At 62.5% G+C, this 49,432-nt stretch carries 45 protein-coding genes and 3 pseudogenes (1 of these 48 cut by a window edge); 21 read left to right on the top strand and 27 right to left on the bottom strand.

Annotation, left to right across the window (positions count from 1 at the left end):
* Positions 1–78 precede the first annotated feature (78 nt).
* Together H0485_RS13280 and H0485_RS13275 are read left to right on the top strand one after the other, a co-directional pair.
* Complete coding sequence (locus tag H0485_RS13280; RefSeq protein WP_290427256.1) at positions 79–1,071, top strand: UDP-N-acetylglucosamine 4,6-dehydratase family protein; 993 nt, start codon at positions 79–81, stop codon at positions 1,069–1,071.
* A 101-nt stretch (positions 1,072–1,172) separates the two neighbouring features.
* On the top strand, positions 1,173–2,066 hold the full coding sequence (locus tag H0485_RS13275) for an NAD-dependent epimerase/dehydratase family protein (protein WP_226936310.1): 894 nt from the start codon (positions 1,173–1,175) through the stop codon (positions 2,064–2,066).
* A 29-nt stretch (positions 2,067–2,095) separates the two neighbouring features.
* Here the strand turns inward: H0485_RS13275 and H0485_RS21875 are convergent, their stop codons facing one another.
* From H0485_RS21875 to H0485_RS13235, 7 genes and pseudogenes are all read right to left on the bottom strand, one after another.
* Entirely contained in the window at positions 2,096–2,323 is a 228-nt protein-coding gene (locus tag H0485_RS21875; RefSeq protein WP_354002448.1) for an integrase core domain-containing protein, read from the bottom strand.
* 25 nt (positions 2,324–2,348) lie between these two features.
* Positions 2,349–2,570: pseudogene (locus tag H0485_RS21870) on the bottom strand (hypothetical protein); the annotation flags it as partial.
* Positions 2,571–2,944: 374 nt separating this feature from the next.
* Positions 2,945–3,085, bottom strand: a complete 141-nt coding sequence (locus tag H0485_RS13255; RefSeq protein WP_226936306.1) for a hypothetical protein — start codon at positions 3,083–3,085, stop codon at positions 2,945–2,947.
* A gap of 20 nt (positions 3,086–3,105) precedes the next feature.
* Entirely contained in the window at positions 3,106–3,249 is a 144-nt protein-coding gene (locus H0485_RS13250; protein ID WP_226936304.1) for a DUF1153 domain-containing protein, read from the bottom strand.
* 49 nt (positions 3,250–3,298) lie between these two features.
* Positions 3,299–3,424, bottom strand: a pseudogene (locus H0485_RS13245) (ester cyclase); the annotation flags it as partial.
* A 99-nt stretch (positions 3,425–3,523) separates the two neighbouring features.
* A pseudogene (locus H0485_RS13240) lies at positions 3,524–4,086 on the bottom strand (carbohydrate ABC transporter permease); the annotation flags it as partial.
* A gap of 442 nt (positions 4,087–4,528) precedes the next feature.
* Positions 4,529–5,875 (bottom strand): amidase, encoded by a 1,347-nt coding sequence (locus H0485_RS13235; RefSeq protein ID WP_226936301.1) that lies wholly within the window; start codon positions 5,873–5,875, stop codon positions 4,529–4,531.
* A gap of 235 nt (positions 5,876–6,110) precedes the next feature.
* On the opposite strand from H0485_RS13235, the gene H0485_RS13230 reads away from it, so the two are divergent.
* Genes H0485_RS13230 through H0485_RS13215 form a run of 4 tightly spaced genes read left to right on the top strand, consistent with a single transcriptional unit; the run spans position 6,111 to position 9,373 of the window.
* Positions 6,111–7,013 (top strand): branched-chain amino acid ABC transporter permease, encoded by a 903-nt coding sequence (locus H0485_RS13230; RefSeq protein ID WP_226936300.1) that lies wholly within the window; start codon positions 6,111–6,113, stop codon positions 7,011–7,013.
* Positions 7,010–7,939 carry a branched-chain amino acid ABC transporter permease gene (locus H0485_RS13225; RefSeq protein WP_226936298.1) on the top strand — a complete coding sequence of 310 codons (930 nt, stop codon included), beginning with the start codon at positions 7,010–7,012 and terminating at the stop codon, positions 7,937–7,939. Before H0485_RS13230 ends, H0485_RS13225 begins: the two co-directional genes overlap by 4 nt.
* Positions 7,939–8,667: an ABC transporter ATP-binding protein gene (locus tag H0485_RS13220; protein ID WP_226936295.1), complete on the top strand. Its 729-nt coding sequence runs from the start codon at positions 7,939–7,941 to the stop codon at positions 8,665–8,667. Before H0485_RS13225 ends, H0485_RS13220 begins: the two co-directional genes overlap by 1 nt.
* A complete protein-coding gene (locus H0485_RS13215) occupies positions 8,657–9,373 on the top strand; it encodes an ABC transporter ATP-binding protein (protein ID WP_226936293.1) in 717 nt (238 codons plus the stop codon). Before H0485_RS13220 ends, H0485_RS13215 begins: the two co-directional genes overlap by 11 nt.
* A 42-nt stretch (positions 9,374–9,415) precedes the next feature.
* Here the strand turns inward: H0485_RS13215 and H0485_RS13210 are convergent, their stop codons facing one another.
* Complete coding sequence (locus tag H0485_RS13210) at positions 9,416–10,249, bottom strand: helix-turn-helix domain-containing protein (RefSeq protein WP_226936292.1); 834 nt, start codon at positions 10,247–10,249, stop codon at positions 9,416–9,418.
* A 143-nt stretch (positions 10,250–10,392) separates the two neighbouring features.
* On the opposite strand from H0485_RS13210, the gene H0485_RS13205 reads away from it, so the two are divergent.
* Positions 10,393–11,601 carry an ABC transporter substrate-binding protein gene (locus H0485_RS13205; RefSeq protein WP_226936291.1) on the top strand — a complete coding sequence of 403 codons (1,209 nt, stop codon included), beginning with the start codon at positions 10,393–10,395 and terminating at the stop codon, positions 11,599–11,601.
* 80 nt (positions 11,602–11,681) lie between these two features.
* The gene (locus tag H0485_RS13200) at positions 11,682–12,542 is read left to right on the top strand and encodes a D-amino-acid transaminase (RefSeq protein ID WP_226936290.1); all 861 of its coding nucleotides are present in this window, start codon (positions 11,682–11,684) and stop codon (positions 12,540–12,542) included.
* Between the two features lie 148 nt (positions 12,543–12,690).
* Here H0485_RS13200 and H0485_RS13195 read toward each other — a convergent pair whose 3' ends face one another.
* The 4 genes from H0485_RS13195 to H0485_RS13180 are packed head-to-tail and all read right to left on the bottom strand — an operon-like array spanning position 12,691 to position 16,281.
* A complete protein-coding gene (locus H0485_RS13195; RefSeq protein ID WP_226936288.1) occupies positions 12,691–13,392 on the bottom strand; it encodes an ABC transporter ATP-binding protein in 702 nt (233 codons plus the stop codon).
* Positions 13,385–14,173 carry an ABC transporter ATP-binding protein gene (locus H0485_RS13190; RefSeq protein WP_226936286.1) on the bottom strand — a complete coding sequence of 263 codons (789 nt, stop codon included), beginning with the start codon at positions 14,171–14,173 and terminating at the stop codon, positions 13,385–13,387. Before H0485_RS13190 ends, H0485_RS13195 begins: the two co-directional genes overlap by 8 nt.
* Positions 14,170–15,360, bottom strand: a complete 1,191-nt coding sequence (locus H0485_RS13185; protein ID WP_226936284.1) for a branched-chain amino acid ABC transporter permease — start codon at positions 15,358–15,360, stop codon at positions 14,170–14,172. Before H0485_RS13185 ends, H0485_RS13190 begins: the two co-directional genes overlap by 4 nt.
* A gap of 3 nt (positions 15,361–15,363) precedes the next feature.
* On the bottom strand, positions 15,364–16,281 hold the full coding sequence (locus H0485_RS13180) for a branched-chain amino acid ABC transporter permease (RefSeq protein ID WP_226936282.1): 918 nt from the start codon (positions 16,279–16,281) through the stop codon (positions 15,364–15,366).
* A gap of 238 nt (positions 16,282–16,519) precedes the next feature.
* On the opposite strand from H0485_RS13180, the gene H0485_RS13175 reads away from it, so the two are divergent.
* The 7 genes from H0485_RS13175 (at position 16,520) to H0485_RS13145 (ending at position 24,188) form a co-directional block, all read left to right on the top strand.
* Positions 16,520–17,671, top strand: coding sequence for a branched-chain amino acid ABC transporter substrate-binding protein (locus H0485_RS13175; protein WP_226936280.1), 1,152 nt, complete (start codon positions 16,520–16,522; stop codon positions 17,669–17,671).
* Positions 17,672–17,856: 185 nt separating this feature from the next.
* Positions 17,857–19,386, top strand: a complete 1,530-nt coding sequence (locus H0485_RS13170; protein WP_226936279.1) for a 4-hydroxyphenylacetate 3-hydroxylase family protein — start codon at positions 17,857–17,859, stop codon at positions 19,384–19,386.
* Between the two features lie 78 nt (positions 19,387–19,464).
* Positions 19,465–19,884, top strand: coding sequence for a RidA family protein (locus H0485_RS13165; RefSeq protein ID WP_226936277.1), 420 nt, complete (start codon positions 19,465–19,467; stop codon positions 19,882–19,884).
* A 10-nt stretch (positions 19,885–19,894) separates the two neighbouring features.
* Positions 19,895–20,569, top strand: coding sequence for a DUF1028 domain-containing protein (locus H0485_RS13160; protein ID WP_226936275.1), 675 nt, complete (start codon positions 19,895–19,897; stop codon positions 20,567–20,569).
* Between the two features lie 55 nt (positions 20,570–20,624).
* On the top strand, positions 20,625–21,785 hold the full coding sequence (argE, locus tag H0485_RS13155; protein ID WP_255613603.1) for an acetylornithine deacetylase: 1,161 nt from the start codon (positions 20,625–20,627) through the stop codon (positions 21,783–21,785).
* Positions 21,786–21,987: 202 nt separating this feature from the next.
* Positions 21,988–22,947 carry a LysR family transcriptional regulator gene (locus H0485_RS13150; protein WP_226936271.1) on the top strand — a complete coding sequence of 320 codons (960 nt, stop codon included), beginning with the start codon at positions 21,988–21,990 and terminating at the stop codon, positions 22,945–22,947.
* Positions 22,948–23,021: 74 nt separating this feature from the next.
* A complete protein-coding gene (locus H0485_RS13145; RefSeq protein WP_226936270.1) occupies positions 23,022–24,188 on the top strand; it encodes a LysR substrate-binding domain-containing protein in 1,167 nt (388 codons plus the stop codon).
* A gap of 57 nt (positions 24,189–24,245) precedes the next feature.
* Here the strand turns inward: H0485_RS13145 and H0485_RS13140 are convergent, their stop codons facing one another.
* The 7 genes from H0485_RS13140 to H0485_RS13110 form a co-directional block, all read right to left on the bottom strand.
* On the bottom strand, positions 24,246–24,791 hold the full coding sequence (locus H0485_RS13140; RefSeq protein WP_226936268.1) for a HutD/Ves family protein: 546 nt from the start codon (positions 24,789–24,791) through the stop codon (positions 24,246–24,248).
* A 19-nt stretch (positions 24,792–24,810) separates the two neighbouring features.
* Positions 24,811–25,731, bottom strand: a complete 921-nt coding sequence (locus tag H0485_RS13135) for an adenylyltransferase/cytidyltransferase family protein (protein ID WP_226936266.1) — start codon at positions 25,729–25,731, stop codon at positions 24,811–24,813.
* A gap of 446 nt (positions 25,732–26,177) precedes the next feature.
* Positions 26,178–26,936 carry an SDR family NAD(P)-dependent oxidoreductase gene (locus tag H0485_RS13130; RefSeq protein ID WP_226936264.1) on the bottom strand — a complete coding sequence of 253 codons (759 nt, stop codon included), beginning with the start codon at positions 26,934–26,936 and terminating at the stop codon, positions 26,178–26,180.
* A 25-nt stretch (positions 26,937–26,961) separates the two neighbouring features.
* On the bottom strand, positions 26,962–27,765 hold the full coding sequence (locus H0485_RS13125; RefSeq protein ID WP_354002449.1) for an ABC transporter permease: 804 nt from the start codon (positions 27,763–27,765) through the stop codon (positions 26,962–26,964).
* 7 nt (positions 27,766–27,772) lie between these two features.
* Positions 27,773–28,624, bottom strand: coding sequence for an ABC transporter permease (locus H0485_RS13120; RefSeq protein WP_226936261.1), 852 nt, complete (start codon positions 28,622–28,624; stop codon positions 27,773–27,775).
* 11 nt (positions 28,625–28,635) lie between these two features.
* Positions 28,636–29,793, bottom strand: coding sequence for an ABC transporter substrate-binding protein (locus H0485_RS13115; RefSeq protein WP_226936259.1), 1,158 nt, complete (start codon positions 29,791–29,793; stop codon positions 28,636–28,638).
* A gap of 74 nt (positions 29,794–29,867) precedes the next feature.
* Positions 29,868–30,941: an ABC transporter ATP-binding protein gene (locus H0485_RS13110; RefSeq protein ID WP_226936257.1), complete on the bottom strand. Its 1,074-nt coding sequence runs from the start codon at positions 30,939–30,941 to the stop codon at positions 29,868–29,870.
* A 134-nt stretch (positions 30,942–31,075) separates the two neighbouring features.
* On the opposite strand from H0485_RS13110, the gene H0485_RS13105 reads away from it, so the two are divergent.
* Positions 31,076–31,819, top strand: coding sequence for a helix-turn-helix transcriptional regulator (locus tag H0485_RS13105; RefSeq protein WP_226936255.1), 744 nt, complete (start codon positions 31,076–31,078; stop codon positions 31,817–31,819).
* A 265-nt stretch (positions 31,820–32,084) separates the two neighbouring features.
* On the top strand, positions 32,085–34,070 hold the full coding sequence (locus H0485_RS13100) for a TonB-dependent receptor domain-containing protein (protein ID WP_226936253.1): 1,986 nt from the start codon (positions 32,085–32,087) through the stop codon (positions 34,068–34,070).
* 374 nt (positions 34,071–34,444) lie between these two features.
* Here H0485_RS13100 and H0485_RS13095 read toward each other — a convergent pair whose 3' ends face one another.
* The 8 genes from H0485_RS13095 to H0485_RS13060 form a co-directional block, all read right to left on the bottom strand.
* Positions 34,445–35,137, bottom strand: a complete 693-nt coding sequence (locus tag H0485_RS13095; RefSeq protein ID WP_226936251.1) for a response regulator transcription factor — start codon at positions 35,135–35,137, stop codon at positions 34,445–34,447.
* Positions 35,134–37,839 carry a DUF4118 domain-containing protein gene (locus H0485_RS13090; RefSeq protein ID WP_226936249.1) on the bottom strand — a complete coding sequence of 902 codons (2,706 nt, stop codon included), beginning with the start codon at positions 37,837–37,839 and terminating at the stop codon, positions 35,134–35,136. Before H0485_RS13090 ends, H0485_RS13095 begins: the two co-directional genes overlap by 4 nt.
* Before the next feature lie 476 nt (positions 37,840–38,315).
* Positions 38,316–38,885, bottom strand: a complete 570-nt coding sequence (kdpC, locus tag H0485_RS13085) for a potassium-transporting ATPase subunit KdpC (protein WP_226936313.1) — start codon at positions 38,883–38,885, stop codon at positions 38,316–38,318.
* 28 nt (positions 38,886–38,913) lie between these two features.
* Positions 38,914–40,983, bottom strand: a complete 2,070-nt coding sequence (gene kdpB, locus H0485_RS13080; protein WP_226936247.1) for a potassium-transporting ATPase subunit KdpB — start codon at positions 40,981–40,983, stop codon at positions 38,914–38,916.
* A 214-nt stretch (positions 40,984–41,197) separates the two neighbouring features.
* Positions 41,198–42,901 (bottom strand): potassium-transporting ATPase subunit KdpA, encoded by a 1,704-nt coding sequence (gene kdpA / locus H0485_RS13075; RefSeq protein ID WP_226936245.1) that lies wholly within the window; start codon positions 42,899–42,901, stop codon positions 41,198–41,200.
* 17 nt (positions 42,902–42,918) lie between these two features.
* Entirely contained in the window at positions 42,919–43,008 is a 90-nt protein-coding gene (locus H0485_RS13070; RefSeq protein ID WP_226936243.1) for a potassium-transporting ATPase subunit F, read from the bottom strand.
* A 664-nt stretch (positions 43,009–43,672) separates the two neighbouring features.
* Positions 43,673–44,449 carry a benzoate diol dehydrogenase BenD gene (gene benD, locus H0485_RS13065; protein WP_226936241.1) on the bottom strand — a complete coding sequence of 259 codons (777 nt, stop codon included), beginning with the start codon at positions 44,447–44,449 and terminating at the stop codon, positions 43,673–43,675.
* A gap of 85 nt (positions 44,450–44,534) precedes the next feature.
* Entirely contained in the window at positions 44,535–45,572 is a 1,038-nt protein-coding gene (locus H0485_RS13060; RefSeq protein ID WP_226936239.1) for a 2-keto-3-deoxygluconate permease, read from the bottom strand.
* A 506-nt stretch (positions 45,573–46,078) separates the two neighbouring features.
* Here H0485_RS13060 and H0485_RS13055 point away from each other — a divergent pair.
* The 4 genes from H0485_RS13055 to H0485_RS13040 all read left to right on the top strand — a co-directional run.
* Positions 46,079–46,927 carry a dioxygenase family protein gene (locus tag H0485_RS13055; protein ID WP_226936237.1) on the top strand — a complete coding sequence of 283 codons (849 nt, stop codon included), beginning with the start codon at positions 46,079–46,081 and terminating at the stop codon, positions 46,925–46,927.
* A gap of 69 nt (positions 46,928–46,996) precedes the next feature.
* A complete protein-coding gene (locus H0485_RS13050) occupies positions 46,997–47,641 on the top strand; it encodes a glutathione S-transferase family protein (protein WP_226936236.1) in 645 nt (214 codons plus the stop codon).
* 46 nt (positions 47,642–47,687) lie between these two features.
* Positions 47,688–48,791, top strand: a complete 1,104-nt coding sequence (locus H0485_RS13045) for a mandelate racemase/muconate lactonizing enzyme family protein (protein ID WP_226936234.1) — start codon at positions 47,688–47,690, stop codon at positions 48,789–48,791.
* Positions 48,792–48,802: 11 nt separating this feature from the next.
* On the top strand, positions 48,803–49,432 hold the 5' portion of the coding sequence (locus H0485_RS13040) for an alpha/beta fold hydrolase (RefSeq protein ID WP_226936233.1). Its footprint extends 144 nt past the window's final position; the window shows 630 of its 774 coding nt (coding positions 1–630); the start codon lies at positions 48,803–48,805; its stop codon lies beyond the right edge, outside the window.

Raw genomic sequence — 49,432 nt, 5'->3', positions numbered from 1 at the left:
TGAGCGCATCGTTATAGGCTGGCCAGTTCCTGGTCCTGTAGGTCGGGGATGTGGGTCTGCTCATGCACCCCAGCTACCATGCTGGATTCACGAGATGAATCCCTCACGGGATTTGCGCAACAGAGCCTCTCGGAATATAATCTCTACGCGATTGATCAGGAGCTGAAGGACCTGGTCCGGGCCGAGCAGCTTGAGACAGAGATCATTCCGCTGATCGGCTCGGTGCAGAATTCAGGCCGGGTCCTGAGCGCGCTGCGCGAACATGCGGTCGAAACGGTCTACCACGCCGCGGCCTATAAACATGTGCCGCTGGTCGAGGGCAATGTGATCGAGGGGATCCGCAATAACGTCTTTGGCACCCAGTCGCTGGCAGAGGCGGCGATTGCCGCCGGGGTCAAAGCCTTCATCCTGATCTCAACCGATAAAGCGGTCCGGCCAACCAATGTCATGGGGGCCTCGAAGCGTCTGGCCGAGATGGTCTGTCAGGCTCTGGCACAGCGGGGGCCCACCCGTTTTTCTATGGTGCGCTTTGGCAATGTGCTTGGCTCTTCCGGCTCGGTGATCCCGCTGTTCCGGCGCCAGATTGCCGCCGGGGGGCCGGTCACGGTTACCGACCCTTCGATCACCCGCTATTTCATGACCATTCCCGAGGCAGCGCAGCTGGTCATCCAGGCCGGGGCTATGTCTGCCGGGGGGGAGGTCTTCGTCCTCGATATGGGCGAGCCGATGCGGATCGCAGATCTGGCGGCGCGGATGATCAAACTCTCGGGCCATAATCCGGTCATCCGGACCGGGGATGCCGCCGCGCTGAGCGGGGGCGAAGATATCGAGATCCGCTTCACCGGGCTGCGGCCGGGCGAAAAACTATATGAAGAGCTGCTGATCGGCGATAATCCGGAACAAACTGAGCATCCGCGTATTATGACGGCGCGCGAGGGCTGCCTGAGCGCTCAGGAGCTGCAGCAGGTTCTGTCGCAACTGATGCAAGCCTGTATGACGCATGATATCCGCACCATCCGCCGGCTTCTCACAGAAGCCGGCACGGGCTATCATCCGAATGTGCCCTTGTGAACCGGCCTCACCCCGCCGCCCGGGCCGGATTGCCGGAGAGATAAAATCCCGGCATGCCTTAAGCAAAGCAATGAAAATAATAAAAATCCGGACTGCTGCTTATGACAAAAGCTGATCCAGCCACCGCGCCGCACTGGCTGATCACCGGTTCAACCGGCAGGGTCGGTCGCCTGCTGATGGCGGCATGGCGCGCCGAGCCACCGGCCGCGACGCTGCTGCGCCAGTTGCGCAAGGCCAGTAGTGCGACTGCGGCGCATGGGGAAATCCTCTGGGATCCGCTGGCCGGTGCTCTGCCCGCCAGCCTGCCAAAGACAGAATGCCTGATCGCCTATGCCGGCATTACCCCCGCTTATGGCGCGGATCTGGATCTCAATGCCGCGCTGGCAGAGGCCACATTCCGCGCCGCCGCCAAGGCCGGAATCCCGCGCATTCTGATCACCTCCTCTTCCGCCGTCTATGGTGTGCCGGATGGCGGAACTGCCGCGGATGAAGCCATCCCGTTGCGGCCGGTCAATGCTTACGGGCGCAGCAAAGCGGCGATGGAAGAGATCTGCAGCATCTGGCGGGACCGGGGCCTAGAGATCTGCTGCCTGCGGATCGGCAATGTCGCAGGGGCCGATGCCTTGCTGCTGAACGGTCAGGCGGCGCAAGGCAAGCCGTTGAAAATAGATCAATTTTCTAATGGCACAGGGCCTGTCCGCTCTTACATCGGGCCCTTAACCCTGGCGCGTGTCACCGCAACACTCGCCGCATATCCCGCCAGGCTGCCCACCACACTGAATATCGCAGCGCCCCAGCCTATCGCCATGAGCGATCTTGCCTCTGCCGCCGGATACGCCTGGGAATGGCAGCCGGCCCCTGAGGCCGCACATCAGGAAATCACCCTGGACACCAGGCTGCTGCAATCTCTTTACAGCTGCCAGCCCCTGGACTCGGCGCCAGCAGAAATGGTCCGGCAATGGCAGCTCAACCCGCCGGACAGGGTAAACGTCTGAATGCATCGCCCCATCTGAATCTGCTCAGGTTAAGCCGCTAATCTGAATGCCTCGGCAGGCGAGCGCATGGCAAGCGCCTGATGAGGACGGCGGTTGTTGCAGAAGCTGATCCAGTCACTGATCGCCCGGGTTGCGTGCCGGATGCTGTCGAAGCGTTGTCGAGGGGAGGCATGCTCCTTCAGTGCCCGGATCACACGCTCGATCCATGCCGTTTTGCTGCGGGCAGTGTGGGGTGATGAACTCCTGCTGCAGCCCATAACTGCGGACCAGCGCCGTGAACTTGCGGCTGGTGAAGGCCAGGCCGTTGTCCGACCTCAGCAGGAACTCGCGGCTGACCCGGCCCAGGGTACCGAACCTGGGGATCAGGGCATGCTCCAGCGCACTGGCTGCGGTTGTGGCCTTGCCGGATCGTGACAGATGCCAGCCCAACAACTCGCGGGTGTGGCAATCGATGACCAGGGCCAGCGTGGCCCTGCCATCGCGCCCGGCCCAGACCCGGCACATGTCGGTTGATCAGCTGACGGGATTGCCTCGATCCGCGGCCGCATCCCGATGGGCCGCTTGCGCACCTGCCAGCCCTTGAGCTGGAAGACACGCTGCACGGTGTTTTTGTTGAAGCCGAGAAGCCAGGCCACTGTCCTGTAGCCAAACGACGGTTCCTGCCCGATCATAGCCTTGATCGGCTCGGCAAAGCGCGGATCGACCTTCGGAGCCGCTTTGGTTGGCCGGTAATAGACCGTTCGGCGCGGAACCCCAAACCAGGCGCAGAGCCAGGTCAGCGGCACCTTGATGCCCTCGGCCAGAAGGCCCTGCTGGATGCGCTGGATCATTTGTCGTCCCATTCGCCATTGGGCTCGAACCAATGGCGCCTCAATGGCTCATACATCCAGCAGGGCCTGGTATTTTTTTCTGGCACGCAGCTCCAGCATGGCCTCGCCATACGCCTCCTGAAGATCTTTCAGCTGCTTCTCGTATTGCTCCCGGATGTCGAGCGGGTTGGCCCGCAGCGAGTTCTCCATCCCCGCTTCGCGTCATCAACTCAACCCTCAATCTCAGAGGGCGAAAGGTCGAAGGACCGGCTGGCCTCCGCCACCGTGGTCTTGCCCTGAATGATCCCGATCACCAGCGCCGCTTTACGCTTCGCCGTCCAGCGTTTGATGATGTCATCCATCGTCATACTCATCGCTACCTTCTCCCTTGTAGCATGAGCAGGAATTCAGTGGGTCGATACAGATATCGGCAACGCGGTGATCATTCAGACCATCCACCATGCCTTCGATCACGGCACGGGTGGCATCGGTTCTGGTCATATCCGTGTCGTCGGTCAGCACGGCTTGTTCGGGGCGGGAACCTTTCACAGGTCTTTCCTTTCATAAGGTTAGGTCAGGATGCAAAGGGGTGAACCCGAGGCAGGATATAATCGCGCTGCAGCCGGTTACGGGCGGGGTGGCGCAGGGTCATCCTTTGGCCGCTCCCTGGGTCAGCCCGCTGACGATGCGGTTCTGGAACACCATCACCAGCACAAACAGAGCTGCGGTGATCGATACAGCAGCGGCCACGGCGCGGAGCTGATCGGTGGGCGCTGTTTCGCGGTTGAAAAGCCCGCAATGGCCGGAACCATGGTCTGATCGGAGGCATCGAGCAGCAGCGAGGTCACAAGAAAATCATTGTAACCCAGAAGAAAACGGAACAGCCCCGTGGTGGTTACTCCCGGCCATATCACCGGCATGATCACATGGCGGAAAGCCTGGAAAGGCGTGCAGCCATCGACACGTGCCGCCTCGTCCAGTTCGGCCGGAATGTTTTCGAAAAACCTTTTCAGCATCCAGATGGTAAAGGGCTGGTTGATCGCCACCAGAACCGCGATCACTGCCAGAGGGTGGCCGTATAACCTGGGCGCAGTATCGCCCAGCAAAGGATGCAGGATTTCAGCCGGGTTGATGAAGAACGACAGATAGCCGGTGACCAGAACCGAATGTGGCAGTGCCCGGAAGATCAGGGCAAGGATCAGGATCCAGAAGGGGACAGCCGGGGCTGATCCGTCACATCTTCGGGGCGGGTGTGAAAGTGCAGAGGGCTTCGTTGCCGGGGAAGGGCCACAAGGCCCGCCCGGGGAGCCCTTCCCTAGTCAGTTACCTCAGGCCATTCCATGTCAGTTCTTCCGGCATCCCGACATGGCCAGGATTCCCGGATCGTCCGGGGGGCGCGTAACTTTTATCCGGCTTTCGGATAGCGCTTCGGTTTGTCGGCTCTGCATCCGCAGCCAGCAGAGCGGCAGATCTGCAGTGCCATCACGCCCGGGCAGGGCCCTTCGGCTATTGCCCGGGATTGCAGCCATTGCGCTCCCTGATGCGGGCAGGCTGCGCTCCGCTCTGCTGCCGAATGGTGCAAGGGTGGCCAATGGGGTGAGCTGCCGTCGTCACGGCCGGGCCCGGATCTGTGACCCGGCCCGGCTGCCCGCCTCAGCCCTGCAGCAGTGGATCAATCGCCTCAGCAATCGTCAGCAGACGCGCGTCCTGTCCTGACAGCGCGCAGAGCTGCAGCCCCAGCGGCGCGCCGGAGCGGGTCTGGCCGCAGGGCAGGGAAATGCCACAAAGTTCGAGGCAATTGGCAAGGCGGGTATAGCGCGATAGCGGGATGGTCTGCTCATCCACCTGCTCCAGCCCGGCCGAAGGGATCGGCGTGCCGGGCATGACAAACGCATCAATCCCGGACCAGCGCTGCGCGAAATCAGCCGTCATCTGCGCCAGTCTGGCTTTTTCGGCAGTATAGGTGCCGGCGCTGACCGCGGCCCCGGCCATGACCCGGGCGCGGACATGCGGATCCATCCGCGACTGCGGATCGGCGGCGATACTGCCGAAATGCTGCCAGGCCTCATAGGCGACAATCGTCCCGTTGAGCTGCTGCAGCGCGCTCAGGCTTTCGGGTAGCTGCAGATCGGTGATCCTGTGCCCGGCTGCTGCCAGTCTGTCGCGGATCTGCAGATAATTCTGCAGCATCTCAGCATCACAGGGGGCCAGATCAGCGGCGGTGACACAGGCCAGATGCAAGGCACCTGGTACTCCTTCGACCGGCTCCAGCGCCTGATCTGCCATCACGCCGCAACAAAGGCGCAGATCATCGACAGATCTGCCAAGCGCCCCGATCGTGTCGAAACTGCCCGCCAGCGGCGCAACCCCGGTGAGCGGGATCAGCCCATAGCTGGGCTTAAAGCCATAGATGCCACAGAGCGCTGCCGGAATACGGATCGAGCCCCCTGTATCAGAGCCCACTGCCAGCGGCACAAAACCGGCAGCAACCGCAACCGCCGAGCCGCTGCTTGAGCCGCCGGGGAACCAGTCTTCCTGGCCGCCATGCGGGTTCAGGGGCGTGCCGCGCTGCGCATTGGTTCCCCAGCTGCCCATGGCGAATTCGACCATATGTGTGGTGCCGATGATATTGGCCCCGGCCGCACGCAGCCGCGCCAGCAGCGGTGCATCAGCCGCCGCCGGCTGGTCTTTGTAACAAAATGAGCCATGCGCCGTGGCCAGCCCCGCCACATCCACCAGCTCTTTGACCAGAACCGGAATACCATGCAGCGGACCAGGCCTCTGACCGGCCAGCCGTGCTGCGTCCAGCGCATCGGCCCGGGACAGGGCTTCGGCCTCAAAAAGCTCTGCGACCGCATGCAGCCGGTCATTTCCCGCCCTGATCCGCGCGATACTCGTCTCAGCCAGCCTGCGCGCGCTCAGCCGCCCCCCGGCCTGTTCACGGACCAGCCCGGCAATGGAATCTGACCACGTGCCTGAAATTTCTGCCACATCACTCACTGTCCATCCTCCATCACGGCCCTGGGACTGCATCACCCGGCGCGGATCCGGCCCCGGATTATGCGCCCAAGGTAAGGAGTTTAGCGGGTTGAAGTCGAAGCCGGATCGCGCTTCGGTATGACGCTAAGTGACGCTTTATCAGGTGCAGCTCTCTGCGTTTCAGCGATGGCTTCCGGCTGGCCGCAATCGCAGCACCTCAGCATACTGCGACAAAACAATCCGGGAGGAGGTCGCGATGAGTTTCATCGCTATAACCGAGCAGGCGGCAAACGGGCTGATCATCAGTTCGCTCTACGCGCTCATCGCTTTGGGCATTGCGCTGATATTCGGGGTGCTGCGCATCGTGAACTTTGCCCATGGCGAATTTTATATGCTGGGCGGTTATGCCTGCTATCTGGCGGTTACCCTGCTGGGCCTGCCGCCGGTCTTCGGCGTTCTGGCCGGGGTCATTGTGCTGCTTCTGGTGGGCGCCGGGGTCGAGCGGACGCTGATCCGCCCCATTCATCAGGGCCGGATCGACCGCCCCGATGAATATGCGATCATGATCACTTTCGCGCTTTCGGTTTTGCTGCTCAATCTGATGAATTCGGCCTTTGGTCCCTGGCCGCAGCGGCCCCAGGCGCTGATCTCGGGCGTGGTGGAAATCGGCCCGGTGCTGATTCCGGGGGACCGGCTGGCCGCCGCGCTGATGGGATCGGCGATCATACTTGCCTTCATGGCCGTGCTGCGCTGGAGCTGGATCGGCATGGCGGTGCGCGCCGTCAGCCAGGACCGCTCAGCCGCCCAGGCCTTTGGCATCAATATCGACCGGGTCTCAACCGCAGCCTTTGCGGCCGGGGCAGGCCTTGCCGGGGCAGCCGGCGCGCTGATCGGTCCGGTGTTCAACGTGGTTCCGGCCATGGGGGTCGTTCCCTCGATCAAAGCCTATGTCATTGTGGTGCTGGGCGGGCTTGGCTCGATCCGGGGCGCATTGCTCGGGGCGCTGATCCTTGGCCAGGTTGAGAGCTTTGCGCCGATGCTGATCCCTGATCCCTCACGCGGCATGGCCTATCGGGACGCCTATGGCCTCGTGGTGCTGGTGCTGGTGCTTCTGATCCGGCCGCAGGGCCTCTTTGGCCGCAAGGAACGCCGCGCATGACCCGCCTCTCCGCAACCAATCGCATTGCCGCAGGCATTTTCGCGCTGTTTTTGATCCTGCCGCTGTTCGGACTGGCCGATTACTGGCTCTATACGATCACGATCGGCTTCTATTATGCGCTGCTGGCCTCGTCCTGGTCACTTCTGGTGGGCTATGTCGGTCGTATCAGCTTTGCTCAGGCGGCAATGAGCGGCTTTGGCGCCTATGTGGCTCTTCTGACTGCGGGCCATTTTGGCCTCTCCCCCCTGCCCGGGATTTTGCTGGGCGCACTGGCGGCAGCCGGTTTCGGGGTGGTGATCGGCGTGCTGACGCTGCGGCTGCATGGCGCCTATCTTGGCCTGACCACTATCGCTTTTGCCGAGATCCTGCGCATCACCGCCACGGCCGAGCATAAGCTGACCATGGGAACCCGTGGGCTGCCCGCGCCGCCGCTCTGGGAAGGCATTACCCAGCTTGGCTATTACTATGTCTTCCTTGGCGTGCTCCTGGCCTCGCTGGGGCTGATGATCCTGCTGCTGCGCTCGCGCATCGGGCTGTTTTTCCAGGCGATCCGCGAGGATGAGGATGGCGCGGCAAGTCTGGGGGTGCGGGTCACGCTGTGGAAAGTGCTGGCTTTTGCGCTCTCGACCGGCTTTGCCGGGCTGGCTGGCGGCTTCTATGCGCATTTCATCCAGCTGATCGCCCCCTCGATGATGTCGATGCAGGAAATGGGCTATATCCTGTCGATGGCCGTGATCGGCGGCTTCTCCAATATCATCTACGCGGCGCTTGGCGGCATTTTGCTTCAGGGTCTGCTCGAAGCCCTGCGCGAGATCGGCGAATGGCGACTGGTGATCTTTGGTCTGATTGCCATTCTGGTGCTGCGTTTCGCCCCGAACGGTATTTTTGGCAGCCTTGAAAAATGGCTGGGGCGGAGGAAAAACTGATGTCGGGACAATTGCAGATCCGCAGGCTGGTCAAATCCTTTGGCGGCGTCCAGGCGATCAAGGGGATTGATCTGACCTTTGCCCAGGGCGAGCTGATCGGCCTGATCGGCCCCAACGGTTCGGGGAAAACTACTTTGCTGAACATCATCGGCGGCTATTACAATGCCACATCCGGCGATGTGCTGCTGGACGGCCAGCGCTGTGACGGCAAAAGCCCGGTGCAGCTGGCCCGCGCAGGGATCGGCCGCTCATTCCAGGTCACCAAGGTTTTCAAACGCCTGACCCTTATGGAGAATATGCTGGTGGGTGCCCTGGCGGTGCCTGGCACCTCACGCAAAGCAGCCGAGGAGCGCGCGCGCGCGGTGCTGGAGACGCTGCTGCTGACCCGGCTTGCCGATCAGCCGGCCTCGAGCCTGTCAGGCGGTCAGGCCAAACTGCTGGAATTTGGCCGCATCATGATGCTCTCGCCCAGGGTGGTTTTGCTCGATGAACCTTTCGGTGGTGTCCATCCTGACCTGAAACGCTTCATGTATGACAAGATCCGTGAATGGAATGCCAGCGGGGTGACCATTATTCTGGTCAGCCATGATATGGGCTCGATCTTCGGTCTGTGCCGCCGCGTGGTGGCTTTGTCCTATGGCGAGATCATCGCCGATGGCCTGCCCGAGGCTGTGAAAGCCGATCCGGCGGTGCTGGAAGCCTATCTGGGAGACAATCATGCAGCTTGAGGTTACCGGCGTTTCCGCCGGCTATCAGCGCGATATCGACATCCTGCGCGAGGTCAGCGTCATTGCCCGCAAGGGCCAGCTGACGACCATCATCGGCGCCAATGGCGTCGGTAAATCCACCCTGCTGAAAACCATTATCGGCCAGCTTCGCCCGCATAAAGGCACCATCCGCTGGGGCGAAACCGATCTGACCCGGCATGGGCCGCATGATCTCGTGGGCATGGGGATTGCCTATGTGGCGCAGCGCCATGCATTATTTCCGGAAATGACGGTGGCCGAGAATATCACCATGGCCACCTGGTCCTTCCGCCATGACAAGGCCCGCAGCCGCGGCGCGGCGGACCAGGTTTTCGCCCGGGCCCCGCATCTGGCCGAATTCGCCGGCAAACGTGCCGGGCTGATGTCGGGCGGCCAGCAAAGGCTGTTGCAGCTGGAGCTGGCGCTGCTGTCCGATCCGCAGCTGATGCTGATCGATGAACCCACCGTGGGCATCGATCCGAAACGGGCGGGTCAGATTTACGAGCATCTGCGCCGGATCGTGGCCGAAGAGGGCCGCACCATCCTGATGGTCGACCAGAATGTGATCGCCGGGGTGGATGTGGCCGATTATATCTATGTGCTGGAACTGGGCGGCAATAAAATCGAGGGCAGCCGCGCGGTCTTCGACGCCCAGTATCGTGACCGCATCGCAGACTGGCTGTTCTGATCTCTCTGGTTCAGCCAGGGTAAAAACTGCTCTGCCCGGGCCTCAGCTGGGCGGAGCAATGATCATTCCGGGCTGGATTCCGGGCTGGGTCAGATAGTCGCGCACGAAGGGGCTGATTTCCGGGGCATCAGGAGCGCAGAGCCCGCAGCCGCGCAAAGCGCGCGAACGCTGTACATTGCGCCCGACATATTCGAGGCAGATCCGCGCCGAGACCGGCTCATGGCTGCTCAGCGCCGAGACACCCATGGTCATTCCCACCAGCCGCGACACCCGGTTGGAATAGTTCAGATAGAGCACCGTATGGGTCAGCTCGCTCTGGGTGATCGTCTCAAAATCGAGCAGATGCAGCCGGTCGCCCACCGGCATGATCATCCCGTCATATTTGAACACTTCGGGCGGGGCACCCGTGCTGTGGACCTCTTTCAGCCGCTCGATCCGGCGATAAAAGGTGTAGCTTTTCCAGCCGTAGATGAAGACCAGCGAGCGCAGAAACCGACCGGGCCGGGTGTAGGAATAGCGGTATTCATAATAATAGCCATGCAGGCGGCGCACCTCGGCCGGAGAGCTCACCGCCTGAGCCAGCATATCCTTCAGCCGTGGCGGCACCGGAAGATCCTCAAAAGCCGCATTCGGGCGCAGCCGGATGATGTCGCGAAACTGCTCGGGCGGCATCAGAATCTCGAATTCATCGACCCCGAGAAAATCACAGATCCGCCGCATGGTGCCCCGCGAGGGGAAAGCCGCGCCGCCCAGATATTTCACGAATTGCTGCCGGTTAATCCCCAGCTTCCGGCAAACCTGCGCCACCGAAGGATAATAGCTGACCGCCAGCTTCAGATTGGTGGCGAAATTCTGGGCCGAGGGATCATCGCGCATAGAGGTGCACCTTTGTTCGCTGCAGGTAGCGTCATATTATCCGGCGTATTTCATTGAGCAAGGGCTGGGCTGTTGCGATGCTGACGCCAGAAAATGTCGAGAAGGCCGCAAGGATGGCCCGCGACCACAACAGAGGAGTTGACATGAAGCGCCTGACATCCCTCGTCACTGCCGCCGCCCTGCTGGCCGGTTCGGCCTCCTACGCCCAGGAGGCGATCAAAATCGGTGGCCTGGCCCCGCTGTCGCCGCCCGGCGGCGTACAGACCGGCCAGTCGCTGCGCGATGGCATGATCCTGGCCATCGAAGAGCTGAACGCTGCCGGTGGTCTGCTGGGCCGCCCGCTGGAACTGGTGGTGGAAGACACTGCCGGCACGCCCGAAAAAGGCATTGCCGCTTTTGAGCGCCTGGCCTCGAAAGAAGGCGTGGTCGCCGTGACCGGCGAAGCGCATTCGGTGGTCTGCACCGCCGTCACGCCGCTGGCCGAAAAATATAATCTCGCCTTTGTCGCTGGCGAATGCTGGTCGGATGAGGTGACGGCCGCGAAAAAACCGCAGGTATTCCGCCTGACCGTGGCCAATTCGCTGGTCTATTCGGTCGCCGCTGACTGGGTTAAGGAAGCGGGCTTTAAGAATATTGCGGTGATTGCCGAAAACTCGGACTGGGGCTTTGGCGTCATCGATGTCTTCACCCAGAATCTGAAAGACAGCGGCGCCAGCGTCATCTCTTTCACCGGTGAGAACTCGACCACCGATTTCACGCCGCAGCTGCTGGAACTGCGCCGCGCCGATCCCAAGCCCGATCTGATCGTGGCAGGCTATACCGGCTCAGCGCTGCTGCTGCTGCTGAAACAGGCGGCTGACCTCGGCCTCGCACCTTCGGCTGAAACCGCGATTTTCTCGGCCGGTTCCGATGCGCTTGAGCCGGAATTCTGGACGGTGATGGGCGATAAAGGCGTGCATGTGATTGCCAATCCGGCCGGTCTGCCGGGCCGCCCCGACACCGAGAAGGCACGTAAATTCAGCGCCGATTATGAAGCGCGCTTCGGCCGCCCGGCCAATGCGGTCTCGATGGAGGGCTATGATGGCATCATGGTGATCGCCGAGGCGATCCGGGCGAAAAACTCGGTCGAAAGCGATGCCATTCAGGCTGGACTGCGCGACACCAACTGGGAAGGTCCGCGCGGCGTGATCAGCTTCTCGCAGGAAAGCGAGCCAGCCTGGAAATCTCAGCAGTGGCTGGGCGTTCCGATCTTTGTCATCCAGTATACCGAGCCCAACCAGTCGCCTTCAGACGCAGCCGTGCTCTGGCCGCCGGCAGAAAAAACTGTGGAAGAGACAGTTCTGAAACCCTGATCTCTGCCCGGGCGGGCCGGTTCATACGGCCCGCCTTCCAGCCTCCGGCCCCCTTTTTCAGCCTCTGCTCCGGAATTCTCATGTCCCGTATTGTCTATCTCGATGGCACCTATCTGCCCGAAACCGAAGCAAAGGTCTCGATCTTTGATCGTGGCTTCCTGATGGCCGATGCGGTCTATGAGGTGACCTCTGTGCTCGATGGCAGGCTCATCGACTTTCCGGGGCATCTGGCGCGGCTTGGCCGCTCGCTTTCGGAACTTTCGATCCGCAACCCGCTGCAAGACCAGGACTGGCTGGAGCTGCACCGCAGTCTGATCGCGCGCAATGGCATGAGTGAGGGGCTGATCTATCTGCAGGTCAGCCGCGGCAATCCCGGCGACCGCGATTTTGCCTACCCTGCGGCAGATGTGGCGCCCACGGTGGTGGCCTTCACCCAGAGCAAAAACAATCTTGCTGCCAATCCCCAGGCCGAAACCGGGCTGCGGGTGATTTCGCTGCCCGATATGCGCTGGGTGCGGCGCGACATTAAAACCGTGCAGCTTCTGCCTTCTTCCATGGCAAAAATGGCCGCGAAAGCCGCCGGTGTCGACGAGGCCTGGTTTACCGAAGCCGGGCTGGTGACCGAGGGTACCTCCAGCAATGTGTTCATTCTTAAAGCCGGTCATCTGATCACACGTCCGCTGTCGCAGGATATTCTGCATGGCATCACCCGGCGCGCGGCGCTGCGGCTGGCAGACGAGGCAGGTCTGGTGATTGAGGAACGCGCTTTCAGCATTGACGAGGCGCAGGCCGCGGATGAGGCCTTCCTGACCTCGGCCTCTTCTTTCGTGCTGCCGGTGACCGAGATTGACGGCATCCGTCTGGGCGACGGCAAGCCCGGCCCCGTCTCACGCGATCTGCGCCGGATCTATATTGAAGAGATGCGCCGCGCGGCGATGTGAAATTCTGCCGGACTGCCGGACTGCCGGACTGACAGCAGTCTGCCGCCCGGGTCTGTGGCCCGGCTCTGCCAGCCTTCTGATATGATAAAGGCCAGGCCTTAAGGCCTGGCCTTTATCCGTGCAGGGCCCGGGGGCGCTGACCGGGTGCTTACAGATAGAGATGGCGGATGGTGTCGTTTTTCACCATTTCGGCGCTGGTGCCGCTGATTGCCACCTGGCCGCGCACCAGAAGATAGCCCCGCTCGGCAATCGATAATGCGGTTTCCGCATTCTGTTCGATCAGCAGAACGGCTTTGCCCTCGTCGCGGATCCGGGCCACGATTTCAAAATATTCACTGATCAGCTTCGGCGACAGGCCAAGCGAGGGTTCATCCATCACCACAAGGCGCGGATTGCCGATCAGGGCCCGGGCCAGGGCCACCATGGCCTGCTCACCGCCCGACATTGTGCCTGCGCCCTGGCCGAGCCTCTCCTCGATTCGGGGAAACAGCTTTGCCATCTTTTGCAGCTGATCGCTGAAACTGAGATCGGGATTACGGGCGGCATCAAAGGCCAGCCGCAGATTGTCACGCACCGTCAGTGTGGGAAAGAGCCGCCGGCCTTCCGGTACAAATCCCACGCCCAGAGAGGCAAGACGCTCAGGGCCGACCTCCTGCAGATTTCGGCCGGCGATCTCGACCGTGCCCCCATCGAGCGGCAGCAGGCCGCAAAGCGCGTTGAATGTCGTGCTTTTGCCCGCGCCATTCGGGCCGAGAAGGCAGACCATTTCTCCCTCGCCGACATGCAGCGAGACCTGGCGCAGCATCGGGACCGGGCCGTAGCTGGTGCTTACAGCGTTCATTTTAAGCATTTTGCGACGCCTTTTGTCCGAGATAGGCCTCCTGCACGCGCGGCAGCAGCCGCACATCGGCGAAATCACCATCGGCAATCTTGCTGCCGTAATCGATCACCGCCACCCGGTCCGGCAGGGACGAGACCAGCCGCATATCATGCTCGATGATCAGATAGGACAGCGAGGGCCGCTCGGCCATGGTGCGGCGCACATCCTCCATCAGGGCATCAGTATCGCGGTCATCCATACCCGAAGAGGGCTCGTCGAGCATGATGACCTTCGGATCCGAGGCCAGGGCCCGGGCGATCTCAAGCCTGCGGCGGTCGGCCTGGGGCAGTGAGCCGGCCAGGCTGTGACGTCTGGCATAAAGCTCGGGCGAGATGGCCTGCAGCAGATCCCCGGCTTTCCCGGCCGCAGCCTCAAGCTCGGCGCGGGCCTTGCCGGGCCGCAGCAGCGCATCAAACACCCCGGATCTGGTGCGGCAATGCATACCAATCACCACATTATCGATCAGCGACAGATCGTTGAACAGCCGGCTCGACTGAAAGGTCCGGGCAATACCGGCGGCGGTGATCTTATGGGCGGGCCAGCCGGTGATATCCTGCCCCTCGAGCAGGACCTCTCCGGCCGACGGCCGGTAGACACCCGAGATCATATTGAACAGGGTCGATTTTCCCGCGCCATTCGGGCCGATGATGCACAAAACCTCATTCGCCGACAGCGCGAGATTGACGTCATTTACAGCCACAAGCCCGCCGAACCGGATCGTCAGGCCCCGCACCTCTAACAGGGGGGTCATTTTTGCTCTCCATAATTGCGGGTCCGCTGCGGGAACAGGCCCTGCGGCCGCAGGATCAGGAACAGGATCACGATGATGCCGACAAACAGCAGGCGGTAATCCGAGAAGATCCGCAGCTTTTCGGGCAGCATGGTCAGGAAGAAGGCGCCGATGATCACGCCGAGCGTATTATCCATACCGCCGACGATCACCATGGTCATGATGGTGACCGAGACGAGGAAGGTGAAATTGTCCGGCGAGATATAGCTGACGTAGAAGGCATAGATCGTGCCCGCGAAAGCCGCGAGGAAAGCGTCGACGCCAAAGGCCAGCATTTTGTACCAGACCACATCAATCCCCTGGCAGCGCGCGGCAAGAGGATCGGCGCGCAAAGCGTTCCAGGCCAGGCCGACCCGGCTCTGATGCAGGCGTCTGGCCGATACGATCGAAAGCCCGACCAGCGCCGCCGAGAGGTAATAGAAATTGGCCTGAGCCGGCAGGCGGTAGCCGAAAACCGTCAGCGGCCGGGCGAAGGAATGGCCAAAAAGCTCAGGCGCGGGAATGCCCACCAGCCCGTTCGGCCCGCCGGTCCATTCGAAATTGTTCAGCAGCTGATGCACCACAATGCCGAAGGCGATGGTGACCAGCGCCAGATAGCTTTCTTTGGCCCGCATCGAGGGAAAGCCCAGCAAAAAGCCAAACAGCGTCGCCACAACCGCCGAGGCGGGCAGGGCCAGCCAGAAGGAAACGCCGAAGTTCAGCGCCAGCAGTGCCGAGGTATAGGCGCCGATCCCGTAAGAGGCACCGGTGGCAAAATTCGGGATATTGGCCGATCCGAGCTGAAAGTTCAGCGCCAGGGCCAGCACGGCATAGAGCATCGACACGATCAGCAGGTGAAAAGCATAGCTCGAGCCCTGCAGGCAGAAGGGATAGATCACAACGATGGTGATCCCAAGCAGGATCGCAAAGCGCTGTTTTTCGGCAAAGGCCGTGACGATGCGCTCTTCCAGGGCGGGCCGCAGCTGCAGGGCGGCAAAAATCGCCGCCATCACCGCCAGCAGGGCGACGATCACCGGGGTCCGCTCGCTGAGCAGGAAGCTCCAGAGCAGAACCGCGCCTGCCAGCTGGGTGCCGGCGACGATCAGAAAACTGGCGGTGCCGCTCGGCGTGCCGCGCGCGGCGGCTGAAGTTTGTGCAACATGCGCCATGGATCAGACCTTTTCGAACACGGGCTTGCCGAGCAGACCCGAAGGCCTGAGCACCAGAACCGCGATGACCAGAAGAAAGATGAAGACCAGCCGGTAGGCCGCCCCGTCCGGCACGGTGATCTGGACCAGCGAATCGATGCCCGCGATCAGCAGGCTGCCAAGCACGGCGCCCTGCATCGAGCCGAGACCGCCGATCACGGCCGCCGAGAAGCCGATCAGGCCAAGCTGTACCCCGAAATCAAAACGCACGACCCCGGCATGGCTGACGAAAAACACCGCGCCGATCGCGCCAATGGCCGAGGCGATGAAAAAAGTGGCGGCAAAAATCCGGTTGGGCCGGATGGCCATCAGCCGGGCCACGGAACGATCCTCGGCCACGGCGCGGATGCGGATGCCAAGCGGCGTATGGTGCAAAAGCACGAATAGAGCGGCCACCATGGCGATGGTCGTGCCGATCACCACCAGCGAGAACACCGGCACCACCAGATCACCGATACGGATCATATCACCGGCGAGCGCGGGGAAGGGTTTGGGGTTTGAGCCCTGCGGATAGAAGGTGCGGATCAGCTCGCGGATCACCGTGCCGAGCGCGACCGTGGCCACCAGCGCCATCATGGCCGGTGCGGCGCGGAACCGGCGGATCACCAGCCATTCCAGCAGCACGCCAAGCAGGCCGATCACCAGCATCGACAGCAGAACCGCCAGCAGGAGCAGCCAGGGCCCGGCAGCCGGTGCCAGCCAGTAGCTGGCGACCTGGACCGCGCCCAGAGCCACGAATGGTGCCGCCATTGATACGTCACCATGTGAGAAATGGATAACATCGAGCACGCCGAACAGCAGGCTGAATCCGAGCGCTATCAATGTATAAATGCTCCCGAGCACAAGCCAGTTCATGATGTGCTGCGCGATCAGAGCGTCCATGCAGAATACCTCCCAGATATACTGTCGCGTTTGTTTTTCCCCATCGATAGTCGCAGGCCCCGCGCTGGCGCAAAGGAAAAGCTGAGTCTCAGACCCACGGATTTTCTGAAGCATCAGATCAGAAATTGTTTCTTTCGGTGCGCTCAGGCTTCCAACACCATGCAGCTTCAGCACCATAAACGGCCCGCCCCTGCTCGCGGGGGTGAAGGATCAAAACAGCACATAACGGGGAAAACCAATGACGAATGCCTTTCTGCGCCGACGTTCCGTCCTGTCGGCTCTGACCATTACAGCCGGGCTGGCGGTTTCGCCCCTCGGGCTTGGCACCGCGGCCCTGGCGCAGGATAAACCGACCATCAAGCTTGGCTTTATCGGCCCGGTCAGCGGCGGGAATGCCCAGCAGGGGCTTGGCGCCCAGAACGGTTTCCTGCTGGCGGTCGAGCAGGCGAATGCCGGCGATTATCCCTATATCGTTGAGCCGGTTGTGCTTGATGATGCCTCTGATCCGCAGACCGGTGTTTCCGCTGCGATGAAGCTGATCAATGATCCCGATGTCATTGCCGCGACGGGGCACTGGAACAGCCCGGTAGCGCTGGCCACCATGCCGGTCTTCAGCCGCGCAGGCATGCCGATGATCGTCTGGGGGGCGATCAGCCCGAAGATCACCGAACAGAATCTGCCGGAAATCACCCGGGTCACCCCGACCCTGGTGACCGAGAACAAGCCGCTGGCCGAATGGGCCGCCGGTGAGCTGGGCGCGAAAAAGATCGCCATTATTGCTGATACCAGCGATTACGGCACCGCCAATACCACCGCTTTCGCCGAGTTTTTTACCGCAGCCGGGGGTGAGGTGTCCTCGAAGGATCTGTTCCCGGTCGGGACCATTGATTTCCGCGCCAGCCTGACCAAGCTGCGCGAAAACGCGCCGGATGCGCTATATTTCGGCGGGGTGATCGCCGAAGCCGGAATTTTGCGCAAACAGATGATCGAGGTCGGCCTCAATATTCCGATGATCGGGATTTCGGGCTTCTATGATCCCGAGTTCATCGCTCTGGCCGGAGCGGCGGCCGAGGGCACGATGGTCAGCTATCCCGCCTCGCAGTCGAATCCGAAGCTTGAGCAGATGAATGCGGATTATGCGGCGCGTAAATTTGCCGAGGACAGCAGCCCCTACACGAAATATGCCTATGATTCGGCTAATATTCTGCTGACCGCGATCAAAGCCACCGGCATCGAGGATAAGGCCGCGCTGGCCGAAGCCATCCGGGCGATCAGCTATGACGGCGCGCTTGGCACCACCAGTTTCGATGCCAATGGCCAGACGCAGATTCCGGTCGCCATCGAAATCAAAGAGGTCAAAGACGGCGCCTGGGTTTCCCGCGCGAACTGATCGCTCACCTTTGTCAGACCTGGGTCCGGGCCCCTGCCCGGACCCTTTTGCCGCCTGAGCCTCCGCCCGCCGCAAGCATCAGAAAAACTGCGGCTCTGCTGCAAAAACCCATATTTTTACCGTTCAGTTTCGCGCGCTAGTCTCGGCCTGAGCCCAATCCCCGACAGTTTCAAGAAGGACAGACAATGATCAGGACAGGTCAGCAATACCGCGATTCGATCCGCGACGGCCGACGCGTTTGGGTCAATGGCGAGCGTGTCGATGACGTCACCACCCATCCGCAGTTCAAACCCCTGGTCGATGTGCGCGCCAGAATCTTCGACATGCAGCACGAGGCGGAACATCGTGATCTGATGACCGTCGCCCAGGACGGCGAGCTCAATGCGCTTGGCTCGGCTTTGCCTTATACTCAGGACGACTGGTGGGCCAAGCGCCGCTCGACCGATCATATGCTCAATACCATCGGCGGCGTGGTCACCCGGGTGGGTGATGAGACGGTGGGCGAGATGTGGTCGCTTTACGACGGCCAGGATGTGCTGAACGAGGTTGATCCGCAGTTCTCGAAAAACATCGAGCGCCATATCCACCGCGTACTGAAAGAAGATCCTTTCCACGTCTCGGCCAATACCGACCCTAAAGGCGACCGTTCAAAGGCGCCCCAGGATCAGGATCCGGACATGCTGCTGCATGTGGTCAAAGAGACAGATGCCGGGATTGTTGTGCGTGGCGCAAAATACGAGACCGCCGCGGCCTATGCCAATCAGGCCTTTACCAAGCCGACCATTGCCAACTGGGGCAATAATGCGCTTTCGGATTACGCCGTCGGCTTCATCTGCGATCTGGGCAGCCCGAATCTGCGCTTCCTGTGCCGCACCGGCTTTGCCGGCCGGGCCGATGCGCGCGACTACCCGCTTTCCAATAAATTCGACGAGGTCGACACCATCGTTATTTTCGACGATGTGCTGATCCCCTGGGAAAACGTGCTGTTCTATCGCCACACCAAAGCGGCGACCTTCATCCGCGCCACGCTGCACCGCTATTCGGCCTTTGCCTTCGTGCAGCGCAATCTCAAGCTGGCCGATATGATGATCGGGGCGGCGCTGTTTAACGCCCGCCAGACCGGGCTGGAAAAGCAGCAGGCCGTGCAGGAAAAGCTGGCCCAGCTGGCGGTTTACCGCGAGGGTATCAACGCCCATCTCACCGCCTCTATCGCGCTTGGCGAGCGCTCGCCGGCCGGGCTGATGATGCCCAATCAGTCTCTGCTCTATACCGGCCGGGTGCTGGCCTGCAGCCAGCTGCATCAGATGATGCATATTGCCCGCGAACTCTGCGGCGGTCAGATCTGCGTCACCCCCGATGTGGCCACCTTCGAGAATCCGGAAACCAAACCCTGGCTCGATAAATATTATTCGATCAATGATGAATGGGTGTCGGATGACCGGCGCAAGCTGCTGGCCTTTGCCCGCGACATGCTCAATTCCGATTATGCTGGCCACCGCCTGACGTTCCAGCTTTTCGCCCAGAGCCCGCCCTTCGCCCATCTCGGGGCAGTCTATCGTAACTTTGGCTGGGAGGGCCCGCTTGCCTTCGTCAAGGATGCGGCAGCCTTGTCGGATCGGGTCATGGCTGGCCAGAGCGCGAGCAAAGGTGACAGTGCAGTGTCGCACTGGTTTGCCAGCCAGAACGAGGGCGCAGCCCGCTCGGCCGCCGAGTAATCCCTGCCGCGCGCGGCCCTCAGTCTCTTTGCGGCTGCGCGCGCCTTTCATTTCTACCTCAGCAGAAAGATCAGGATCATGATCCACAAGCGCATCCGTCCCTTCAACACCAAAGAGACCTATCCCGAGCAGAAGCTCGACAATGACCTGAGCCAGGGCGTCGTCGCCCGTGGCACCATGGTTTTCCTGCGTGGCCAGGTGGCCCAGGATCTCGACACCCGTGAATCGCTGCATATGGGCGATGCCGGGCTGCAGACCGCCAAAACCATGGCCAATATCAAAATGCTGCTTGAGGAAGCCGGCAGCCAGATGGAGCATATCTGCCGCATCGTCGTCTATGTGACCGACATCCGCTACCGCGAGGCGGTCTATCAGGAGATGGGCAAATGGCTGAAAGGGGTTCACCCCTGCTCGACCGGGATCGTGGTGCCGGCTCTGGCGCGCCCGGAATGGGTTGTTGAGATTGAAGTGACCGCCGTTATTCCCGACGCGGCATAAGGGGGCAGCAATGACCTTCTCCATTTCCGCACGCTGCGCCGAGACCGGGATGATTGGCATCGCTGTCTCCTCTTCCTCGGCCTGTGTGGCGGCAAGATGTGCCCATGCGCGTGCCGGTGTGGGCGCAGTGGCCACCCAGAATATCACCGATCCGCGTCTGGGCCCGAAGGGGCTGGATCTGATGGCGAGCGGTTTGTCGGCCCAGGATGCGCTTGCGGCGCTCAAGCGCGATGCGCCGCATCTTGAGTATCGCCAGCTGGCTCTGGTCGACAGCCAGGGCCGCACCGCCAGCTTCTCGGGGGCCAATACCCTTGGAACGCATCGTGTGGCCGAGGGGCCGGGGGTGGTGGCGGCCGGCAATCTGCTGGCTGATCCCGGCGTGCCCGAGGCGATGGTCGCAGCCTTTGTGAACGGCACTGGCCATCTCGGTGACCGGCTGCTGGCGGCGATGCAGGCGGCCGAGGATGCCGGGGGTGAGGAAGGGCCGGTGCATTCGGTTGGCATGCTGATCACGCGCGAAGAGGCCTGGCCGATTGCCGATCTGCGGGTGGACTGGGCGGATGAGGATCCGATCGGTCAGCTGCGCCAGCTCTGGGAACGCTGGAAGGGCGAGATGCAGGCCTATATCGATCGCGCCCTGAATCCTTCGGTTGCCCCCAGCTACGGGGTTCCGGGCGATCTCTGACATTCTGATCCGCCGGAGCCTCGGGTTCCGGCGGGTTTTTCACATGAGGACCCCTATGGATACGCGCCGGATTCTGGAACGGCTGATCGCTTTTCCCACTGTCAGCCGCAGCTCAAACCGGGCGCTGATCGCTTTTGTCTCGGATCTGCTGGATCAGGCCGGGATCCCCTGGGAGCTGGCGGAAAGTCCCGATGGCACCCGCGCCAATCTGTTTGCCACGCTTGGCCCGGCAGACCGGCCGGGCGTGATCCTGTCAGGTCACAGCGATGTCGTGCCCGCAGAAGGCCAGGCCTGGAGCCGCGACCCTTTCACTTTGCATGAGGCGGAGGGGCGGCTCTACGGGCGCGGCACCGCTGATATGAAGGGCTTTCTGGCCTCTGCGCTGGCGGCAATGCTGCGCGCGGCAGGCGGGACGGTGCTGCAAAACCCGCTGCATCTGGCCATCTCCTATGATGAGGAAATCGGCTGCGTCGGCGTGAGGGGGCTGATTGAGGCGCTGCGGCAGCGCCCGCTGCAGCCGGCCTATTGCCTTGTGGGCGAGCCGACATCGATGCGGATCGCCTCAGGTCACAAAGGCAAGGTTGCGCTGCGCGCCTGCTGCCATGGCACAGCCGGTCATTCCGCCCTCGCGCCGCTGGCCCTGAATGCGCTTCATATCGGTGCCGATTTTCTGGCAGTGCTGCGCGCCGAACAGGCACGGCTGATGCGCGAAGGCGCGCAGGATCCTGATTACGACATTCCCTGTTCCACCATCCATGCCGGGGTCATGTCCGGCGGCAGAGCGCTGAATATCGTCCCCGATCTCTGTGAGATTGATTTTGAAATCCGCAATCTTGCTGCCGATGATCCCCAGGAGATCCTGGCGCGGATTGTCCAGGGTGCCGAGGCGCTGATCGCGCCGCTGAAACCGGCTTTCCCGGCCGCCGGGATCACGATCGAAGAGGTGAATGCCTATCCGGGGCTGGACACTTTGCCGGATGCGGAAGTGGTGGCCTTCTTCCGCCGGATCGCCGGGATCACTGCGCCGGGCTGCAAGGTGGCTTTTGGCACCGAGGCCGGTCTCTTCTCGCAGATCCTGGGTATTCCATCGGTGATCTGCGGCCCGGGCGATATGGCCCAGGGCCATAAGCCCGATGAATATATCGAAATCAGCCAGCTGGCGGCCTGTGACCGGATGCTTGAGAACCTGCTGACCGCCCTGCGTGAAGGTCTGTAACATTGCGTCGGGGCCGGGGGCTGTCCCCTGCCCCGGCATAGCACCCGCTTTGGAAAACGCCCGGGGCCGGTTCCGGCTAAACCTGTTTCTTCCCAAAGAAATACAATCGGTTATGCTTCCGGGGCCCGCAAGTTTTCCTATCTCTTGCACCACAGGCTGGCCTATTCTCTGTGGAGAGACCGAACAGAAGGAACCGCCCCCGATGCGTTTTACCCTGCGCCAGCTGAGTTATTTCGTTGCGGCCGGCCAGACCGGCAGCGTCACGCGCGCGGCAGAAGCGGTCAATATCTCGCAGCCCTCGATCTCGGCCGCGATTGCGCATCTGGAAACGGAACTCGGGGCCCAGCTTTTCGTGCGCTATCATGCGCAGGGCCTGTCGCTGACCCCCGCCGGGCAGCGGCTGCTCAGCGCCGCGCGCGAGCTGCTGCGCGACAGCTACGGCCTATATGAGGTGGTTAATTCGGCCATGGGGATTGTCGCCGGGCCGATCACCGTCGGGGCGTTCCGGACCTTTGCCCCGCTGGTTCTGCCCGAAATCTGGAGCGGCTTTCAGGCCAGATATCCCGATGTCAGAATGAATGTGATGGAGGGCAGCGAAGCTGAGCTGCTGGAAGGTCTGCGCACCGCCAGGCTCGATATTGCTCTGACCTATGAGCTGAGCCTGTCGCCCGATATGACCTTCGTGCCGCTGGCGCATGTGCCCACCTATGTCCTGCTGGCCGCCGATCATCCGATGGCCGGGCGCAAAAGCCTGCGTCTGGCCGAACTGGCCGAGCAGTCTTTCGTGCTTCTCGATATGCCGCTGACCCGGCAATATTTTCTGTCGCTCTTTGAAAAGATGGGGCTGGCGCCACGGATTCTGACGGAAACCAGCTCACCGGCGGCCCTGCGCTCATATGTGGCGGCGGGGCTGGGCTATTCGCTGATGACGATGCGCCCGGCCAATATGCGCGCCGAGAATAATCTGCCGCTGGCCTATGTCGAGCTTGAGCAGGACCTGCCGCCGATGAAGCTGGGACTGGCCTGGCTGACTGCGCTCAAAAGGCCGCGCGTCTGCGAGGCCTTTGAGGAGTTTTGCTGCGAGCTGGCGCAGCAGGGCGCTTTGCCTGGCATGGCCCCGCTGCCCGGGGCGGATGAAATGGATCATATTTTCCACGGATAAGGCCCAGAAATTCATTCTTTCCCCACAGGCCTGGCGCGGGGAAACTGGTTCTGACACAGAGTAAGGAGCCAGAAGTGGACGGGACCATCAGCGACACGATCCGCGACAAATTCGTCCAGGGCATGAGCCATGCCGCCTGCACGGTGAACATCGTGACCACCGACGGACCGGCAGGCCGGGCGGGGGTCACGGTCTCGGCTATGGCCTCGGTCTCGGCGGACAGCCCGCTGCCGACCATGCTGGTCTGCGTGCATCATCTCAGCCCTGCTGCGGCCAAAATCGTCGAGAACGGCGTGCTCTGCGTGAATGTGCTGCGCGATGATCAGTCCTATATTTCCGATACTTTTGCCGGCCGGTTCCGCGACGAGATCGGCGATAAATTCGACTGCACCCAATGGGTCAATATGCCTGGCGGCGCGCCGCGCATCGAGGATCCGCTGGTGGCTTTTGACTGCCGCCTGCTTTCGGCCGAGCAGGTCGGCACGCATCATATATTCCTGTGCGAAGTCATGGAGGTGCACAGCGCCAGAAGCGGCTCGCCGCTGATCTATGCCAATCGCGGCTATGGCACGTCGCGGCGGATCGAGGGGGCGAAATCGCTGGCCACGGCGCGCATCAGCAGCGGCAGGCGGCTCAGCGTGGGCTGTTTCCATACATTCGGCCCCTATGTGATCCCGCGGCTTATTCTGCAGATGGAGGGGCTGGAAATTGATCTGGTCGAAGGCGATCAGCGCCGGCTGCGCGAAAGCCTGCAGGCGGGGGAAAGCGAGATTGCCCTGCTTTATGATCACGATCTCGACGCTGATTTTGAGACCCTGCTGCTGCAGGAGCTGCAGCCCTATGTGCTGTTGCCGGATGGCCATGCCCTGACCGATCAGGCCGAAATCCTGCCAGAGGATCTGGCCGCCGAGCCGATGGTCCTGCTCGATGCGCCGCCCAGCTCGGATTATTTCCTCGGGCTGATGCGGGCGGCCGGTATTGAACCGCTGGTCGCGCGCCGCACCCCTTCGTTTGAGATGCTGCGCAGCATGGTGGCCCATGGTCTGGGCTATGCGCTTCTGGTGACAAAATCCGCCTCAGAGATGAGCTGTGACGGGCTGCGGCTGGTGTCGCGCCCGCTGATCGGCACCCATGCGCCCGGCCGGGTGGTGATCGCCTGGCGCCGGGGGGCCGAGCTTTCTGCCCCGGCCCGGCGCTTTATCGAACTGTGCCGCCAGGCTTTCGAGCGGGCTGACAGCTGATCTGAAAAAAGAAGAGGGGGTAAATTCCCCCTCTTATGTTCAGCTCTGTCGTGGTGCTCAGCTGGTCGTGACCGGGGTAAGGCCAATCCAGAGCCCATGGCCTGAGAGGGTTTCACCGGCTCCGGCCAGCGCCGTATCCTCGGCCCCGAGGCGCAGCGCCTCGCCGATTTGCAACCCTTCCTCCAGCGCGAAGACGACATTCAGCTCTGCCGTGGTCCGGCCGGTGCCGCGCAAAATCTGCGGCTCCTGTAGCTGCCACCGGGCGCGGCTGGCCATGACATTGAACACATGCACCAACCCGCCCTGCGGCAGGCCATTCGGGGTCAGGCCGCTGTCAAAGCGAAAGGGCGAGAGCGGTGCCAGCTCGGCGCGGTGGTTGCCAAAATCCAGCATGAGGCCCTGGCCAGAGATCACGGTGATGATACGCTCAGCCCCGGTGAAAGCAGAGAAAGCGCCTTCGGCGCTGATCTCAGCTCGGCTGAGGCGCAGCCCGAAATCGTCCCGGCTGGAGCCTTCGGGCAGAAGCAGGATCTCATCTGTGACCCCCATCCCGTTTTTCCAGGGCTGGCGATCGTATCGGCTGGCAGGCAGGTGACGAAGCATTCTCTCTCTCAGTTTTCTGTCAGAACGGGGGCGTGTTTTCACAGGCCAGGGGCAAAGGCTGTCCGCGCCATGACGCTGCCGGGGCCAGGACAGGCACAGAAATATTTGCCCCACAAACCGGCGAAGCCCTCTGATCATCCATCCCGCTGATCTGCCACAGACCGCAGCGCAGCCCCGGATCCGGAACCGGACCCGGAACGGGCGCGACAGAACCCTGGCCATCTAGGGTGACTGTAATATCAGTGCCCGGGCGCCTGAGAATATAGCGCCCCGCCGGGGGCTGGCAGAGCAGCGGATCCAGTGCAAACCCTCCGCTGTCATCGCGGATGAGATCAACCGACCAGGGGGCGCCCAGCAGCCGCGCCGCATGGCCCAGGTCTCCGGCGCGGATCGCGGCCCGCACCCCGGTCGAAGAAACCCGCGTCCCGGCAAACTGCTGATCGGCGAAAGGCTGTACCCGAAAGCCATAATGCTGCCCGAGCCGGGTCAGCAGGGGCAGATCGCCGGCCCTGCCCTTGCCGAAGCGGAAATCCTCGCCTGCCATCACCGTCGAGACCCCAAGCGCCTGGCTCAGGATCTCACGCGCGAATGCATCGGGGGTCAGGGCTGCAAACTCCGCATCAAATTGCGGCTGATAGAGATAATCGACATCAAGCCCTTCGAGCAGCCGTAGTTTGCTTTGCCGCCCTGCCAGACGAAAGCCCTGCTGATTGCCGAAGAACTGCCTGGGATGGGGCTCGCAGGACATGACGCCCAGCGGAATTGCGCCAGCGATTTTTCGCGCCGTGGCCAGCAGGGCGCGATGGCCAAGGTGGAAGCCGTCAAAATTGCCCAGAACCAGCAGCCCGCCGCGCAGCGGGCTGTCCAGCCTCAGCGCGGTAACCACCGGCAGGGCGGGACGAGGCGGGCGCGGCGGGAGGTCGGGGACAAAACTGATCACAAGCGCGAACCGTTCTTTCAGAGCTTTCTGCAAAAGCTAGGATCTGCGTGGGAAAAAGAAAAATCCGTTCTTCTGACCCTGCCGCGAGGATTATCTGATGCAGCGCGGGCAGGGCCGCGCCCTCTGGCTCTGGGCCAGAGAGGTGACGGGCTGCAGAGCCCTCGGGCGAAAGCCTGGCGGGTTCCTGCGCGCCATCAGCCCGGATCCGAAGCTTCAGATCGCCAGCGCCCGGGGGATCCATGCGGTAGAAGCGTTGTATCCGGGGGGCTGTGGCTGGTGATGCAGGGGCTGAATGTGCCCCCGAACAGGCACCGCTGTGCTATGCCCCCCTCAATGGCCATTCAGCTGGCCCGCGACGGGCGGGGCGGCGGTGGTTCCTGATGCCGGATCCGTGCGGCCCTGCCGGGCGAGCCGGGCCTGCTGTAGCTGGCTGGCCCTCTCTGTCGTTACAGGCTTTCGCCACCATCCAGCACCAAAGCATGGCCGGTCATGAAAGCGGCGCGATCTGAGGCCAGATAAACCACCGCCTCGCCGATCTCGGCGGCCGAGCCGAAGCGCCCCATCGGGATCGTGTCGGACACATAGCTTTCAAGACCGGCCCGACCGCCCATCTGCGCCTCAAATCCGGCATTGAAGACGGTATCCACAAATCCCGGGCACAGAGCGTTGCAGCGGATATTATAGCGGGCATAATCCGCCGCAATCTGGCGCACCATGGCAATCACCGCATGTTTTGTCGTGCAATAGGCAATCATTTCACGGTCATACTGCACTCCGGAATTCGAGGAGGTGATGATCAGCGAACCACTGCGCCGCGGCACCATAAGCTCCATTGCGGCCTTTGCGGCGATGAAATGCGCCCGGACGTTCAGCCGCCATGACAGATCCATGCCTTCGGCGCTTACCTGATCCAGCCGTCCCGGCACCTGAACACCGGCATGCGAATGCAGCACATCAAGCTGGCCGTAGCGTTCGGCGGTCCCGGCGATGGCGGCCCGCAGCGCATTGTCATCGCTTACATCAAGGCCCATTGCCTCGGCCCGGCCCCCGGCGCTGCAGATTTCGGCGGCGACCTCACCGGCGCGTCCGGCCTCCAGGTCGCTGACCACGACAATCGCCCCCTCGCGCGCCATGGCAATTGCCCCGGCCCGGCCAATTCCCGATCCGCCTGCGGTGACAAAGGCCACCTGGTTCCTGAGTTCCATAATTGAGTTTCTCCGGTCTGGCGGGTCAGTTGCGGCGCTTGCGCAGGATCACCTGGGCGGTGATCAGCAGGATAAGCGAGGCAAGAAGGACCATCGTGCCGATGGCATTGATCTCGGGGGTGACGCCACGGCGGATCGAAGAAAAGATATAGATCGGCAATGTCGTCTCGGAGCCGGCAACAAAGAAGGCGATGATGAAATCATCAAAGCTGAAGGTGAAGGCCAGCAGGAAACCGGCCAGAACCGCCGGGGCGATCTGCGGCAGGGTGATCTGAATAAAGCTGCGCATCGGCGGGGCCCCCAGATCAGCCGCCGCCTCGAGCAGCGAGCGGTCCATGCCCTGGAGCCGGGCCCGCACGATCACCACCACCAGCGCCATGGTAAACAGCCCATGGGCCGCGATCAGCGAGCCTTTGCCAAGCGCAAGCTGGGGCGCAGAGCTGCCAAACAGGCTGCTGAGCAGCGGATTCAGCGCATCAAAGGCGGTGACAAGCGCGATCAGCGTGGCAATGCCGATCACAATTCCGGGCACCATCACCGCCATATAGAGCGCCGCGTCATAGATCATACGCAGCCGCCCCCGCAGGCCCTGCAGCGCCACCGCAGCCAGGGTGCCGGCGATGGTTGCCAGAAAAGCCGAGGCCAGTGCCACGATGAAACTGGTCTGCAGCGCGCCGGTGACGAAAGGATTGCCAAGCGCCTTGCCGTACCATTGCAGCGAAAATCCGGTGAACTGCGTCGCATGACGCCCGGCATTGAGCGAAAACAGCGCGATGATCCCGATCGGAATATAAAGAAACAGATAAACTGCCAGAGCATAGATCCGCATCATCGCCTCACATCAGTTCGACATCATCGCGCCCGCCTGAAAGCCGGCGGATCGCCTTCAGATAGAGCGTGACGGTCAGCAGCATCACAAAGACCAGGGTCGCGGCGACCGCAGCGCCGAAGGGCCAGTTGCGCGACTGCAGGAACAGATCGACCAGCGCATTGCCGACAAAGAAGACCTTGCCGCCGCCGAGGATCTGCGGGATCAGAAATTCTCCCATCAGCAGGATGAAGACCAGCATGGATCCGGTCGCCACCCCCGCCAGCGATAGCGGCAGCGTGACCTGACGAAAGGTGCGCCAGGGAGGGCTGCCGAGATCGGCCGAGGCCTCGAGCAGGCGCCGGTCCAGCTTTTCCAGCGCCACATAGATCGGGAAGACCATCAGCGGCAGATAGCCATAGACAATCCCGGTCATCACCGCGACCGGTGTATTGATCAGGCGAATGCGGCCAAACCCCAGTTCGGCCAGAATGGCGGGCAGGCCATTGCCGCCAAGGATCTGGATCCAGGCATAGGAGCGGATCAGGATCGAGGTCCAGAATGGCACAATGATCAGGATCAGCAGCAAAGTCCGCCAGCGCGGATCGGCCTTCACCGCCAGAAAATAGGCGAGGGGCCAGGCGATCAGCAGGCAAAGCAGCGTGCCAAACGGCGCGAGGGTCAGCGTGTTGAAAAAGGCTGAGCTGCGCGCGCCGAGATTGGCGTAGTTTTCGAAAGTGAAGGCCGGGACATATCCGCCCGCGGCCCCCCTTTCGCCAAAGCTGAAGATGATGACGACCACCAGAGGCAGCACCAGCATGCATAAAAGCCATGCGGTTGCAGGTGCCAGAAACAGGGCGGTGCGCAGAGATGGCCGCATCGGTTTCGTCCTTATGCCGCCTTGAAGCGCGCCATGATCTCGGCGCGTTCAGGGTTGGTCAGTGTGACCGCCGCGCCAAATTCGAGCGCGTTCAGCAGATCTGCCGCCGGGAACAGGATCGGGCTGTCGCGCATCTCGGCGGGCAGCAGCGCATCGGCGCGGGCATCCCCGGTCGGATAGCCGTGGAACAGCGCTTCTTTCGCCGCCATTTCCGGCTCCAGCAGGAAATTGATCAGCGCATAGGCCGCATCTTTATGCGGGGCCGAAGCCGGAATGGTGAAGAAATCCGACCAGAGCTCGCCGCCTTCCCTGCCGAGGATATAGGCAACCTCGGGCATATCGCGCTGCAGCTGCACCGCATCCCCGGTCCAGCACATTGACATGCTCGCATCGCCCGAGCGGATCGAGGGCTGATAATCCGAATTGATCGCAAACAGATGCGGCTTGGCATCGATCAGCAGTTTTTCGGCCTCGGCCAGCTCGGCCGGATCGACCGAGTTGAAGGAGTAGCCAAAATATTTCAACGCATTGCCGATAGCCGTCAGCTGGTAATCATGCACCATCGCCCGGCCCGAAAGCTGATCGCGTGCCAGATCCCAGAACTCTTTCCAGGTGGCGGGGGGCGCCGCACCCTCAAGATCGGCGGTATTGATGCAATAGCCCGTGGTGCCGATATTGCGCGGAATGGCATAGGTTTTGCCATTGATCACGCCGGGATCGGCAAAGCGCGGATCGGTCGAAAGCTTGTCAAAATTCGGAATGCGGGACAGGTCCAGCTCTTCGATGATCCCCTCTTCGGCATAGGTCGAGATGGTGTAATTCGTGGCCACGACCACATCCCAGCCCGAGCCGCCCGCCTGCAGCTTGGCCAGCATTTCTTCGTTTGAGCCGAAGACATTGACATCGACCGCGGCATTCGTCGCCAGCCGGAAGGCCTCAAAATCAGCCGGATCATGGTAATTTGGCCAGGTGGCGATCACCACCCGGTCGCCGATCGGCGTCTGAGCGAAAGCACGGCGGCTGAGCCCGGGCATCGCGCCCGCCATCACTGCCATTGCCGCGCCCAGCCCGGTCACATTGAGGAAATCGCGCCGCGAGAGCGAGCCTTTGCGATAGCTTTCCAGCCGCTGCAGGAATTCTTTCGGGGGGATATGGTCACGATGGGTCATTTTCGGTTTTCCTGTTGTTGGGGTCAGTGCCGGGCCGTCACACGCAGCCTGGTCGTTGTGTTCTTGGGACAGGCTCAGTCAGTCAGGATAAAGGCCGCGCCCTGGCGCCAGCTGACCTGGACCCGGCTGCCCGGGGACAGATCCGCAGCATCGGCCGAGCGTGGCATGACCGCGACGAGGCGCCCGATGGCCCCCGAGCGCAGATGATATTCGGTATGCTCGCCAAGGAAGATGCGATGGGTGATTTCCATGGCATGGCCGCTGCCCTCGCGGGCGAGTTTTACCTCTTCGGGGCGCAACAGCAGCGTCACCTCGCGGCCTGGCTCCACCGCCCTGCCCCGTGCCACAAACTGCAGGCCTCCGGCCGCTTCCGCCAGGATCGCGCCGGTCTCTGCCGAGGTGACCCTGGCCGGAATGAAGTTTGAGCGGCCCACGAAATCAGCGACATAACGGCTGGCCGGGGCATCATAGAGCTCTTCGGGCGTGCCCACCTGGGCAATGCGGCCATGATCCATGATCACGATCCGGTCCGACATCGACAAAGCTTCTTCCTGGTCATGGGTGACAAGGATGAAGGTAATGCCAAGCTCGCGCTGCAGCGCCTTCAGCTCAATCTGCATGTCGTGACGCAGCTTTTTGTCGAGCGCCGCCATCGGCTCATCGAGCAGCAGGATTTTCGGCCGGTTCACAATGGCACGGGCCAGGGCGACCCGCTGCTGCTGCCCGCCTGACATTTCCCAGATCCGCCGCGGGCCAAAGCCCTGCAGGCGCACCAGCGCCAGCGCATCCTCTACTGATGCGGCAACTCCGGCCTTTGAGGGTTTCGGGCGGCGCTGGTTCAGGCCGTAGGCGACATTCTCGGCCACGCTCAGATGCGGGAAAAGCGCATATTGCTGAAAGACCATATTCACCGGCCGTTTCCAGGCGGGCAGACCATTGGCATTCTGGCCGTCGATCAGCACCTCGCCCTCACTGGCCTGTTCAAAGCCCGCCAGCATCCTGAGCGCTGTGGTCTTGCCGCAGCCCGAGGGGCCAAGAAACGAAAGGAACTCGCCCGGCGCGATGGCCAGGGTCAGTCCGGTCGCTGCGGTGACCTGGCCATAGCGTTTGGTCACATTGCGCAGCTCTGCAATTGGTTGACTCAGCATTCCCTGTTCGTTCATCTATACCCCAAGACAAAGAGAATGTTAAAAATTCAACCAGTGGCTGTATATATCACAAAAGGCATAGACAGATCGTGTCTGACGCATCTCATGCAAGGGGAAACAGTTCTGAAACCCTGATGGCCAGCCTCGCAGAGGTGATTGAAGCCACGGGATCCGACGCCTTTTGTCCGGCTCTGACCCGCTGGCTGCGCCAGGTGGTGCCCTATACGTTCACCGTGGTGTTTGGCTATCAGGGCGAGGGCAGACCCATTGATCTTTATGATGATTTTCCGCAGCATCGCCGCGCGGTCTTCGTGACCGACTATCTTGCGGGGCCCTATCTGCTGGATCCCTTCTGTCAGGGCGCGATCCGGCCGGTCGCGCCGGGGCTGTACCGGCTGAAAGACCTGGCGCCGGACCGGTTTTACCAGGCTGAATATTTCCGCACCTATTATATGCGCACCGAGATCGCCGAGGAGATCGGTTTTTTTGCCGAAATGCCGGGCGATTGTCATGTGGTGTTTTCGCTGATGCGTGAGGAAAAGTCCTTCCCGGCCCCGGCCTTTCGCCGGCTCGAAGCCCTGGCCCCGGTGGTAACCGCACTGATGCGGCGTCACTGGGCCGGGCTGGCCCAGGATTTCGCCAGCCGCTCGGAAGCCGGGCCGGTGCTGAGCCGGCCGGAACTGGACCGGCTGACCCCGCGCGAGCACGAAATTGTCGGCTGGATTTTAAAGGGCTATTCGGCCGAAGCCACGGGCCAGGAGCTTGGTATCTCGCAGGGCACGGTGCGCATCCACCGGCGCAATATTTACCACAAACTGGGGATCTCCTCCCAGCGCGAGCTTTTCGCCCATTTTTTCAGCCTGTCAGAAGTCCGCTGAGGCCGGGCCCGCTGCTGACCGGCCCGGGGCCCGGTCCGGGCAGGCCGCGCGCCCTGGGCCTCCCGGCCATCATGCCCCCCGGCACAACCCGCCTGAAGCTGCGTTTCCCTTCCCGCAGATCCCGCCCGCCCCGCCCCGATGCAGCGCCAGGCGGCAGCTGAAGGATGTATTGATCCGCCCCGGCTTCTCCTTTAGGTGATCTTCGATCAATCAGCCAGCAATCCTGTCGGACAGCCCGCTACCGCGATGACCAATAGGATTTCAAATGCGCAATCTGACGTATTATCTCTGCCTGGCGGCCTGCTCGCCGCTTGCTTTACATGCCGAAACCCGCAGCAGCAGCCCTTCGACCTATCTTGGTGAGATCGTTCTGTCCACGGAAGAGCGCGCGGCCGGTTCGGGCTCGGTCACCCGGGTCGAGGGCGAGCAGATCGAACGCGCTCAGGCCAGCACTCTGGTCGATGTGATCCGCGATGTGCCGGGTGTGAACGCCATTCACCGCGGCAGCGTTCTGACCTCGCAGCCCAGCATCCGTGGCTTTGGCGGCAATCATCACTATCCCGGCGATCCGGCCACCAATGTCTCGGTGGATGGCGTGTCAGGCGATGGCGGCAGGATCTATCAGAATGCCACCGGCATGATCACGGATCCGGCGCTGATGAAATCGGTCACCGTTGCTATGGGGCCGCTGGCCTCGCTGGAACATGGTTCGGGGATCTCGGCAGGCTCGATCGCGGTTGAAACCATCAATGGTGCCGATCTGACCGGCGATGAGATCGGGCTGAAATTCCGCCAGATGGTGGGCGGCAACAGCAATGGGGACGGCTGGGTCACCTCTTCCACCCTGGCCTGGCAGCCGGCGCAGAACCTTGATTTCCTGCTCAACTACACCCGGCGCGCCCAGGGGGAGCAGGAAAATGGCGATGGCACGCTGCTGGGGCAGCGCGGCTTTAACGTGCCGAACCTGATGTTCAAGGGGCGCTGGCGTATTGATGAGGCCAATAGCCTGACCTTCAGCCATACCCGATATGAAAGCGCCGAGCGCGACGTTCCCTATACCAGCATGATGAACAGCGCCGTTTTCGGCAATGTGAACCGCGACCGTGAGGGCAGCTCAACCTGGCTGGCCTGGAATTACACGCCTGCCGTCAGCAGTCTGATTGATCTCGAGCTGCGGATTTCGCGCTCGGAACAGATCAGCGATGTGGAATCGCTGACCCCGGGCAAATTCAGCGCGACGGCTGAGGGGATCTATGATCAGACCACCGACCGGATCACGCTGAAAAACACCTCGTCTTTGCTGACCGGCGCGGTCAGCCACCGGCTGCGCTATGGCCTTGACTGGTCGCATCAGGATCGCCTGCGCTCGCCCCGTCCCGGGCAGACCCGCGCCGAGGAAGCCGCCGATTACACCCGCATCGGCTTCTTCGCGATTGATAATATGGAATTTGGCAATGACTGGCAGGCCAGCCTCGGGCTACGGGTCGAGCGTCAGACCATCGGTGACAATCTCGGCGGCGATTACAGCGCAACTGCCCGCACCCTCGGGGCCGGGCTGGAAAAAGGCTTTGGCAACGGGCTGAGTGCTTTTGGCTCGCTGACCTATACCGAGGGCCTCGCCTCGCTTGATGTCTATAGCGGCCGCTATGCAAATGGCGCGCTGCATGGCGATAATGTGCAGCAGTCGCGCACCTATGAACTGGGCCTGAAATATGAGGCCGACAGCCTGTTTGCCGATGGCGACAGCCTGACGCTGGGCCTGACCGCCTATCAGACCTCGATCTGGAACCCGATGTATTCGGCGGCGGGCAATGCGACCCTTGGCTATGATATGAAAGGGATCGAACTGCAGGCCAATTACGCCATGGAAGAGGGGCTCTATGCCCGGGGTTCGGTCAATTTCGTGGATCATACCGAGACGGCGCTGGCTGGCGGTGTGGTGACGCGCAAAAACTATGCCTATGATCCGGGCCATCAGCTGGGCCTGACCGTGGGTAAGCGCTTTGGCAATGGGCTCGATATGTCCTGGCATGTTCAGGCCGGTGAGGGCGTCTATTCGGCCGCGCGCGCGAATGCGGGCTGGGCCGTGCATGATGTGAAGGTCAGCTATACCGCGCAGGCCGGGGCGCTGGAGGGCGTGGTCTTCGATCTTGGGATCGATAACCTCTTTGACCGCGCCTATCATACTGCGATCTCGCGCCTTGATGAGCCGGGCCGCAATATCAAGCTCAATATCTCGAAAACCTTCTGATCCCAGGTCTTCCCGGCCCCGGCCCCGGGCAGCGCCAGTGCCAGGGCCGGGGCATCAGGCATAAAGCCCCGCCACCTTAGCCGGGGTTTGCACAACATAAAGGTCAGGCCCTGTGGCCTGACCTTTTTCACAACAAAGAACTGCCGGAGCATTGTGATCGTGCAGATCTGGCGGAATAACCTTCCCCCCGGGCCCGGAGGGCTGAGCCGGGGCTAAGCGGGCAGGGCCTGGGCGGGCAATGACAGTGTGGAAGGACAGGAGACAGGCCGGCAGGCTGGTCAGCAGCAGCAAAGTTTCAGCCGTGCCTCGCCAATCCTGCCCAGCCGGTGCTGTCCAATCAGTGCTGCAACTGATCCAGCGGCATGGCCCCCTGCTCAATCCGCCTCGCGCAGGCGGTAGCCGACCCCGGTTTCGGTGGTGATATATTCCGGCGCTTCGGCGCTGTCGCCGATCTTCTGGCGCAATTGCCGGACATAGACCCGCAGATATTGCACCTCGGCGGTATCGCCCCAGACCTGCGACAGCAAATGCTGATGGGTGATGACCTTGCCCGCATGCTGCACCAGAATGCGCAGGATCTCATATTCCTTGGGCGAGAGCTTCACCTCGCGCTCGCCCAGCCTGACGATGCGCCGCACCAGATCAACCGAGAGCTCACCGGTCTGAAACAGCGGCCGCTCGCCCTGCTGCTGCAGCCGGTGGCGCAGCGCCACGCGGATCCGGGCGGCAAGCTCCTTCATGCCAAAGGGTTTGGTCACATAATCATCGGCCCCGAGCTCAAGCGCGCGGACAATCCCGGTCTCATCCGTCCGGCTCGACAGGATGATGACCGGCAGTTCCAGCGCCCCGGCCCGCCAGCGCTCCAGCAGCTCATGGCCCTGCAGATCGGGCAGGCCCAGATCGAGCAGGATCAGATCGGGGCGTTCGGCCGATACCAGCTCACCGGCTTCGCGGCCATTGCGCGCCTCGATCACCGCATAGCCCTCGACCGAAAGCCCGGTGCGCAACAGCTTGCGGATCGGCTGCTCATCATCAACCACGAGAATTTTCACATCATTCGTGGTCATTCATCCACCTCCGGCAATCGGGCATCCACCGGGACCGGAAGACGCAGGGTAAAGACCGCACCGCTGCGATCCCGGCGATTTTGCGCAGTGATCGTGCCCCCCATCGCGGTGATGAAGCCACGACAGATCGCCAGGCCAAGGCCGGTTCCCGCCTGAACCTGATCGCCCTTGAGCACACGATAAAAGATATCGAACACCCGTTCCAGATCGGCCTCCGGAATGCCCGGCCCCTCATCCTGGATCTGCAGGATCAGCTGCCCACCTTCGGTCCTGGCCGTGATGCGGATCAGGCTCTGGGCCGGGGCGTATTTCGCCGCATTGTCCAGCAGGTTGAACAAAACCTGTTCAAACAGCACCGGGTCAAGCCGCAGCATCGGCAAACCCTCGGGCAGGCTGACTTCGGTGCGGTGCTGCGCCAGCAGCTTTCCGGCCCGCCGCAACACCGCGCCTAGCGCCTCATCGAGCGCCAGTGTCGACAGGTTCGGCGCAGTGGCACCGCTCTCGATCCGGGTCATATCCAGCAGATTGGCGATAAAACGGTTCAGCCGCTCGGATTCGTCGACCACCGTCAGCAGCAGATCGCGCCGCCCCGCTTCGGGCAAAGCCGTGAAATAGTCGCGCAAAGTGCCTGCCGCGCCCATGATCGCCGCCAGCGGCGTGCGCAGATCATGCGAGATCGAGGTCAGCAGCGCCGAGCGCAGCCGGTCGGCCTCGGCCCCCAGCTTTGCCTTATCCAGATCTCCGACCAGCTGGATGCGCTCAATCGCCAGCGCGGCCTGATCGGCCAGGGCGTCAAACAGGCGCTGCTGATCGGGGGTCAGCAGCGGGCCGGTTTTGTCATTGTCGAGCCCGACCACGCCGATGGTCTGCCGCCCGGTGCGCAGCGGCAGGTAAAGCCGCCGTGCCCCCGGCAGGGTATCGGCGCCGCGCCCGGCCGGGTGATTATGCTCAAAGGCCCATTGCGCGGCGGCGATATCGAAATCGGCCAGAGTATCATCGGGTGGAAAGCCCGCCCGCACTGTCACCCGGTTGCCCTCGGGCAGGAGCAGCACAGTATTCACCCGCAGCATACTGGCCATATGGTTGACCGCCACCCAGAGCACATCATCGAGCGTGGCGGCAATCGAAAGGCGTTTTGAGAACAGATAGAGGCTTTCGGTCGTGCGCGCCCGCGCCCGCGCCACCCGTGCCGCCCGGTGGACCCGCGCCGTCAGATTCGAGGTCAGCGCCGCCGCCGCGAGGAAAGTCACGAAGGCGACCACGCTTTCGGCATCGTCAATGGCCAGGGTATAGAGCGGCCAGAGAAAGAAGTAATTATAGGCCAGCGCCCCCAGCACCGAGGTGAAAAGCGCCGGCCAGAGCCCCGCCGTGGCCGCCGAGGTCAGGACTGCCATCAGGAAGATCAGCCCGATGTTGCGCACCCCCATGACATGGAACAGCGCCATGCCGATTGCGGTGGCTATGCCGACATAAAGCACCGCCAGCAGCCAGGGCAGCAGATGAAAGCCGGCCTCACCCCGCAGGGTCAGGCCGCGCCGTGATACCGGCCCGGAGGGGTCCGATCCGGCGATGACATGGATGTTCAGCCCGCCCGCTTCGCGGATCAGCTCCTGCGAAACCGGGGTGTCGAACCAGTCCCGCCAGCGCGGGCGGGGGCTGTGGCCGACGATCACATGGCTGACATTATTTCCCCCTGCATAGCGCAGGATCTCGCGGGTGACGGTCTGGCCCGGCAGGGTGACCGCCTCGCCGCCCAGGCGCCCGGCAAGGCGCAAAGTCGCGGCGATCTGATCCTTCCGGGCCTCGGACAGGCGGCTGTCCCCGGCCAGCTCGACATGCAGCACCGACCAGGAGGCGCGCATCCGGTCGGCCTGGCGCTTGCCATAGCGTACCAGCGCCGGGCCGCGCGCACTGCCGTCGATACAGACCAGGATGCGGTCACCGCTGGGCCAGGAGCCCCGGATCCCCTGGGATTGCATATGGTTCAGAAGCTGTTCATCCACCCGCTGTGCGGTGCGCCGCAGCGCCAGTTCGCGCAAAGCGGTCAGATTGCCGGGCGAGAAATAATTGCGGATCGCCCGCTGCGCGGTCCTGGGCAGATAGACCTTACCCTCATTGAGGCGCTTGATCAGATCGTCCGGGGTGATGTCGATGATCTCGATATCATCGGCGCGGTCAATCACCGAATCCGGCACGGTTTCACGCACCCGGATCCGGGTGATCTGCGCCACCACATCATTCAGGCTTTCCACATGCTGGATGTTCAGCGTGGTATAGACATCAATCCCGCGATCGAGCAGCTCGAGCACATCGAGATAGCGTTTCGGATGGCGCGAGCCCGGCGCATTGGTATGGGCCAGCTCATCGACCAGCACCAGCGCCGGTGCCCGGGCGATGATCGCATCCAGATCCATCTCATCGAGCTTTTGCCCGCGATAATCGATCTCGCGCCGGTCAATCAGCTCGAACCCCTCGACCAGCGCTGCGGTTTCGCGGCGGCCATGGGTTTCCACCACGCCGATGACCACATCCACACCATCGGCCTGGCGCGCCCGGCCTGATTGCAGCATCTCCCAGGTCTTGCCGACCCCCGGCGCCGCACCGAGGAAGATCTTAAACCTGCCACGTCCCTCCTGCGCGGCTTTTTCCAGCAGAGCATCAGGAGAGGGGCGGCTGTCATCATCGCTGATCTGATCGGGCATTTGCCACATATGTCCTCGGGCTGTCAGTGTTGTCAGTGTTGTCAGCGCCGCCCTGCCTTTTGGCACGCGCGCGCGCCCCGGGCCGGAACCCGCCGCCAGCCGCAAGACGAGAGGGTCCGGCCCGAGACCCTCTCGCCAGCCTCTCACTTTTTCAGAGAGGAAAGCGAGAGGAGCCGATCAGGATGACATTAAAATCCTGACAGGATCGGGCGGGTTCCGGGCCTGACTCTGTCAGATCGGGCGATGTTTCGCCGCCCTGACCGCCTGAAGGCCAAAGCCATTCCGGGGGACGACGTCCTTCCTCAACGGCAAGCACCAGGCCAGGCGGTCAGGTGTGTTTCTCAGCATAAGTGCCTCCGGATCATGGGTTTACGGCGCGATCCGGCGGTGTCTGCCGGAAATCAGGCCCGGATACAGCCTGCCTGCCGGCGGATGGGACAGGGCCAGGAGGCTCAGGCAACCCGACCCCGCCGCCCTCAGCTCTGCATTGCCGCGTCCAGCGCCAGATTGAGCTGCAGCACATTGACCACCGGCTCACCCAGCACCCCCAGCAGACGCGGCCTGGTATGGTCGCGCAGCAGCTGGCGCAAACGCGAGGCCTCGATCCCGCGCGCCGCCGCCACCCGTTCCACCTGGAAAGCGGCCGCCTCAGGCGAGATATGCGGATCAAGGCCGCTGGCCGAGGTGGTGACGAGATCAATCGGTACCGGCTGGCCGCCGTTTTCGGCGCTCAGCCTTATGGCCTCGGCACGGACCCGCCCGACCAGCGCGGCACTGGTCGGCCCGAGGTTTGAGGCGGCCGAGGCGCTGGCATCATAGCCCGCGCCTGCGGCCGAGGGGCGGCCATGGAAATAGCCCGGCCCGGTGAAGACCTGGCCGATCAGCTCCGAGCCGATCACCGCGCCGTCTTTTTCGATCAGGCTGCCATTGGCCTGATGCGGGAAAACGGCCTGGGCGAGGCCGGTGATTGCCAGCGGATAGGCGAGGCCGGTGATCGCGGTCATGCCAAGGATCATGACCAGCGCCGGACGGATCTGTCTGAGAATGGTGTTTCCAGCCATTTAAGGGCCCTCCTTACACAAGGCCTGCGGCGGTGATCGCCACATCGATGAGTTTGATCCCGGCGAAAGGCACGAGGATGCCGCCCAGCCCGTAGATCATCAGATTGCGCGACAGGAGCGCAGCGGCGCCGACCGGGCGGTATTTCACGCCTTTCAGCGCCAGCGGGATCAGCGCCACAATGATCAGCGCGTTGAAGATGATCGCCGAGAGGATCGCGCTTTCCGGCGAGGTCAGCCCCATGATGTTCAGCCCCGAAAGCTGCGGATAAAAGGCCAGAAACATCGCCGGGATGATGGCGAAATATTTGGCGATATCATTGGCGATTGAGAAAGTGGTCAGCGCGCCGCGCGTCATCAGAAGCTGTTTGCCGATCCCGACCACTTCAATCAGCTTGGTGGGGTCACTGTCGAGATCGACCATATTACCGGCCTCGCGGGCGGCCACGGTGCCGGTGTTCATCGCCACGCCGACATCGGCCTGGGCGAGCGCAGGCGCATCATTGGTGCCGTCGCCGCACATGGCGACCAGCTTGCCCTTTGCCTGTTCCTCGCGGATCAGCGCCAGTTTCATCTCCGGCGTGGCCTGGGCAAGGAAATCATCCACCCCGGCTTCGGCGGCAATGGCGGCGGCGGTCATCGGATTGTCGCCGGTGATCATCACCGTGCGGATGCCCATGCGGCGCAGTTCGGCAAAGCGCTCGCGGATGCCGCCCTTGACGATATCTTTGAGGCAGATGACCCCGAGCAGGCGGCCATCGCGCACCACCGCCAGCGGCGTGCCGCCCTGTCGGGCGATGCCATCCGCGATGCTCTGCAGCTCGTCGCGCGGCCCGGCCGGGTTCAGCCGGTCGCCGGTGGCGGATGCCGACAGCCCGATATATTTCAGCACCGCATCCACCGCGCCCTTGCGGATGCTCGTGCCATCGATATCCACCCCGCTCATCCGGGTCTGGGCGGTGAAGGGCACGAAATGCGCATTCAGCCTGGCCATATCGCGGCCGCGGATGCCGTATTCCTCTTTGGCCAGCACCACAATCGAGCGGCCCTCGGGGGTTTCATCCGCCAGCGAGGCCAGCTGGGCAGCATCGGCCAGCTCCTCAGCGCTGACGCCAGAAACCGGGTGGAAGGCACTGGCCTGACGGTTGCCGAGCGTGATGGTCCCGGTCTTGTCGAGCAAAAGCGTATCCACATCGCCCGCCGCCTCGACCGCGCGGCCCGACATGGCCAGCACGTTGAAGCGCACCAGCCGGTCCATACCGGCAATGCCGATGGCCGAGAGCAGCGCACCAATGGTGGTGGGGATCAGGGTGACGAACAAAGCCACCAGCACGATGACCGGCACTGCGCCCCCGGCATAGCTGGCAAAGCTGGGGATGGTGACCACGGCCAGCACGAAGATCAGCGTCATGCCCGCCAGAAGGATGTTCAGCGCGATCTCGTTCGGGGTCTTCTGGCGCTCGGCCCCTTCGACCAGTGCGATCATCTTATCGATGAAGGTCGAACCGGCGGCGGCGGTGATGCGCACGCGGATCCGGTCGGACAGCACCTGGGTGCCGCCGGTCACCGCCGAGCGGTCGCCGCCGCTTTCGCGGATCACCGGGGCGGATTCACCGGTAATGGCCGCCTCATTCACCGAGGCCACGCCCTCGATCACCTCGCCGTCCGAGGGGATGATATCGCCCGGCTCGACCAGCACGATATCGCCCACCTTCAGGCTGTTACCGGGCACGATTCGAAAAGCCTCACCCGTGCCGCTCAGCAGCCTGGCCTGGGTATCAGAGCGGGTCTGGCGCAGGGATTGCGCCTGGGCCTTGCCGCGGCCCTCGGCCACGGCCTCGGCGAAATTGGCAAAGAAGACGGTAAACCAGAGCCAGGCCACAACCTGCAGTGAAAAGCCGGTATTTGCGGCGCCGGTCAGCATGTCGCGGATCAGGAGAACCGTGGTCAGGGCCGAGACCAGGGCGACGACGAACATCACCGGGTTGCGGGCCATTGCCTTTGGGCTGAGCTTGCGAAAGGCATCGCCCGCCGCCGGTATCAGAATGCCAGTATCAAAGATACTCGCGGATTTGGACTGGTCCATGAGAGACTCCAGCAGGTTCATTTATCGCGGCTTGCGGCGGGTCCGGTGGGCCCGGATTTCGGGCGCAGAAGGCGAGGGATCGTCACAACAGCCGCCAGGATTGTCAGAGCGGGAGAGAAATGTGGGGCCTCAGGCCCCGGATCTTTCTTCCGCCCCGCAAAAACGGGGCGGAATGCGCAGGAAGAGGGATCCTGATCTGCATGTTGCGCGCCTCTCAGAAGCTCTGGCCCAGCTGCATCGCCAGATGTTCGACGATGGGGCCAAGGGCGAGGGCGGGCAGGAAGGTCAGGCCGCCGACGATCAGGATTACGCCCATCAGGAGGCCGACGAAGAGCGGCCCATGGGTCGGGAAGGTCCCGGCCGAGGCAGGCACTGAGGTCTTGCCCACCAGCGATCCGGCAATGGCCAGCGCCGGCAGAATGACCATGAAACGCCCCATCAGCATCGCCAGCCCGATGGTGATATTGTACCAGGGCGTATTGGCCGACAGCCCGCCAAAGGCGGAGCCATTATTGGCCGCGCCCGAAGTATAGGCGTAAAGCACCTCTGAGAAGCCATGCGGGCCGGGGTTCCAGATCGCGCCGCTGCCCGCCGGGAGCACCAAAGCAATCGCGGTGAAGCCAAGGATCGCCAGCGGCAGACACAGAATGGCCAGCATCGCCATCTTGACCTCGCGGCCCTCGATCTTCTTGCCCAGATATTCGGGCGAGCGCCCCACCATCAGCCCGGCGACGAAGATCGTCAGCACCACGAACAGCAAAATACCGTAGAAACCCGCGCCGACACCGCCGATGATGATCTCGCCCAGCATCATATTGATCATCGGGATCATGCCGCCGAGCGGCATGAAGCTGTCATGCATGGCAATCACCGCCCCGCAGGAAGCTGCGGTGGTGACGACCGCGAAGAGGGCCGAGCTGAGGATGCCGAAGCGGGCCTCCTTACCCTCCATATTGCTGCCCTCAAGGCCCAGCGAATGCAGCAGCGGGTTGCCCGCAGCCTCGGCCCACCAGGTGATGGTGACCCCGGCGAGGAACAACAGGCCCATGGCGGCAAAGATCGCCCAGCCCTGCCGCGGATTGCCCACCATACGGCCGAACACATTGGTCAGCGCCGCGCCAATGGCAAAGATCGAGACCATATGGATCAGATTGGTCAGTGCGGTCGGGTTCTCGAAAGGATGCGCGGCATTGACGTTAAAGAAGCCGCCGCCATTGGTGCCCAGATGTTTGATCATCATCTGCGAGGCCACCGGCCCCTGGGCGATGCTCTGCGGCGCGCCCTCAACCGTGGTGGCAAGTGTATAGGCGCCGAGGTTCTGCGGCACCCCCTGCCAGACCAGCACCATGGCGCCGATCACGCAGACCGGCAGCAGAATATAAAGCGTGCTGCGGGTCATATCGACCCAGAAATTGCCCAAACTCCTGGCGGATTTGCGCGAAAACGCCCGGATCAGTGCGATGGCGATGGCGATGCCGGTCGCGGCCGAGACAAAATTCTGCACCGCCAGTCCGGCCATCTGGGTAAAATAGCTCAGGCTCGTTTCCCCGCCATAGGCCTGCCAGTTGGTATTGGTCACGAAGCTGACGGCGGTGTTGAAGGCCAGATCCGGCGCCACTCCGGCAAAGCCCTGCGGATTGAAGGGCAAAGCACCCTGGAAGCGCTGGATCAGATAGAGCAGCAAAAAGCCTGCAAGGTTGAACATCAGCATGGCTGCGGCATAGCCGGTCCAGTGCTGTTCTTCCGGCTCACGCATGCCCGAGAGGCGGTAAAGGCCGCGTTCGAGCGGAGCGAAAATGGGAGAGAGCAGGCTCCGCTCTCCGCCCAGAACGCGGGTGATATAGCCGCCAAGCGGCTTTACCAGCGCGATAATGATCCCGACAAAGATCAGGATCTGGATCCATCCATTGAATGTCATTTTGCCTGCCCTCCGGGTCAGAACCGCTCGGGGCGGGCAAGGGCGTAAAGCAGATAGGCGGTCACAAAGACCGCCACCCCGCCGCCCAGCATGTAATCAAAAAGCATATCAGTCTCCGCCTCAGAGCTTTTCGCAGACCCGGATGTAGCCAGACATCAGGGCGAAGAAGCCGGCCGCTATGGCCAGAACGATTATGTCCATGTCGCGAAATCTCCTGGATCAGGGTTGGCCCTCTGCTGCGGGCACCGGGTTGCAACAGAGGGCATGGCGCTCCGGCTGGTTACGCGAACCGCAGGGCGCCTGATCAGAAGATAGGGCGAGAGCGCATAGGGCTTCGAGATGAGCCGACAGGCGACTTTATAGGAAAAGCATAAAGGTTTTGCGCCGGAACGGCCGTTTCGGCTGGCAAAACCCCCGCCGGGCCTGCCGAAGGCTTCAGGACGTAAGCGGGACAGCGCAACAGGGATGCGAGATCAGAATCGCTTGCCCCTCAGCAGCACGAGCCTGGCCGGGGCAGGTTTTCAGGGGTGAAAGCCCGCGTGGTTTTTGCGGGATCTTGGGGGGGCGGTTGCGGCGCAGACCAGCCCGGGGCTGCAGCGCAGGAAGCCAGTCCCCTGAGCGCAGAACTCTATGGTGCCGGCATGCGGTGATCCTGGCTCCTCCTGCCCCGGAAAGGATCGCCATCAGCACATCATGGGGCCATGAGAGCCAAAAGCGCCGGCCTCTGGCCAGCGCTTTGTGGATTTCAAGGATTGCAGAGCGCAGCTGCGCTCAGCCCAGATCGCCGCCGCCGATCGGCAGGGTCACGCCGGTGATATAAGAGGCTTCATCCGAGGCAAGGAACAGGATCGCCCCGGTCTGCTCATCAAGCGTGCCATAGCGTTTCATCAGACTTGAGGCGATGGTCTGATCGACAATCGTCTGATAGTGATCGGCGCGCTGGTCGTTTTCGGCATTCGGATTGCGCGGAATGACCCGAGGCGGCGCCTCGGTGCCGCCCGGGGCGGTGGCCACCACCCGGATGCCACGCTCGGCCACTTCCCAGGCCAGGCTGGCGGTGATCGCATTCACCCCGCCCTTTGCTGCCGCATAGGGCACCCGGTTCAGCGAGCGGGTGGCAATCGAGCTGACATTCACAATCACCCCGGCAGAACGGGGCAGCATGTGATCGAGCGCCGCGCGACAGCAGAACAGGGTCGGGAACAGCGAACGGCGCACCTCGGCCTCGATCTGATCCGGCTGGTAGAATTCATAGGGCTGGGCCCAGATCGTGCCGCCGACATTATTCACCAGAATATCGACCTGCCCCATCTGATCGGCGCCGAACTGCAGGGCCGCCACGCATCCTGCCCAGGTTTCCAGATCTGCCGCCATCTCATGCGCCACACCGCCTGCGGCACGGATTGCCGCCGCCACTGCGATGCGCTCCTCCGAGCGGTCGATCAGCACGACCTCAGCCCCTTCGGCGGCCATACGCTCGGCCACGCGGCGGCCAATGCCCTGGGCCGCGCCGGTGATGACGGCCTTCTTTCCTTCAAAGCGCTGCATAACTGCGCTCCTTTCCTTGGGTCAGATCAGATATCCGGGCCAGGCATCACAGCCTGGCCCGGATCGTCTTGCGCGCCGGGCAGAGTTACTCGGCCGGATGGGCTTTCATCACCGGCAGCGGGCGGCCCTCATAATACGCTTCTTCCGCTTCCGGGCTGATGCCATTGCGGCGCTGCCATGAGGCCAGCCAGGCCACGAAGAACGGCATGGTGAAGGCGGTGCAGACCACAGCGGTGGCCACCTGGGCCGAAGCAATCCCGACAATCGGCTCGAGCGAGGGATCGATCATCGCCAGCGCTGCCGGGGTGGCAATCGCATTGCCGGCGGTCGAGGCCTCTGCCGCACCGGCAACCATATTGCGGGTCGGGCGCGGATGGCGGCGCAGAACGTGCCAGAGATAGAGGGCGAGCATCGCCGCGCCGCCCGAGAACACCACGGTCATCAGGCCAAGCAGGATGCCCATCGCGCCCGAGGACAGCAGCACCGAGAAATTGATCCCGGCGCCGATGGCGAAGGCCGCGAAGGGGATGATCAGCTTTTCACCCGGAGCGAGGAATTTGCGCGCAGTCGGGCTGGTATTGCCCAGAATAAAGCCAATCAGCATCGGCAGAATAGCGGCCAGCAGGGCGGCCATCGGGAATTCTGCCAGACCCGCCGCGCCAAGCGCGATCATGGTCAGGAAGGGGCCGTCATTGATCGACAGCACCGAAATCGCGCCCTTATCGGTTTTATTGCCAAATTCTGAGGTCAGCGCGACGAAAAGCGAGCCATTGGAATTCGACATGGCGGCAATGATCGCCAGCGGCAAAAGCCCCCAGAGCGTGCCATCGGGCATGACGAAAGCCACAAACAGGCCGAACAGCACCGCGATGCCGTATTTCGCCAGCAAAAGCACGATGCCCTTTTCTACCGCCGGAACCGCCGCGCGGACATCGATCTGTGCGCCGACGCAGAAGAAGAACAGGCCAATCAGGGCCGGCAGGCCGCTTTTGAACAAAGCGGTGGTAAAGCTGCCCAGCTCCAGCACGCCTGGGGTCAGGCTGGCGACCACAGCGCCCAGGAACAAAGGCACGATCATCAGCGCGCCGGGGATGCGTCCAAGCTGACGCAGCAGGGTTTCCATGTGATATCCTCCCATTACGATATCGTCCCCGGACGCGGTTTAATGCGTGGGGGGTCAGGTTTGGCGGAGCTGCCAGAAATTCTGAAAATTCAGTAAGATCAGAGCCTTGCATCTCTGATCCTATGGTTCTTCCCCGGGAAGATTCTGCTCAGTGAACCGCCCCCTCGCTCCTCGGGCGCAGAAGGCGAAAGAAAGGCCCTGCAGTCAACTTATCCGCGGGTATCAACCGATACCCGCAAGGCTATTGCTGCATTGCGGCGCATTATTTCGCAGCGCCCGGGCGGAAGCCTGAGTTCGCCGGTAAGTTATTGTCATCCTTTATAGCCGCAGCGCAGAAATATTACGCCTTCAGGTCGGGCTTTGCGCGCATATCGCGAAAAGGTATCGCCCCATACCTGGACGAACCGGCGCTCCCTCGCCCACAAGCACAGGCGAAAACGCAAGCAGTTTGCCCGCGCGGCTGACCGGGGAGTCAGGGCGGCGGACTTTCGGAGGAGAAAGAAAACATGTCAGCCGTAAGCATTGATACCGTCACCGATGTTGTCATCGCCGCTCTGGGCAAAAACGGTCCGATCACGGATCGCAACCGCGTCATTCTGACCGCGCTGATCCGTCATATCCATGACTTCGCGCGTGAGGTGAAACTGCAGCATGACGAATTCCTGTTTGCCTGCGACTTCCTCGCCCGTGCCGGTCAGCTGACCGATGACAAGCGCCAGGAATTCATCCTGCTCTCGGATATCATCGGGCTTGAGGTGCTGGTGGATATGCTGAGCCATGGTGCCGAGGAAGGCGCCAGCGAATCGACCGTGCTGGGCCCGTTCTACCGTGAGAACCCCCCGGTCCTGCCGAAGGGCGCCACCATCTCGCAGATGCATTTTGACAATGAGGAAACCATCTATTTCGAGGGCCATGTCCGCGATACCAATGGCAATCCGATCGAAGGCGTGCTGGTCGATGTCTGGGAGGATGCTCCGAACGGTCTCTATGAGAACCACGATCCGAACCAGCCCGACTATAACCTGCGCGGTCGTCTGACCACCGATGCGAATGGCCATTATGCCTTCCGCGCTGTGCTGCCGGTCGCCTATCCGATCCCCGATGACCACACTGCAGGTGAGCTGATCCGCGCCATGGGCCACCATCCGATGCGCCCCTCGCATATGCATTTCATGCTGCAGAAAGACGGCTACAAGCGTCTGATCAGCCAGGTCTTCGACTCGCGCGACAAATATCTTGAGAACGACTCGGTCTTTGCGGTGAAAGAAAGCCTGATCGGCACCTATACCAAAGCCGCGCCCGAGCTGGAGGTCGATCTGCAGATCGCATTCGACTTCACCCTCTCGAAAGCCTGAGCCCTGTGCAAAAAGCCGGGCGCAAAAAGGCGCGCCCGGCCTGTTTTTTCTGACTGACAGGTTCCGCCGATGGCTCTGACATTACACTGGTCGCCGCGTTCGCCCTATGTCCGCAAGGCGATGGTGGCACTGCATGAAAAAGGCCTGATGGATCAGGTCAGCATCATCCGCACCGCCGCAGATCCGCTGATCCCGCATGAAGGGCTGATGCAGCTGAACCCTTTGAGCAAAATCCCGACGCTGGAGCGCGAGGGGCAAAGCCCGCTCTGGGACAGCCGGGTGATTATGGAATGGGCCGATCTGACCGGAACCAGCGGGCCGCAGCTTTTCCCCGCCGATCCGGAACAGCGCCTGCAGGTCCTGACCCTGGAAGCGGTCGGCAATGGTCTGCTCGACATTGCCTTGCCCTGGCTGGTCGAGATCCGGATGCGGCCGGAAGCGGCACGCTATCAGCCGCAGATCGACGCATACCGGCGCAAAAGCATTGCGGTTTTCGACTGGCTTGAGGCCAATATCACAAGCATTTCCACCAGCGGATTCAACGCCGGGCAGCTGGCGATCGGCGTGGCGCTGAAATATTTCGACTTCCGCTTCGAGGCTGAGGGCTGGCGCAAAAACCGCCCCCTGCTGACGGCCTGGTTTGACGACAGTTTCAGCCAGCGCCCCTCGGTGCTGCAGACCGAATTCCGCGACGATCCCCGGCCCCTGGCCTGAGGCCCGCCAGGGATCTGCCCCAGACAGTGCTGAGCACAGGTAAATTATGAAAATCACCCGGATCGAAGCGATCCCCTATGCCATTCCCTATCTGAAACCGCTGAAATTCGCCTCGGGCGCGGTGCATGTGGCCGAGCATATTCTGGTGCGTGTCCATGGCGAGGACGGGCTTTACGGCGAGGCCGAGGCCCCGCCGCGCCCCTTCACCTATGGTGAGACCCAGGCCGGGATCAAAGCCGTGATCGAGGGCATTTTCGCGCCGCAGATCACTGGCCTGAATGTGCTCGAGCGCGAAAAGATCCAGGCCCGGATCAACCGCACTGTCGGCAATCCCTGTGCCAAGGGGGCGCTGGATATTGCACTCTGGGATCTGGCCGGAAAGCTGCTGAACCAGCAGGCCACCACTTTGCTGGGCGGCTATACCGACCGGCTGCGGGTCAGCCATATGATCGGCTTTGATGATCCGGCCAAGATGGTCGATGTGGCGCAGAGCTTTGTCGAACAATATGGCATCACCACCTTTAAGGTGAAGGTCGGCCGCACTCCTTTCCAGCTCGATGTTGCGGTCTGCCGGGCGCTGCGGGCGCATTTCGGCGATAAGGTCGATCTCTATATTGATGGCAATCGCGGCTGGAGCGCCTCGGATTCCGCGCGGGCGCTGCGGGCGATGGAGGATCTCGATCTGCTCTTCGCCGAAGAGCTGAACCCGGCCGATGATGTGATGGGGCGGCGCTGGCTGGTGAAACAGGCCAAAATCCCGTTCTTTGCCGATGAATCCGTCTCGCGCCCGGCAGAGGTGGTGCGCGAGCTGCTCGATGGTTCGGCCACGGCGATCTCGATCAAGACCGCGCGCACCGGCTTTACCCAGTCGCAGCGCGTGCTCTTCCTGTCAGAATCGCTCGGGGTCGAGAATTACATCGGCAATCAGATCGACGGCCAGCTGGGCACCATGGCCTCGCTGGTCTTCGGATCGGCCTATCAGGCGACCTCGGGCCGGGCGGCAGAGCTGTCCAACTTCCTCGATATGAGTGATGACCTGCTGACCGAGCCGCTGCAGATCGCCGGGGGCGAGATGGTGATCCGTCCGGGCGCCGGGCTCGGGGTCACGGTCGATGAGGATAAACTCAGCCGCTACCGGCTCGGCAGATAAGGAAGCCTGCCATGCCCGTGACCGTTCCCCAGCTTAAGGCCACCTTTCTGGCTGGCAGCGAAGATCTGCCCTTGCTGGTGGTGCTGCCCTCGCTGGGCACGGCCGCCGCCGTCCTGTGGCGTGAAACTGCAGCCCTGCTTGCTGGGCAGTTCCGGGTGCTGGCCGTTGATCTGCCAGGCCATGGCGCCTCACCGGCTGCGACCGGGGATCTGACCATGGCGGCGCTGGCAGCGGCGGTGCGGGCCGCAGTCGCGCCCTTTGCCGCGGGCGAGAAATTTCTGTGTGCCGGGGTTTCGATCGGCGGCGCGATCACCCTGCAGCTGGCAAAGGAAAGCCCGGAGCTGCTGTCAGGCGCGGTGGTGCTCAATTCGGCGGCGAAGATCGGCAGCACTGCGGCCTGGTCCGAGCGCGCCGATCTGGTGCAGCGCGAAGGCACCAGGGTGCTGCGGGCCGGATCCGAAGCCCGCTGGTTCGCCCCCGGTTTTGCCCCCTGCCCCATTTCAGAAGAGCTGCTGGCAACGCTCAACGCCGCCGATGCCGGCAGCTATGCCGCGCTCTGCACCGCGCTGGCGCTGTTTGATCTGCGCCAGGACCTGCCCGCCCTTGCCCTGCCCATGCTGGTGATCGGCGGCATTGCCGAT

Origin of the sequence: Pseudogemmobacter faecipullorum (genome assembly GCF_020539525.1) — a bacterium.
Classification (GTDB): Bacteria; Pseudomonadota; Alphaproteobacteria; order Rhodobacterales; family Rhodobacteraceae; genus Pseudogemmobacter; species Pseudogemmobacter faecipullorum.
The sequence above is the reverse complement of the archived record's forward strand: the minus strand, read 5'-3'. Positions and strand labels throughout refer to the sequence as shown.

What these genes read in the sequence shown, in the direction of transcription:
- H0485_RS13220 (WP_226936295.1), top strand. Translation starts at nt 7,939, where the DNA reads ATGTCGGGACAATTGCAGATCCGCAGGCTGGTCAAATCCTTTGGCGGC.
- H0485_RS13225 (WP_226936298.1), top strand. Translation starts at nt 7,010, where the DNA reads ATGACCCGCCTCTCCGCAACCAATCGCATTGCCGCAGGCATTTTCGCG.
- H0485_RS13170 (WP_226936279.1), top strand. Translation starts at nt 17,857, where the DNA reads ATGATCAGGACAGGTCAGCAATACCGCGATTCGATCCGCGACGGCCGA.
- H0485_RS13210 (WP_226936292.1), bottom strand. Translation starts at nt 10,249, where the DNA reads ATGCGCGATGATCCCTCGGCCCAGAATTTCGCCACCAATCTGAAGCTG.
- H0485_RS13125 (WP_354002449.1), bottom strand. Translation starts at nt 27,765, where the DNA reads ATGCGGATCTATGCTCTGGCAGTTTATCTGTTTCTTTATATTCCGATC.
- H0485_RS13140 (WP_226936268.1), bottom strand. Translation starts at nt 24,791, where the DNA reads ATGCTTCGTCACCTGCCTGCCAGCCGATACGATCGCCAGCCCTGGAAA.
- H0485_RS13205 (WP_226936291.1), top strand. Translation starts at nt 10,393, where the DNA reads ATGAAGCGCCTGACATCCCTCGTCACTGCCGCCGCCCTGCTGGCCGGT.
- H0485_RS13185 (WP_226936284.1), bottom strand. Translation starts at nt 15,360, where the DNA reads ATGGCGCATGTTGCACAAACTTCAGCCGCCGCGCGCGGCACGCCGAGC.
- H0485_RS13180 (WP_226936282.1), bottom strand. Translation starts at nt 16,281, where the DNA reads ATGGACGCTCTGATCGCGCAGCACATCATGAACTGGCTTGTGCTCGGG.
- benD (WP_226936241.1), bottom strand. Translation starts at nt 44,449, where the DNA reads ATGCAGCGCTTTGAAGGAAAGAAGGCCGTCATCACCGGCGCGGCCCAG.
- H0485_RS13100 (WP_226936253.1), top strand. Translation starts at nt 32,085, where the DNA reads ATGCGCAATCTGACGTATTATCTCTGCCTGGCGGCCTGCTCGCCGCTT.
- H0485_RS13280 (WP_290427256.1), top strand. Translation starts at nt 79, where the DNA reads ATGCTGGATTCACGAGATGAATCCCTCACGGGATTTGCGCAACAGAGC.
- H0485_RS13050 (WP_226936236.1), top strand. Translation starts at nt 46,997, where the DNA reads ATGGCTCTGACATTACACTGGTCGCCGCGTTCGCCCTATGTCCGCAAG.
- H0485_RS13190 (WP_226936286.1), bottom strand. Translation starts at nt 14,173, where the DNA reads ATGACCCCCCTGTTAGAGGTGCGGGGCCTGACGATCCGGTTCGGCGGG.
- H0485_RS13110 (WP_226936257.1), bottom strand. Translation starts at nt 30,941, where the DNA reads ATGCTGAGTCAACCAATTGCAGAGCTGCGCAATGTGACCAAACGCTAT.
- H0485_RS13105 (WP_226936255.1), top strand. Translation starts at nt 31,076, where the DNA reads ATGGCCAGCCTCGCAGAGGTGATTGAAGCCACGGGATCCGACGCCTTT.
- H0485_RS13120 (WP_226936261.1), bottom strand. Translation starts at nt 28,624, where the DNA reads ATGCGGCCATCTCTGCGCACCGCCCTGTTTCTGGCACCTGCAACCGCA.
- H0485_RS13070 (WP_226936243.1), bottom strand. Translation starts at nt 43,008, where the DNA reads ATGCTTTTTGATTACATGCTGGGCGGCGGGGTGGCGGTCTTTGTGACC.
- H0485_RS13055 (WP_226936237.1), top strand. Translation starts at nt 46,079, where the DNA reads ATGTCAGCCGTAAGCATTGATACCGTCACCGATGTTGTCATCGCCGCT.
- H0485_RS13215 (WP_226936293.1), top strand. Translation starts at nt 8,657, where the DNA reads ATGCAGCTTGAGGTTACCGGCGTTTCCGCCGGCTATCAGCGCGATATC.
- argE (WP_255613603.1), top strand. Translation starts at nt 20,625, where the DNA reads ATGGATACGCGCCGGATTCTGGAACGGCTGATCGCTTTTCCCACTGTC.
- H0485_RS13230 (WP_226936300.1), top strand. Translation starts at nt 6,111, where the DNA reads ATGAGTTTCATCGCTATAACCGAGCAGGCGGCAAACGGGCTGATCATC.
- H0485_RS13150 (WP_226936271.1), top strand. Translation starts at nt 21,988, where the DNA reads ATGCGTTTTACCCTGCGCCAGCTGAGTTATTTCGTTGCGGCCGGCCAG.
- H0485_RS21875 (WP_354002448.1), bottom strand. Translation starts at nt 2,323, where the DNA reads ATGGGCTGCAGCAGGAGTTCATCACCCCACACTGCCCGCAGCAAAACG.
- H0485_RS13045 (WP_226936234.1), top strand. Translation starts at nt 47,688, where the DNA reads ATGAAAATCACCCGGATCGAAGCGATCCCCTATGCCATTCCCTATCTG.
- H0485_RS13175 (WP_226936280.1), top strand. Translation starts at nt 16,520, where the DNA reads ATGACGAATGCCTTTCTGCGCCGACGTTCCGTCCTGTCGGCTCTGACC.
- H0485_RS13130 (WP_226936264.1), bottom strand. Translation starts at nt 26,936, where the DNA reads ATGGAACTCAGGAACCAGGTGGCCTTTGTCACCGCAGGCGGATCGGGA.
- H0485_RS13060 (WP_226936239.1), bottom strand. Translation starts at nt 45,572, where the DNA reads ATGGAAACCCTGCTGCGTCAGCTTGGACGCATCCCCGGCGCGCTGATG.
- H0485_RS13275 (WP_226936310.1), top strand. Translation starts at nt 1,173, where the DNA reads ATGACAAAAGCTGATCCAGCCACCGCGCCGCACTGGCTGATCACCGGT.
- kdpB (WP_226936247.1), bottom strand. Translation starts at nt 40,983, where the DNA reads ATGGACCAGTCCAAATCCGCGAGTATCTTTGATACTGGCATTCTGATA.
- H0485_RS13255 (WP_226936306.1), bottom strand. Translation starts at nt 3,085, where the DNA reads ATGGAGAACTCGCTGCGGGCCAACCCGCTCGACATCCGGGAGCAATAC.
- H0485_RS13095 (WP_226936251.1), bottom strand. Translation starts at nt 35,137, where the DNA reads ATGACCACGAATGATGTGAAAATTCTCGTGGTTGATGATGAGCAGCCG.
- H0485_RS13115 (WP_226936259.1), bottom strand. Translation starts at nt 29,793, where the DNA reads ATGACCCATCGTGACCATATCCCCCCGAAAGAATTCCTGCAGCGGCTG.
- H0485_RS13250 (WP_226936304.1), bottom strand. Translation starts at nt 3,249, where the DNA reads ATGAGTATGACGATGGATGACATCATCAAACGCTGGACGGCGAAGCGT.
- H0485_RS13090 (WP_226936249.1), bottom strand. Translation starts at nt 37,839, where the DNA reads ATGCCCGATCAGATCAGCGATGATGACAGCCGCCCCTCTCCTGATGCT.
- H0485_RS13200 (WP_226936290.1), top strand. Translation starts at nt 11,682, where the DNA reads ATGTCCCGTATTGTCTATCTCGATGGCACCTATCTGCCCGAAACCGAA.
- H0485_RS13195 (WP_226936288.1), bottom strand. Translation starts at nt 13,392, where the DNA reads ATGCTTAAAATGAACGCTGTAAGCACCAGCTACGGCCCGGTCCCGATG.
- H0485_RS13165 (WP_226936277.1), top strand. Translation starts at nt 19,465, where the DNA reads ATGATCCACAAGCGCATCCGTCCCTTCAACACCAAAGAGACCTATCCC.
- H0485_RS13160 (WP_226936275.1), top strand. Translation starts at nt 19,895, where the DNA reads ATGACCTTCTCCATTTCCGCACGCTGCGCCGAGACCGGGATGATTGGC.
- kdpA (WP_226936245.1), bottom strand. Translation starts at nt 42,901, where the DNA reads ATGACATTCAATGGATGGATCCAGATCCTGATCTTTGTCGGGATCATT.